Source organism: Streptococcus sp. oral taxon 061, assembly GCF_964211575.1.
Lineage (GTDB): Bacteria > Bacillota > Bacilli > Lactobacillales > Streptococcaceae > Streptococcus.
The window spans coordinates 115344-173014 of the sequence record NZ_CAXOQQ010000004.1; the positions used below are offsets into that span (position 1 = coordinate 115344).

Here is a 57671-nt window from a genome sequence, read left to right on the forward strand (position 1 = left end):
AATGTTATTTTGAACAACTTATTCAAGATGACTCAGATGCAGACCAGCTTCGGCTTTAACATGCTTGCTATTCAAAATGGTGTTCCAAAGATTTTATCGCTTCGCCAAATCTTAGATGCTTATATTGAGCATCAAAAAGAAGTTGTGACTCGTCGTACTCAATTTGACAAAGAAAAAGCTGAGGCACGCGCACATATCTTGGAAGGTTTGCTAATTGCTCTGGATCATATTGATGAAGTCATTCGTATCATCCGTGCCAGCGAAACTGACCAAGAAGCTCAAGCAGAATTGATGAGCAAGTTCAAGCTATCTGAACGTCAAAGCCAAGCAATTCTAGACATGCGTCTTCGTCGTTTGACAGGTTTGGAACGTGATAAGATTCAATCCGAATATGATGACCTCATTGCTTTGATTGCCGACTTAGCAGATATTCTTGCTAAACCAGAACGCGTGGCCCAAATCATCAAGGAAGAATTGGATGAAGTCAAACGCAAGTTTGGCGATAAACGTCGTACTGAGTTAATGATTGGTGAAGTCTTGACCCTTGAAGATGAAGACTTGATTGAAGAGTCTGATGTTCTTATCACTCTATCAAATAAAGGTTACATTAAGCGTTTGGACCAAGACGAGTTTACTGCCCAAAAACGTGGTGGACGTGGCGTACAGGGTACAGGAGTCAAGGATGATGACTTTGTCCGTGAGTTGGTTTCTACCAGCACCCATGATCACTTGCTCTTCTTTACCAACAAAGGTCGTGTCTATCGTTTGAAAGGTTATGAAATACCAGAATATGGTCGTACAGCCAAGGGATTGCCTGTAGTTAACCTCTTAAAACTGGATGAGGGAGAAAGCATCCAAACTATCATTAATGTCGAATCAGAACGTAGTGATGATGCATACATCTTCTTTACAACTCGAGCAGGTATCGTTAAGAGAACCAGCGTCAAAGAATTTGCTAACATTCGTCAAAATGGTCTCAAAGCCTTGAATTTGAAAGAAGAGGATGAATTGATCAATGTTCTTCTGACTCAAGAAGATACTGATATCATTATCGGTACTAAGTTAGGCTATGCAGTTCGTTTCAATCAATCATCCGTTCGTAGCATGAGCCGTAGCGCCACAGGTGTTAAAGGAGTAAATCTTCGTGAAGGAGATGCTGTAGTTGGAGCTAGAGTGATTACCGATAAAGATGAAGTTCTTATCATTACTGAAAAAGGATACGGTAAGCGTACAGTTGCCACTGAATATCCAACTAAAGGTCGTGCTGGTAAAGGTATGAAAACTGCTAATATTACTGATAAAAACGGTCAACTTGCAGGCCTTCTCACAGTAAAAGGTGACGAAGATTTGATGGTTATCACAGATACCGGTGTCATGATTCGTACAAATGTTGCCAATATTTCTCAAACTGGACGTTCAACCATGGGAGTTAAGGTTATGCGTTTAGATGAGAACGCTAAGATTGTAACCTTTACAACAGTTGCGGCAGCTGAGAAAGAAGAAGTTGGGGCAGAAAACGAAACAGAAAGTGAAGAATAATGTCTCAAAAAAGAACTAAGAGTAAAAAAAATAAACGTAAGAATCTGCTGATTAATATTTTAGCTGGCTTTCTAATCCTTTTGTCTCTAGCCTTGATTTTTAACTCAAAGATTCGTAATATCTTTATGGTTTGGAATACTAACAAGTATCAAGTTAGTCAAGTCTCAAAAGAGAAGCTAGAAGAAAACAATGGTGCAGAAGGGAATTTTGATTTTAATTCCGTGAAAGCTATTTCTTCGGAGGCTGTTTTATCATCCCAATGGGATGCACAACAGTTGCCCGTTATAGGTGGAATTGCAGTTCCTGAAGTAGAAATCAACTTGCCAATCTTTAAAGGTTTGGACAATGTAAACTTGTTCTACGGAGCAGGAACCATGAAACCAAATCAAAAAATGGGTGAAGGAAATTATTCTCTAGCTAGTCACCATATCTTTACAGCTGAGAATGCTAGCCAAATGCTATTTTCTCCTTTGGTTAATGCCAAAGAAGGAATGAAGATTTATCTGACTGATAAGGATAAAGTTTATACCTACGATATTCGGGAAGTGAAACACGTAACCCCAGATCGAGTTGATGAAATTGATGATCGTGAAGGTATCAATGAAATTACCTTGGTGACTTGTGTAGACTATGATGCAACCGAACGGATTATCGTAAAGGGAGATTTAAAAGAAATCAAATCTTATTCAGACACTCCGTCAGATGTCTTGGCAGCATTTAATAAACCGTATAAACAAAGATATTAATTTGTAAATTTTTTGAAAAAGGTTCGCTAATGATAGCGACCTTTTTTCTTGTCAATTTCAGAAAATAGATAAGGTAAAGACTTTTCAATTTTTCTAAAAAGTAGTATAATGTTTCTATTATAGAAATTTTTAGAAAATTCCAAAAGAGGTTTGTTATGGGATATACAGTTGCTGTTGTCGGTGCTACAGGAGCCGTTGGTGCTCAAATGATCAAAATGTTGGAAGAATCAATTCTTCCAATCGATAAGATTCGCTACCTTGCGTCTGCACGTTCTGCAGGAAAGGTCTTGCAATTCAAGGGCCAAGATGTGACTATTGAAGAAACAACAGAAGAAGCTTTTGAAGGAGTTGATATTGCTCTCTTCTCTGCTGGTGGTTCAACTTCTGCAAAATACGCACCTTATGCTGTTAAAGCAGGGGCAGTAGTGGTAGATAACACTTCTTATTTCCGTCAAAATCCAGATGTGCCATTGGTTGTTCCTGAAGTAAACGCCCATGCCCTTGATGCTCATAATGGGATCATTGCATGTCCTAACTGTTCAACTATTCAAATGATGGTAGCTCTTGAACCAGTTCGTCAAAAATGGGGCTTAGACCGTATCATCGTTTCAACTTATCAAGCTGTTTCAGGTGCTGGTATGGGAGCCATTCTTGAGACACAACGTGAATTGCGTGAAGTATTGAATGATGGTGTAAATCCACGTGATTTGCATGCGGAAATCTTACCTTCAGGTGGAGATAAGAAGCACTATCCAATCGCCTTTAATGCTCTTCCTCAAATTGACGTCTTCACCGATAATGACTACACTTATGAAGAAATGAAGATGACAAACGAAACTAAGAAGATCATGGAAGACGATAGCATTGCTGTTTCAGCAACTTGCGTGCGTATTCCTGTCTTGTCAGCTCACTCTGAGTCAGTTTATATTGAAACAAAAGAAGTGGCTCCAATCGATGAAGTCAAAGCTGCGATTGCTGCCTTCCCGGGTGCAGTTCTTGAAGACGATGTGGCTCACCAAATCTATCCACAAGCTATCAATGCGGTTGGTTCTCGCGACACATTTGTTGGTCGTATCCGTAAAGACTTGGATGCTGAAAAAGGGATCCATATGTGGGTGGTATCTGATAACCTTCTCAAGGGTGCTGCTTGGAACTCAGTGCAAATTGCAGAGACTTTACATGAACGTGGTTTGGTTCGTCCAACTACAGAATTAAAATTTGAATTGAAATAGGGAGCAAAACAGAAATCAGTAACTCGAAGAGTTTGATTTCTTCCTCGCTTTTATAATTTAAGGCTCAGGCTATAAAAGTCCACCGGACTTTTATACTCCCCCCGCACAGTTGATTAGTAAGTACGAATGTTGCAAACATGAGTAGTTCCAATCAACCACTGCGTTATGAAACAGAAATCAGTAACTTGAAGAGTTTGATTTCTTCCTCTTATTTTACGAACAGAACAGGAGGCAAAGGCAAGTAAGCCCCAGCCTCTTTCTTATATAGAGAAAGGTTTCTTCTATGGCTTATCAAGATTTAAAAGAATGTAAAATTATCACTGCTTTTATTACCCCTTTTCATGAAGATGGCTCCATAAATTTCGACGCGATTCCGAAATTGATTGAACATCTATTGGCACATCACACAGACGGAATTCTCTTGGCGGGGACGACTGCTGAGAGTCCGACTCTTACTCACGATGAGGAGTTACAGTTGTTTGCGGCAGTTCAGAAGGTTGTTAATGGACGTGTTCCTTTAATTGCTGGTGTTGGTACTAATGATACACGCGACTCTATTGAGTTCGTCAAAGAAGTAGCAGAATTTGGAGGCTTTGCGGCTGGTCTCGCAATTGTTCCTTACTACAATAAACCTTCTCAAGAAGGAATGTATCAACACTTTAAAGCTATTGCAGATGCCTCTGATTTACCCATCATTATCTATAATATTCCAGGTCGTGTAGTAGTTGAGTTGACACCAGAAACCATGCTTCGCTTAGCGGAACATCCAAATATCATTGGTGTCAAGGAATGTACCAGCCTTGCAAATATGGCTTATTTGATTGAGCATAAACCAGAAGAATTCCTGATCTACACTGGTGAAGATGGAGATGCTTTCCATGCTATGAACCTTGGTGCTGACGGGGTTATCTCTGTTGCTTCTCATACCAATGGTGATGAAATGTATGAAATGTTCACTGCGATTGAAGAGAGTGATATGAAGAAAGCGGCAGCTATTCAACGTAAGTTTATTCCCAAGGTTAATGCTCTCTTCTCATACCCAAGTCCTGCACCTGTTAAGGCTGTCCTCAACTATATGGGATTTGAAGCTGGTCCAACTCGCCTCCCATTGGTTCCTGCGCCTGAAGAGGATGCTAAACGCATTATCAAGGTTGTTATTGATGGAGACTATGAAGCGACCAAGGCGACTGTCACCGGAGTCCTTCGACCTGATTATTAAAATAACAAATATTAAAAAAATTTCTTAACAAGTAAAATTGTTGGAAGTTTTTTTCTTTTTCTACGAATATATAAATAGAGAGAGAAAAAAGGAGTCGATCATGAAAATTAAGATTGATAATTTCGAGATTTATAAGTTAAAGCAAGCAGGTTTAAGTAATCAGCAGGTTCTGAAAGTACTTCAATACGGAGAAATTTATGATCAGGAATTGAGTTTAGAGAAAATCGCTGAAGCATCGGAGTGTCGTAATCCAGTAGTTTTTATGGAGCGGTATCATAAACTGACTTTTGAAAGTATGGAACGCCTGAAGAAAGATTTTGAAAAGTTCCCATCATTTTCAATTTTGGATGATGTTTATCCCATTTCACTCAGTGAAATTTATGATGCACCTGTATTGCTTTTTTATAAAGGAGATCTAAATCTCTTAAAATTACCCAAGGTTGCTGTTGTTGGTAGTCGCTCTTGTAGTCAAATAGGAACCAAATCAGTCCGTAAAATCATTGAAGAATTGGAAAATGAATTAGTTGTGGTGAGTGGACTTGCTAGAGGAATTGATACAGCAGCCCATATGTCTGTTCTACAAACTGGGGGCAAAACGATTGCAGTGATTGGGACTGGTTTAGATGTCTATTATCCCCGCTCCAATAAACGCCTTCAAGAATATATTGGAGACAATCATTTAGCACTAAGTGAGTACGGTCCAGGAGAAGAACCCTTGAAATTTCACTTTCCTGCAAGAAATCGTATTATTGCGGGATTGTGTCGAGGAGTCATCGTTGCAGAAGCTAAAATGAGATCTGGAAGCTTAATCACTTGTGAGCGTGCCATGGAGGAAGGAAGAGATGTTTTTGCAATTCCAGGTTCCATTTTAGATGGTCGTTCAGATGGTTGTCACCATTTGATCCAAGAAGGAGCGAAGTTAGCAACCTGTGGGCAAGATATTCTTGCTGAGTTTGAGTTTTAACGAATAAAATGATTTCATTTAGCAAACTTTTCTTCTATTATATGGGTGTTATGTCTTGACAGGTTTTTAAAAATGGTTTACACTTTATAAAGTTTATTACTTTGAAAAGGTGTGATACTGTGGTAACGGCAACCAAAAAGAAAAAATCAACAAGTAAAAAAAATCTTGTAATCGTGGAATCGCCTGCTAAGGCGAAGACGATTGAAAAATATCTAGGACGCAATTATAAGGTTTTGGCCAGCGTGGGACATATCCGTGATTTGAAAAAGTCAAGTATGTCAGTCGACGTGGAAAATAATTACGAACCGCAATATATCAATATTCGTGGGAAAGGTCCTCTCATCAATGATTTGAAAAAAGAAGCTAAGAAGGCGAATAAAGTCTTTCTTGCGAGTGACCCGGACCGTGAAGGAGAAGCTATTTCTTGGCATTTGGCGCATATTCTTGAATTGGATGAGAATGATACTAATCGCGTTGTTTTCAACGAAATTACCAAGGATGCGGTTAAGAATGCATTTAAAGAACCTCGTAAAATCAATATGGATTTGGTCGATGCCCAACAAGCCCGTCGTGTTTTGGACCGTTTAGTGGGGTATTCAATTTCACCAATTCTTTGGAAAAAGGTTAAAAAAGGCTTGTCAGCAGGGCGTGTACAGTCTGTTGCTCTTAAGCTAATCATTGATCGGGAAAATGAAATCAATGCCTTCCAACCAGAAGAATATTGGACGATTGATGATACCTTCAAAAAGGGAACCAAGCAATTCCAAGCTTCTTTCAACGGAATGAATGGTAAGAAGATGAAGTTGACTACCAATGATGAAGTCAAAAAAGTTTTATCTCATTTGAACAGCAAGGATTTTACAGTTGATCAAGTAGATAAAAAGGAAAGAAAGCGCAATGCTCCTCTTCCATATACAACGTCTTCTATGCAGATGGATGCTGCTAACAAGATTAACTTCCGTACTCGAAAGACGATGATGGTTGCTCAGCAACTCTATGAAGGAATCAATATTGGTACAGGTGTCCAAGGTTTGATCACCTATATGCGTACGGATTCTACTCGTATCAGTCCAGTTGCTCAGAATGAAGCCGCTAGCTACATCAATGAACGTTTTGGTAGTAAGTATTCTAAACATGGTAGCAAGGTGAAAAATGCCTCTGGCGCTCAAGACGCCCACGAAGCTATTCGTCCTTCAAGTGTCTTTAATACACCTGAGAAAATTGCTAAGTATTTGGATAAAGACCAGCTAAAACTTTATACCCTTATCTGGAACCGCTTTGTAGCGAGTCAAATGACTGGTGCAATTTTTGATACCATGGCTGTTAAACTTTCGCAAAATGGTGTTCAATTCGCAGCGAATGGTAGTCAGGTTAAATTTGATGGTTATTTAGCCATTTACAATGATTCTGATAAAAATAAGATGCTGCCTGATATGGAAGTAGGAGATGTGGTCAAACAGGTTAATAGCAAACCTGAACAACATTTCACACAACCACCGGCACGATATTCTGAGGCTACTTTGATTAAGACCTTGGAAGAAAACGGAGTTGGACGCCCATCTACCTATGCTCCAACTATTGAAACAATCCAAAAACGTTACTATGTAAGACTAGCATCTAAACGCTTTGAACCAACTGAACTAGGTCAAGTCGTTAACAAGCTGATTGTTGAATACTTCCCAGACATTGTTAACGTGAAATTTACCGCTGAAATGGAAGGTAAACTGGACGATGTCGAGGTCGGAAAAGAAGAGTGGCAACGGGTTATTGATGAATTTTACAAACCATTCTCTAAAGAGGTCGCAAAAGCTGAAGCAGAGATGGAAAAAATTCAAATCAAGGATGAGCCAGCTGGATTTGACTGTGAAGTTTGTGGTAGTCCTATGGTAATTAAGATTGGACGCTTCGGTAAGTTTTACGCATGTAGTAATTTTCCAGATTGTCGACATACGCAAGCCATTGTTAAAGAAGTCGGTGTTACATGTCCAAATTGTCATCAAGGGCAAATCATCGAACGCAAAACCAAACGTAATCGTATTTTCTATGGATGCAATCGTTATCCAGAATGTGAGTTTACCTCTTGGGATAAACCTGTTGGACGTGATTGTCCTAAATGTGGTCACTTCCTCATGGAGAAAAAAATCCGTGGTGGCGGGAAACAGATCGTATGTAGCAATGGTGACTACGAAGAAGAAAAGATTAAATAAAAATAATTAGGGCTGAAATGATAATTTCAGCTCTTTTTAATTTAAACTTGACAGATTTTATCTTTTTATGCTTAACTAGAAGAAGATTATTCTTACTTAGGAGTAGATATGCGCATCATTTATCTCAGTATCGGATTCATTTCACTAGCTTTGGCAATCGTTGGAGTTGCCTTGCCACTATTGCCAACAACTCCCTTTCTCTTGTTGTCAATAGCTTGTTTTTCAAAATCTTCTAAACGTTTTGAAGATTGGCTCTATCATACCAAGCTCTACCAAACCTATGTTGCGGACTTTAGAGAAACTAAGTCTATTGCGCGTGAACGGAAGAAGAAGATTATCGTATCGATTTATATTTTGATGGGTATCTCGATTTATTTTGCTCCGCTCTTACCTGTAAAAATTGCTTTAGGCTGCTTAACAGTATTTATAACCTATTATCTCTTTAAGGTGATACCAGATAAAGAATAGCTAAAAAAGTCATGATTTTCCTTGATAAAAAGTAGGGGTTACTTAAAACAATATGATATAATAATATCAAAGAAACCTTCAAGGAGTATCAAATGATTTACGAATTTTGTGCTGAAAATGTAACCTTGCTTGAAAAGGCTATGCAAGCTGGAGCTCGCCGTATTGAGCTCTGTGATAATTTAGCAGTTGGTGGAACAACTCCAAGCTACGGAGTGACAAAGGCAGCTGTGGAACTGGCGGCCGACTATGATACGACCATCATGACTATGATTCGTCCACGTGGTGGTGACTTTGTTTACAATGACCTCGAGATTTCTATTATGCTTGAGGATATTCGTCTAACTGCTCAAGCAGGAAGCCAAGGGGTTGTCTTTGGTGCCTTAACAGCAGATAAGAAATTGGATAAGGCTAACCTCGAAAAGTTGATTTCTGCATCTAAAGGTATGGAGATTGTCTTCCACATGGCTTTCGATGATTTGAGCGATGAAGAGCAGTTGGAAGCCATTGATTGGCTCAGCCAGGCTGGTGTAACACGCATCCTCACTCGAGCTGGTGTATCTGGCGACTCGTTAGAGAAACGTTTTGCTCACTACCGCAGAATTTTAGAACACGCTGCAGGAAAAATCGAAATTTTACCGGGTGGTGGGATTGACATGGACAACCGTCAAACCTTTATCGATCAACTGGGCGTGACACAATTACATGGAACAAAGGTTGTCTTTTAAAAAATAGAAAGGAACTGCTAGCTTTTGGTAGCAGTTTTCGCTTATGTTTGAAATTTTTAAAGCCTATCAGTTTAATAGTAAAAAGGCTAAAGAGTATGGTTTTGTAGAAAATCAAGGTGTATGGACCTATAGTTCGACTATCTTGCAGGGAGATTTTCTCATGATGGTTACAGTTGAGGATGGGGACTTAAGTTTTCGAGTTTATGACCAAGAAACTAGGGACCTCTATCCTCAAGTTCATATGGAAAGTATGAGAGGTACTTTTGCCGGAAGCGTTCGAGAGGCTTGTTTAGAAGTTCTTTATGGCATTCGAAAGGCTTGTTTTGAGGTACAGGAATTTCTCTGTCCACAGACCAAGAGAATCATGACGCTTGTTCAAGAAAAGTATGGCAATCAGCTGGAATATCTATGGGAGAAATCACCTGATACGGCGGTTTTGCGTCATGAAGATAATCAGAAGTGGTATGCTATTTTAATGAGAATTCCTTGGGATAGGCTAGATAAGGGTAGAGAAGGGCTAGTGGAAGCAGTCAACCTCAAACACGACCAAGTAGCTGACTTGCTTTCACAAAATGGGATTTATCCAGCCTTTCATATGAATAAACGCTATTGGATTAGTCTTCCACTTGATGAAACTCTAACTGACGAAAAGGTCCTTGAATTATTTGAGAGAAGTTGGTTTTTGACTTCTAAGAAATAAATATATTTGAGTTTTCAAATACTTTCAATTCGCAAAATATTCTTTATTGAAGAAATTTTCAGAAAATATTGGATTTTTTCTTGACAAGTGATTTTTCCTATGCTAGAATACTAAACAAGACATCAAACAAAGGAGAAAGCCAAACATGAAAACAGCTAAGTTTAATCAATTTGCTTTGTTGTTGAGGTACTCGGACTAGTGCAAAAGCATTAGTCCTGTTTGGCTTACCAAGCGGGAGTAAATCAACATCTCGCTTGGAACCCCGAGCGAGATGTTTTTTCTATATCGAAAATGTGAAGGGAGAATTCTCATGCGTGTAGTTGAGTTTTTAGATACCAGTCTTCGAGATGGTGAGCAGACACCAGGTGTCAATTTTTCAATAAAGGAAAAGGTTGCTATAGCAAAACAGCTAGAGAAATGGGGAATTTCAGCAATCGAAGCTGGTTTTCCGGCTGCCAGTCCAGATTCATTTACAGCTGTTCAAGAAATTGCTAAGGCTATGAAAAAAACAGCCGTGACAGGCTTAGCTCGTTCTGTTAAATCAGATATTGACGCTTGTTATGAAGCACTCAAGGATGCTAAGTATCCACAAATACATGTCTTTATAGCAACAAGTCCTATTCATCGTAAGTATAAGCTCAATAAGAGTAAGGAAGAGATTTTGGAAGCGATCAGTGAACATGTTTCCTATGCACGGAGTAAGTTTGAAGTAGTAGAATTCTCTCCAGAAGATGCGACTAGAACTGAGCTGGACTTTCTCCTACAAGTCGTTCAAACTGCGATTGATGCGGGTGCGACTTATATCAATATTCCTGATACAGTAGGTTTTACAACTCCAGAGGAATACGGAAGTATCTTTAAATATCTGATTGACAATGTCCAAACAGACCGTCAGATTATCTATTCTCCTCACTGTCATGATGACCTCGGAATGGCAGTAGCAAATAGCCTTGCAGCTGTAAAGAATGGTGCAGGACGTGTCGAAGGAACCATTAACGGTATTGGAGAACGAGCTGGGAATGCTGCTTTAGAAGAAATAGCAGTAGCTCTCAATATTCGCCAAGATTATTACCAAGCAGAGACAAGTATTGTCCTAAATGAAACCATCAATACTTCTGAAATGGTTTCTCGTTTTTCAGGAATTCCAGTTCCCAAAAATAAGGCAGTTGTCGGTGGAAATGCCTTTTCTCATGAATCAGGTATTCACCAAGACGGAGTTCTTAAAAACCCACTTACCTATGAAATCATAACACCAGAATTGGTGGGTGTAAAGAGTAATAGTCTTCCGCTTGGAAAATTATCTGGTCGCCATGCCTTTGTAGAAAAACTGAGAGAACTGGCCTTAGACTTCACAGAAGAGGATATTAAGCCACTCTTTGACAAATTCAAATCACTTGCAGATAAGAAACAAGAAGTCACAGACGCGGATATTCGTGCTCTGGTAGCTGGAACCATGGTTGAAAACCCAGAAGGCTTTCACTTTGATGATTTACAACTTCAAACTCATGCGGAAAATGAAATTGAAGCGACTGTCAGATTGGCTAATTTGGATGGTGAGAAAGTCGACTTTAATGCGACTGGACAAGGTTCTGTTGAGGCTATCTTTAACGCTGTTGACAAGTTCTTTAATCAATCTGTTCGCTTGGTATCCTACACTATTGATGCAGTAACAGATGGAATCGATGCCCAGGCTAGAGTCTTAGTTACTGTTGAAAACAAAGATACAGAAACCATCTTTAACGCGGCCGGACTTGATTTTGATGTACTAAAGGCTTCAGCTATTGCATACATTAATGCCAATAGCCTTGTTCAAAAAGAGAATACTGGCGAGATCGGCCCAAATCTTTCCTACCGTGACATGCCTAGTGTTTAAAGGAGAATTCTATGACAAAGAAAATAGTTGCCCTAGCAGGCGACGGAATTGGACCAGAAATTATGGAAGCTGGTTTAGAAGTTCTTGCATCGGTATCCGAAAAAACAGGATTTGACTTTGAGATAGACAGACGACCATTTGGAGGTGCTGGTATTGATGCTACAGGAAATCCCTTACCAGATGAAACTTTAAAGGCTGCTAGAGAAGCGGACGCTATTCTGCTAGCTGCAATTGGTAGTCCTCAGTATGATGATGCTCCAGTTCGACCCGAACAAGGGCTTTTGGCACTCCGCAAGGAATTGAATCTTTATGCCAATATTCGTCCGGTTAAAATTTTTGAGAGTCTCAAGCATTTATCACCTCTGAAGCCAGAACGAATTGCTGGTGTTGACTTTGTTGTAGTACGTGAGTTGACAGGTGGGATTTACTTTGGTGAACATATCCTTGAAGAGAAATCGGCACGTGATATCAATGACTATAGCTATGAGGAAGTGGAGCGGATTATTCGTAAGGCTTTTGAAATCGCAAGGAATCGGAGAAAAGTCGTTACAAGTATCGATAAACAAAATGTGTTAGCAACTTCAAAACTCTGGAGGAAAGTGGCTGAAGAAGTCGCAAAAGTTTTTCCGGATGTAACCTTGGAGCACCAGCTAGTCGACTCGGCTGCCATGCTCATGATTACAAATCCAGCCAAGTTTGATGTTATCGTGACAGAGAATCTTTTCGGAGATATTTTATCTGATGAGTCTAGCGTTCTATCTGGTACACTTGGAGTTATGCCATCGGCTAGTCACTCTGAAAATGGACCGAGCCTTTATGAACCGATTCATGGTTCAGCACCTGATATAGCAGGTCAAGGCATTGCCAATCCAATTTCCATGATTTTATCAGTCGCTATGATGTTGCGTGATAGTTTTGGACGTTATGAGGATGCGGAGCGTATCGAGCGTTCTGTTGATGCAAGTCTAGCTGCAGGTATTTTAACGAGAGATTTAGGAGGACAGGCTTCGACCAAGGAAATGACGGAAGCCATCATTGAAAGATTATGAAGATAAATCAAGGAATTACTTTTGCTATTTTGATTTGGAATCTATTTATATTTATGATTTATGGTGTTGATAAATCTAAAGCCAAAAGAGGTGCTTGGCGAATCCCAGAAAAATATTTATTATCATTTGCATTCTTTTGTGGTGGTTTTGGTGCCTGGTTAGCAGGAATCACCTTTCACCACAAGACTAGAAAATGGTATTTTAAAACGGTTTGGTTCCTAGGAATAGTGACTACACTAGTAGCTTTGTATTTGATATGGAGGTAATGAATGGCAGGAAAATCAATTTTTGATAAATTATGGGACCTCCATGTAATCACAGGAGAAGAGGGTCAACCGCAACTCATGTATGTGGATCAACACTACATTCATGAAGTGACCAGTCCTCAAGCTTTTCAAGGATTACGAGATGCAGGGAGAAGATTGAGACGACCAGACTTGACATTTGGAACTTTTGATCATAATGTTCCGACCGTCAATATCTACGATATTCGGGATGTGATTTCCAAGGCTCAAATTGATAAGTTAGCTGAAAATGTTGAGGAATTCGGGATTGAACATGCGGCCCACGGTTCTGAAAAACAAGGTATCGTTCACATGGTTGGTCCAGAAACAGGACGAACACAACCAGGAAAATTTATCGTCTGTGGAGATAGTCATACGGCAACCCATGGAGCTTTTGGAGCGATTGCCTTTGGGATTGGAACCAGTGAAGTCGAGCACGTATTTGCTACGCAAACCATTTGGCAGGTTAAACCCAAGAAGATGTTGGTGGAATTCACTGGAGTTCCTCAAAAGGGAGTCTATTCCAAGGATTTCATTTTAGCCTTGATTGCCAAGTATGGTGTTGCTTGTGGTGTTGGCTACGTGGTGGAGTATCGAGGTCAGGTCATTGATGCACTTAGTATGGAAGAGCGAATGACCATCTGCAATATGTCTATCGAGTTTGGATCCAAGATGGGAATCATGAATCCAGACCAAACCACCTATGACTATCTAAAGGGACGTGAGTGTGTTCCTAAGGATTTTGACGCAGCAATTGCTGATTGGAAAAGGCTTGTTAGCGACGACGATGCCGTTTATGACAAGGTTATCCGAATGGATGTCTCTGAATTGGCTCCTATGGTGACTTGGGGTACTAATCCCGCTATGGGTGTTGACTTTGATTCTAGCTTCCCAGAAATTAAGGATATGAATGATGAACGTGCTTATGATTACATGGATTTGCAACCAGGTCAAAAACCAGAAGATATCCAACTAGGTTATGTCTTTATTGGTTCTTGTACCAACTCTAGACTTAGCGATTTGCAACTGGCTGCGCGATTTGTCAAAGGGAAGAAGATTGCTCCCAATCTAACAGCAATCGTAGTACCAGGTTCTCGTCCTGTTAAACGAGCTGCTGAGAAGTTGGGCTTGGATAAGGTTTTCTTAGATGCCGGCTTCGAGTGGAGAGATCCAGGTTGCTCTATGTGTCTAGGGATGAATCCTGACAAGGTACCAGATGGTGTTCACTGTGCCTCGACCAGCAATCGTAACTTTGAAGATAGACAGGGATTTGGAGCGAAGACCCATCTTTGCAGTCCAGCAATGGCAGCTGCGGCAGCTATCGCAGGACGTTTCGTAGACGTTCGGCAAATGCCAGAGGCCCAGTAAGGAGAGGATATGGAAAAATTTACAGTTTATACAGGAACAACGGTTCCTCTTATGAATGATAATATCGATACCGACCAAATCCTTCCAAAACAGTTTCTGAAGTTAATTGACAAGAAAGGCTTTGGCAAATATCTCATGTATGCTTGGCGTTATCTAGATGATAAGTACACTGAGGATCCCGACTTTGTCTTTAACCGACCTGAATATCGCAAAGCCAGTATTCTAATCACAGGAGATAACTTTGGGGCTGGCTCTTCTAGAGAGCACGCAGCTTGGGCATTAGCAGACTATGGCTTTAAGGTCGTGATTGCAGGATCTTTTGGAGATATTCATTACAATAATGAGCTCAATAATGGTATGTTGCCTATTGTTCAGCCTAGGGAGGTTAGAGAAAAGCTAGCCCAACTCAAACCGACTGACCAGGTAACTGTGGATTTGGAACAACAAACAATCATCACACCAGTTGGAGAATTCACTTTCGAAATTGATAGTGAATGGAAACACAAGCTCTTAAATGGTTTAGATGATATCGGTATTACCTTGCAGTATGAAGACTTGATTGCTGCTTATGAAAAACAACGCCCAGCCTACTGGCAAGAATAAAAAAATAGAAAAGGAAATAGAACTATGACAAAACACATTCAATGGAAGGGAACACTTTCACAAGAAGGCTATGAAATCTTGAAAGGTGAGGGCGGATGTATCGTTTGCCCTACAAAAGTTGGTTACATTATCATGACTAGTGACAAGGCAGGACTTGAACGTAAGTTTGAAGCCAAAGAACGTAATCGTAATAAACCAGGAGTAGTTCTCTGTGGTAGCATGGACGAGCTTCGCGCTTTAGCACAACTCAACCCAGAAACTGAAGCCTTCTATCAAAAACACTGGGATGAAGACATTCTTCTTGGTTGTATCCTTCCATGGAAACCAGAAGCCTTTGAAAAATTGAAAGCATACGGTGATGGCCGTGAAGAACTCATGACTGACGTTCGTGGTACTAGCTGTTTTGTCATCAAGTTTGGTAAAGCTGGTGAACAATTGGCTGCCAAACTTTGGGAAGAAGGCAAAATGGTATATGCTTCATCAGCTAACCCATCAGGAAAAGGAAATCGTGGTAAGGTTGAAGGAATCGGTCAACGTATCGAAGGGGCAGTGGACCTTGTCATTGAAGCTGACGACTATGTTGCATCTATCCAGCCAGACAAAACGATTGAAACTCGTTACGAGCAAGGTGTGATGGTCTCTATGGTTGATAAGGATGGAAAACTCATCCCAGAACAAGGTGGAGCACGTTCAACTTCACCAGCGCCAGTTGTGATCCGTAAAGGACTGGATATTGATAAAATCATGATGCACTTATCAGATACCTTTAACTCATGGGACTACCGTCAGGGTGAGTATTATTAAGATTCAAAATAGTCTAGTGTTAAGAGCAGTTGAAGCTCCTAACGCTGGGCTTTTTCTTTAGAAATTCTTTTCATTTTCCATAGGATATGATATTCTATATATGAAACAAATGAAAGTAGGATTTAGTAATCTTGGATATTAACTTTCCTATTTATAAAAACGGAGTAACAAAATGGAAGAGAAAGTAAATTATTGGATGATAATTGCAGGAGGAGGTGGAAAGGTCTGGTCTTTATTTAAAGATGAAAATATAGCTTGTATAGATTATGATGCTAATTTATCTAATATTTTAGATTATAATAATCCTGAAGAATTGAAGCAAGGAAAACGGAGAAATTTATTTATTTGGAAGTTTGCACATGACATAAAAATAAATGATTATATAATAGCTACCTCAGGGTTTAAGGAAATTTTAGGAATTGGTCAATGTGTGAAAACATATTACTTTGATGAAACAAAATCAAAGTTTAAACATTGTATTGGTGTTAATTGGTTGAAAGTAGATGGTGGATGGGAATACCAAGGTACAAAAGGTGCAAGACAAACCGTCCTTTGGGATAGTAATAAAGAACGTATCAATTTATATAAATCCATTCTAAATGGTACATACAGAAAAAATATAGAGAAAGTTGTTATGAATAAAAATATTAATGATTATTTAGATAAATTAGTAAAATCCAAAAACCTCATCCTCCGTGGTGCACCAGGAACGGGAAAAACTTATCTTGCTAAAGAAATTGCCTTAGAATTAACAGGTGGAAACGAAGACCAAATCGGCTTTGTGCAATTCCACCCATCTTATGACTATACGGATTTTGTTGAGGGGTTAAGACCGGATTCAAATGAGGATGGAACTATTGATTTTAAACTACAAGATGGTATCTTTAAGAAGTTTTGTCAATTAGCTAAAGAAGCTCAGAAAATCGGAGGGCAAGATAATTTTGAGGAAACGTGGGCTAAGCTTACGAATGCTATCAATGAAAAGCAAGGACAATATTTCTTCCCTCGTAGTTCTGTTCCAGCCAGTCTAAATAGTCAAGGGAATGTGAAGTTTGATTCTCCTGTTGCCACCAAAGAAAAAGTGTATCTTTTGTATAAGGGTGAAGATACTAATTTAAAGTACGAAACTTATCAAAAAATTGTTTTGGATCACATGAAAGAAAGTTATGGATTACGTGATTATGTGTCTCCAATGATTGACACTGACAAGAAATTCGTCTTCATCATTGATGAAATTAACCGAGGTGAGATTTCTAAGATTTTTGGAGAGCTCTTTTTCTCTATTGACCCTGGCTATCGTGGTGAAAAGGGAAGTGTTTCTACTCAATATGCAAATTTACACGAAACTGATGACAAGTTTTATATCCCTGAAAATGTCTATATTATCGGAACTATGAATGATATTGATCGTTCGGTGGACACCTTTGATTTTGCAATGCGTCGTCGTTTCCGTTTTGTTGAAGTTACTGCTGAAAGCCAACTAGGAATGCTGGATGATGTTCTTGGCGATAAAGCTGAAGAAGCGAAAGCGCGTCTAAGAAACTTGAATGCTGAAATTGAGAAAGTTCAGGAGCTAAACAGTCATTATCATATCGGACCAAGTTATTTCCTTAAACTAGAAGAAGTAAACTTTGACTATGAGTTACTCTGGTCCGATTATCTTAAACCTCTTTTGGAAGATTACTTGCGTGGTTCTTATGAAGAAGATACGACGCTGAATACTTTGAAAAAAGCATATGATCTGAAAAATCAGCAAGATATTGGTGATGACGATGCAGTTAACTGATAATCAACAGAGCATAAGCAAAGAAGAGTTTATCGCAAAGTATCCTAAAATTAGTCAGGTTCTTTTAGATAGAACTCTAGATAATCTTTCTCAAGAAGATAGTATCTTTATATTTCCAAACGACCTGAAAAACTCTCCTGATTTGGATAAGGACCAAAAGATTTTGGAAACCGTAAATCAGAAAATCAAGACAGGGAATGTGATTGGATTTCTGGGTTGTGGTCAGGAGAGAATAACGATTTCTTCTCGCTTTTCGAGTAAAAGTGATGACTATTTTTTGCATTATCTATTGCAGAAAGTTCTAAATATCAATCTCACTAGTTTAGATGTAGAGTTATCGTATGAGGATCGACTCTATCAGCTTTTAATCTACCTCTTTCCAAAGTATTTGGAAGCTGCTATGCGAAAGGGACTTTATAAGGAATACCAGAGATTTTCTCATAATGATAGCCATATCAAGGGAGTGATTGATGTAAGAAACCATCTCAAGAAAAATCTTCCTTTCACAGGTAATATTGCTTATACAACCAGAGAGTTTACTTTTGATAATCCTATAATGCAGCTGATCCGTCATACTATTGAGTACATTAAAAATCAGAAATCTCTAGGAAGAGGCATCATTGATAGCAATCGTGAAAATATTACAGAAATTATTCGTGTAACCCCATCTTATAAACTAGCTGATCGTGCTAAGATAATTCTACGAAATCAAACCAAACCACTTCGTCATGCCTACTTTCGAGAATACAGAAAGTTGCAAGAGCTTTGTCTAATGATATTAAACAGAGAAAAGCACGGTTTAGGATATCAAGAGCAAAAAATTCATGGCATTCTCTTTGACGTTGCTTGGCTTTGGGAAGAATATGTTCATACCTTGTTGCCAAAAGATTTCATACATCCACGCAATAAAGAAAAGAAGGGTGGTATCTCTGTATTTTCTGGTGGGAAACGAAAGGTATATCCAGATTATTATCATAAAGAGTTAAAAATAGTTTTAGATGCTAAATATAAAAAACTAGAATTAACTGAAAAAGGAATCAATCGTGATGATCTATTTCAATTGATTTCTTATGCTTATATCTTACAAGCGGAAAAAGCTGGCTTGATTTTCCCGAGCATAGATCAGACAGTAAGTAGTGAAATAGGAAAGGTTGTAGGTTATGGAGCCCAGTTGAAAAAATGGTCTATCCAAATCCCGCAGAAGGCTTCATCCTACAGCGAATTCCATGACATGCTAGGAATATCAGAAATAATTTTTCAAAATAATATAAAACAAAAATAGAGAGTTCATAAACTCTCTATTTTTTATGAAACCATAAGTAAAATCCGAACGTTATAAATTTTAGGTTTCAAAATGTTTGACAAAAACTTTACCTTAGTTTATAATCTTTAAAGGAAACGTCGGAAAAGACGTAGTGATGCGAAAGCATAGGTAGGTCATTATAAAAGAAACGAGACATCGAAATGTTAAACGAATTTCCGATTTTTGACTATGAAGATATTCAGCTAATTCCAAATAAGTGTGTTCTTCAAAGTCGAGCAGAAGCTGACACACAAGTAACACTAGGGAAGCACACTTTCAAATTACCAGTTGTTCCTTCTAATATGCAAACTATATTGGATGAAGATGTTGCAGAACAACTTGCAAAAGGTGGTTATTTCTATATTATGCATCGCTTCGATGAAGCTGGGCGCATTCCTTTTGTGAAACGCATGCATGAAAAAGGTTTGATTGCTTCTATCTCTGTCGGTGTTAAAGATTACGAGTATGATTTTGTTAGTCAATTAAAGGAAGATGCGCCAGAGTACATCACTATTGATATCGCTCATGGACACGCCGACAGTGTGATTTCAATGATTCAGCACATCAAAAAAGAATTGCCAGATACCTTTGTCATCGCTGGTAACGTTGGTACTCCAGAAGCCGTTCGTGAACTTGAAAATGCTGGTGCAGATGCTACTAAGATCGGAATCGGTCCAGGTAAGGTATGTATTACTAAGGTCAAAACTGGTTTTGGTACTGGTGGTTGGCAGTTAGCAGCTCTTCGCTGGTGTGCTAAAGCTGCGCGTAAACCAATTATTGCCGATGGCGGTATCCGTACACACGGAGATATTGCCAAGTCAATCCGCTTTGGTGCAAGTATGGTGATGATTGGCTCACTATTTGCAGGTCATATCGAAAGTCCTGGTAAAACAGTTGAAGTTGATGGTAAACAATTCAAAGAGTACTATGGTTCAGCTTCAGAATATCAAAAAGGTGCTTATAAGAATGTTGAAGGTAAGAAGATTCTCCTTCCTGCCAAAGGACATTTACAAGATACCTTAACTGAGATGGAACAAGATTTGCAAAGTTCGATTTCTTATGCTGGAGGTCGAAAGGTAGCTGATCTTAGACATGTAGATTATGTGATTGTGAAGAACTCTATCTGGAATGGAGATGCTCACTAAAAATATCATTACTTATTTATGCCGCGAATTGGCGTGGCGTTTCTACAAGGTACCGTAAATACCTAACAATGAGTAAGTCAAGAGAGATAAAAGAAGCAGAGATATCTGTTTCAATCTTTCTAAGGGGCTTACTTTGTAAGTCCCTTTTTATTTCGGAGGTTAATGTGAAATTACTAGAGGAACGTATTTTAAAAGATGGGAATATTCTAGGTGAGAATATTCTTAAGGTGGATTCCTTCTTGACCCACCAAGTTGACTATTCCTTGCTGCGTGAGATTGGTCGTACTTTTGCAGAGCATTTTAAAAATGCTGGCATTACAAAAGTTGTAACCATTGAAGCATCTGGAATTGCTCCAGCTCTATATGTTGCAGAACAATTAGATGTACCTATGATTTTTGCTAAGAAGGCAAAAAATATTACCATGAATGAAGGAATTTTAACTGCAGAAGTATTTTCTTTCACGAAACAAGTTACTAGCACTGTATCTATTGCAGGGAAGTTCTTATCTCCAGGAGATAAAGTATTAATTATTGATGATTTCTTGGCTAATGGTCAAGCAGCTAAAGGTTTGATTCAGATTATCGAGCAAGCTGGTGCTACAGTTGAGGCCGTCGGAATTGTGATTGAAAAATCCTTCCAAGATGGTCGTGAGCTGTTAGAAAAATCAGGTCATCAGGTAGTATCACTTGCTCGTTTAGAGCGTTTTGAAAATGGAAGAGTTATCTTCAAGGAGGCAGACATCTAATGAAACAACAGGAAAAACACTCACAGGCAGCCGTTCTTGGTTTGCAACACTTACTTGCTATGTACTCAGGTTCAATCCTAGTACCAATTATGATTGCAGGTGCTTTGGGGTATTCAGCTCAACAGTTGACCTACCTTATCTCTACAGATATCTTTATGTGTGGGGTCGCAACTCTATTGCAGTTACAATTAAATAAATATTTCGGTGTCGGTTTACCGGTTGTTCTGGGTGTTGCCTTTCAGTCTGTTGCTCCACTTATTATGATTGGACAAAGTCACGGTAGTGGTGCTATGTTTGGTGCCTTGATTGCTTCTGGTATTTATGTTGTTCTTGTAGCAGGTGTATTTTCTAAGATTGCTAATCTGTTCCCTTCAATCGTAACAGGTTCTGTCATCACAACAATCGGATTGACCTTGATTCCAGTTGCTATTGGGAATATGGGAAATAACGTCGAAAAACCAACGGGACAAAGTCTAGCCTTGGCAATGATTACTGTTCTTATTATTCTTTTGGTTAATATTTTTACAAAAGGATTTATTAAGTCAATTTCTATTTTGATTGGTTTGATTGCAGGTACTATCATCGCTGCGACTATGGGCTTGGTTGATTTCTCTCCAGTAGCAGAAGCTCCACTTGTTCATATCCCAACTCCATTCTACTTTGGTGCTCCACAATTTGAGATTTCTTCTATTGTCATGATGTGTATTATCGCTACTGTATCAATGGTAGAATCAACTGGTGTATATCTTGCCCTTTCTGATATTACTAAAGATCCAATCGATAGCACTCGTCTCCGTAATGGTTATCGTGCTGAAGGTATTGCGGTGCTTCTCGGTGGTATTTTCAATACCTTCCCTTATACAGGATTTTCACAAAACGTAGGTTTGGTGAAACTTTCAGGTATTCGTACACGTTTGCCGATCTACTATGCTGCAGGTTTTCTTATCTTACTTGGTCTCTTGCCTAAGTTCGGTGCCTTGGCACAGATTATCCCTAGCCCTGTTCTAGGTGGAGCCATGCTTGTCATGTTCGGTTTTGTGTCTCTACAAGGAATGCAAATCTTGTCTCGTGTGGACTTTGAGCACAATGAACACAACTTCCTCATTGCAGCAGTTTCTATTGCTGCTGGTGTGGGATTAAACGGAAGCAACCTCTTCAATACTTTACCGACTGAATTACAAATGTTCTTCTCAAATGGTATCGTCATTGCAAGTACGGTGGCCATCATTTTGAACGCTATTTTGAATCGTAAAAAATAAAAATAAATGAGAAGGATAGAAATATCCTTCTCATTTTCTTTTTTAGAACTTGAATATTGTTTCTATAGTCCTTTTTATGGTAAAATGGTTTTATGAATGAAAGAATGAAAGAGCTCGTTGAGTTGCTCAATCGCTATGCGACAGAGTATTATACAAGTGACAATCCATCTGTATCTGATAGTGAGTATGACCGTCTTTATCGTGAATTGGTAGAGTTAGAAAAAGCTCATCCGGACCAAGTCTTGCCAGAAAGCCCGACACATCGTGTAGGTGGAAAGATCCTCGATGGTTTTGAAAAATATAGTCATCAGTATCCTCTCTATAGTTTGCAGGATGCTTTTTCACGTGAAGAATTGGATGCCTTTGATGCGCGTGTCCGTAAAGAATTGGATGATGTCACTTATATTTGTGAGTTGAAGATTGATGGTTTATCGATTTCCTTGACTTATGAGCAAGGACTTTTTGTTGCTGGGGCAACTCGTGGTGATGGCTCCATCGGTGAAAACATCACTGAAAATCTTAAACGAGTGAAAGACATTCCTTTATCTTTACCAGAAAAATTAGATATCACTGTTCGTGGTGAATGTTATATGCCAAGAGCTTCTTTCAATCAAGTCAATCTTGCTCGTCAAGAAAACGGGGAGCCGGAGTTTGCTAATCCTCGAAATGCTGCTGCAGGAACTCTTCGCCAGTTAGATACTGCAGTAGTAGCTAAGCGTAATCTTGCAACTTTCCTCTATCAGGAAGCAAGTCCCTCAACTAGAGATAGCCAAGAGAAGGTTTTAAAACATTTAGAACAATTGGGCTTTGTTGTCAATCCAAGACGACTATTAGCGCACAGCATGGATGAGGTTTGGGAGTTTATCCAAGAAGTAGGTCAAGAACGAGACCAATTGCCATATGATATCGACGGTGTCGTGATTAAGGTCAACGACCTAGCTGGTCAAGAGCAGCTTGGATTTACAGTCAAAGCACCTAAGTGGGCAGTAGCTTATAAGTTCCCTGCAGAAGAAAAAGAAGCAAAATTGCTTTCTGTTGACTGGACAGTAGGAAGAACTGGTGTCGTAACTCCGACTGCTAATCTTACTCCGGTGCAATTGGCAGGTACAACAGTTAGTCGTGCAACCCTGCATAATGTAGACTATATCGCTGAAAAGGATATCCGCAAGGATGATACAGTCATTGTCTACAAGGCAGGCGATATTATTCCCGCTGTTTTACGAGTGGTTGAGTCTAAGCGAGTTTCTGAGGAGAAACTAGATATTCCAACAAACTGTCCAAGTTGTGAGAGCAAGCTATTACACTTTGAAGATGAGGTGGCTCTTCGTTGTATAAACCCACGTTGTCCAGCTCAAATCAAGGAAGGTCTAATTCACTTCGCATCCCGTGATGCCATGAATATCTCTGGCCTCGGTCCATCAGTCGTTGAAAAACTTTTTGATGCACAATTGGTCAAGGATGTTGCAGATATATATCGATTGACGATTGAAGATTTTCTCCTGTTAGACGGCATCAAGGAGAAATCGGCTCAAAAACTTTATCAGGCTATTCAAGCTTCTAAAGAAAATTCTGCCGAAAAACTCTTATTTGGTTTGGGAATTCGACATGTAGGAAGCAAGGCAAGTCAGTTACTCTTACAACATTTCCACTCAATCGAAACACTGGCTCAAGCAAGTCCTGAAGAAGTTGCAGGCATTGAAAGTTTAGGAAGTGTCATTGCTCAAAGTCTCCAATCTTATTTTGAGACTGAGGGCGCTAAAATCCTTTTAAGAGAATTGAAAGAATTAGATGTTAATCTAGACTACAAAGGACAGGTCGTTGCAGCAGATGCAGCCTTATCAGGTCTAACAGTCGTATTGACAGGAAAACTTGAACGTCTTACTCGCTCGGAAGCTAAAAGTAAACTCGAAAATCTTGGAGCCAAGGTAACGGGTAGTGTATCGAAGAAGACTGACCTTGTGGTAGCAGGAGCAGATGCAGGTAGCAAACTCCAAAAAGCACAAGAACTTGGAATTGAGATTCGAGATGAAGCTTGGTTGGAGAGTTTATAATCATTACACACTAAAGAATGACTATCTTAGATTTCTTGATCCAACTCGAAAATATAAACAAGAAATTATTTTTTAAAATTTAACAATTAGAAATTAGGGAGAACTATGTACAATTATCCTGTACTTATTCATTATCATCGTAAGGATGGAGCATATCAGAATTGCAACTTTAGTAAGGGGCTAGCTGATTCAGTAGAATTTGTTAAAGAGGAAGAATACTTTGGAGAGAAGTTGTCATTTACTCAATCAAGTGAAAGTCCTCTTTCACAAATGGTTTTTAGAGTAGAAAAAGATGGGGAAACTAAAGAATATCCAATCCGATTTAATTATTATCCTCTTCTAACGGAAGTATGGATTTTAGATGGAGATGACACTGTTTATTATTCTGAAAATCCAGCTATTGCAAGTCCACACTATAAAGATCAAAATCCATTTGCTTTTGACAAAGCGATTAACAGTGCTAGTTTTGATCACCACTGGGGTTACCAAGGAGAGTTGGGATGCCATGTTTCTGAAGAAGAAACAAGCTTTAAACTTTGGTCGCCAACAGCAACAACTGTACAAGTTGTAGTCTATGAATCAGCCAGTAATGATGCTCCAATTCTAAAAACCTATGAAATGAAACGTGGGAATAGTTATTCCTACAGTCACAAGGATAATACAATTGGCGTTTGGAATTTGACAATTCCTGAAAGTCTTGCAGGTCGTGCCTATCAATATCAGATTGATTTTCCACATCATCAATCATTGACCCGGGATCCATATACAATAGCGACAAGTCCAGATGGCAAACGTTCAGCAATCCTTTCAGAAAAAGAACGTCAAGTTGAAGGTTTTGAAGTTAAGAATGGAACGGAAGCAACTTGGCGATTGGAAAATCCTTGTAAAGCGGTTGTTTACGAAATGCACATTCGTGACTTGACTAAGTCTGAAACTTCTGGTGTTGCTCCAGAATTAAGAGGTACTTTCTTGGGTGCTGCTCAAACTGGAACTGTCAACAAATATGGTCAGTCTACTGCATTTGACTACATCAAAGAACTTGGTGTGAACTATGTTCAACTGCAACCAATTGCTGATCGTCATAAAGAGTATGATGCAGATGGTAGTGTGACCTACAACTGGGGTTACGATCCACAAAACTACAATGCACCAGAAACCAGCATGTCTACGAATCCAAATGATCCAGGTCAAGTCATCCGCGATTTGAAGACGATGATTCAAGCTTATCATGATGCTGGAATTGGCGTCATTATGGATGTGGTTTACAATCATACGTTTTCGACTGTTGATGCCCCATTCCAAACAACGGTACCAGACTATTATTACCGAATGAACCGTGATGGAAGCTATCAAAATGGGACAGGTGTAGGAAACGAGACTGCCAGTGAACACGAAATGTTTCGTAAGTACATGATTGATTCACTTCTTTATTGGGTGAATGAGTTTAATATCGATGGTTTCCGCTTTGACTTGATGGGAATACATGATGTTAAAACCATGCAGATGATCCGTTGGGCTATGGATGAAGTTGATCCTAAAATCATCCTTTATGGAGAAGGCTGGGATATGGGAACTGGTCTTGCTCCTTATGATAAGGCTAAGAAAGACAATGCCTATCAATTACCTAATATTGGCTTCTTCAATGATGATCAACGTAATGCGGTTAAGGGTGCTGAAGTTTATGGTGATATCAAATCAGGCTTCGTAAGTGGTGCTGCCACTGAGCCAATTGTTGCCAAAGCTATCCTTGGTAGTCGTGAACTAGGCTCTTATCTAAGCCCTAACCAGGTTGTCAACTATGTAGAAGCCCATGATAACTATAACTTGCATGATTTATTAACTACACTTCATCCAACAGAAGACCAAGCAAGTATCATGAAAAAGGTAGAAACAGCAACTGCAATGAATCTACTCATGCAAGGCATCTCTTTTATGGAACTTGGTCAAGAGTTTGGACGTACCAAACTGGTTCCTACAGGCGAAAACGGTGAGTTGACTCATGATGATCGCGAACGTGCTATGAACAGTTACAATGCTCCAGACGCTGTTAACCAGGTAGACTGGGATTTAATTAATGAGCGTCAAGAAAGCATAGAATTTATTCGTCAGATTATAGGGCTTAAAACAAAGACTAGTGCTTTTTCATATCCAACATACGAGGAAGTATACCGTCACGTCTTTGTTCACACAGCTATTGAAAATAGTGGCTGGATTGTCTATGAGATTCAGGGAACTAAAGAACATTTCTTGGTTGTATTTAATGCCAAAGGTGCATCTTTCTATTATGAAAATGCTGGAAATCTAGAAATGTTGGTTACAAATAGTCGTTCAAACCAAGAAAACACTCTTGATAATGTGAGCGTTGCAGTTATGAATGTTTTAGTTTAAAAAAATAAAACTCAAGATTAATCTTGAGTTTTTTTCTATATAAATTTGTCCTAATAAAAAATATGGGAATATTACCAAAAATAGTTGAAAATTTCAGAAAATTTGATAAAATTGTACTTAAGATACTTTATCCGAACAAAAAGTTTGATTCATGAAAATAACGTTAAGTTTTTTAAGTATCTGTTTTGCAAAATTAGCATTGAAAAAAATATTGTAAGTGATTTAATGATTCAAAAACTTTTATCAAGGTAGAATATCAATAAATACTGAAAATTTAAGAAATGTCAAGATAATTACTTGAAGATTTTCTAAAAAATATTTATGATAATTCGGAAATTGGTTGAAAGTTTTCTTAAAAGATAGTATAATAGAAATATAGAAAACGCTTACAATATAAAGGGGGATTTATGGATACATTAGAAGCTTTAAGAACTTTTACAACAGGCGAAAATTTCCATCTTCAGCACTATTTGGGCGCACATCGTGAGGAGAAAGACGGGGAATGGGGTTACACATTCCGTGTTTGGGCTCCGAATGCGCAGGCTGTTCATCTAGTCGGTGATTTCACGAATTGGGTTGAAAATCAAATCCCTATGGTTCGAAACGAATCTGGAGTTTGGGAAGTTTTTACAACTTTTGCCCAAGAAGGTCAGATTTATAAATATCATATCACACGGGCTAACGGTCATCAGCTTATGAAGATTGATCCTTTAGCTGTTCGGTATGAAGCACGTCCAGGAACAGGGGCTGTGTTAACAGAAATTCCAGAAAAGAAATGGAAGGATGGACTTTGGTTAGCTCGTAGAAAACGTTTGGGATTCTTCGAAAGACCAGTTAATATTTACGAAGCACACGCTGGTTCCTGGAAACGAAATCCAGATGGAACTCCATATAGTTTTGCTCAATTAAAAGAAGAGTTGATTCCTTACTTAGTTGAAATGAACTACACTCATATAGAGTTTATGCCTTTGATGGCTCACCCGCTAGGTTTAAGTTGGGGCTATCAACTTATGGGATATTTCGGTTTAGAACATTCTTACGGAAGACCAGAAGAGTTTCAAGACTTTGTTGAGGAGTGTCATTTAAACAATATCGGTGTTATCGTTGACTGGGTTCCAGGTCACTTTACAATCAATGATGATGCCTTAGCCTACTATGATGGAACTCCGACTTTTGAATATCAAGACCATAACAAAGCTCATAACTATGGTTGGGGTGCATTAAACTTCGACTTAGGTAAAAACGAAGTACAATCTTTCCTAATTTCTAGCATTAAGTTCTGGATTGATTTTTATCATTTAGATGGTATCCGTGTAGATGCCGTAAGTAATATCCTTTATCTTGATTATGATAATGCACCTTGGACACCAAATAAAGACGGTGGAAATCTTAACTACGAAGGCTATTATTTCCTTCAGCGTTTAAATACTGTTATTAAGCTAGCTCACCCTGATGTCATGATGATTGCAGAAGAAAGCTCTTCGGCAACTAAAATAACAGGTCCGAAAGAGATGGGTGGTCTTGGATTTGACTACAAGTGGAACATGGGATGGATGAATGATATCTTACGTTTCTACGAAGAAGATCCAATTTACCGCAAGTATGATTTTAACCTTGTAACCTTCAGTTTTATGTATGTCTTTAATGAAAATTATCTCCTACCATTCTCACATGATGAGGTTGTACATGGTAAGAAGAGTATGATGCATAAGATGTGGGGGGATCGTTACAATCAATTTGCAGGCCTTAGAAACCTTTATACTTATCAAATTTGCCACCCTGGTAAGAAATTGCTCTTTATGGGTAGCGAATTCGGTCAATTCTTAGAGTGGAAATCAGAAGAGCAATTAGAATGGTCAAACCTTGAAGATCCAATGAATGCCAAGATGAAATACTTCACATCTCAGTTGAATCAACTTTATAAGGACCACCGTTGTCTTTGGGAAATTGATACAAGCTATGATGGAATTGAAATTATCGATGCAGATAATAGAGATCAGAGTGTTCTTTCCTTTATTCGTAAAGGAAAGAAAGGCGAGATGCTAGTCTGTGTCTTTAATATGGCACCAGTCGAACGACCTGATTTCACAATTGGACTGCCAGTTGCAGGTGTGTATGAAGAAATTTGGAATACAGAGTTGGAACAATGGGGAGGTGTTTGGAAAGAACACAACCAAACTGTTCAAACTCAAGAAGGGTTATGGAAGGATTATGAGCAGACATTGACCTTTACTTTGCCAGCTATGGGGGCAAGTATCTGGAAAATCAAACGTCGCTTGAAACCCGCTAAAAAAGAATCAAATAAATCTCAAAAAGGAGTAGAAAATGAAGAATGAAATGCTAGCTTTAATCCTTGCCGGTGGGCAAGGAACTCGACTCGGTAAACTCACTCAAAGCATTGCAAAACCTGCTGTTCAATTTGGTGGGCGCTATCGTATCATTGACTTTGCTCTTTCTAACTGTGCCAACTCTGGTATCCACAATGTTGGGGTTATCACACAGTATCAACCACTAGCTCTCAACAGCCACATTGGTAATGGTTCTAGTTGGGGTCTTGATGTAATTGATTCAGGTGTTTCTATCCTTCAACCTTACTCTGCAAGTGAAGGAAATCGTTGGTTTGAAGGTACAAGTCATGCGATTTACCAAAATATTGACTATATCGATAGCATTAACCCTGAGTATGTTTTGATTCTTTCAGGAGACCATATCTACAAGATGGACTATGATGATATGCTCCAATCACACAAGGATAACAATGCCAGCTTGACAGTAGCTGTCTTGGATGTACCACTAAAAGAAGCTAGTCGTTTCGGTATCATGAATACAGATGCTAATAATCGCATTGTTGAATTCGAAGAAAAACCTGCCCAACCAAAATCAACCAAGGCATCAATGGGGATTTATATCTTTGACTGGAAACGACTTCGCAACATGCTAGTTGCTGCTGAAAAGAATAATATTGACATGTCTGACTTCGGTAAGAATGTTATTCCTAATTATCTTGAGACAGGTGAAAGTGTCTATGCCTATGAATTTAATGGATACTGGAAGGATGTTGGTACAATCGAATCTCTTTGGGAAGCAAATATGGAATACATCTCTCCAGAAAATGCTCTAGATAGCCGAAATCGTCAATGGAAAATTTATTCTCGTAACCTTATCGCTCCACCAAACTACCTTGGAGAATTTGCTCAAGTAGAAGACTCTCTAGTAGTAGATGGATGTTACGTGAATGGTACTGTAAAACATTCCATTCTTTCTACAGCTGCTCAAGTTCGTAAGGGAGCAGAAGTTGTTGATTCTGTCATCATGAGTGGAGCAGTTATCGGTAGAGGTGCTAAAATTACACGTGCAATCATCGGTGAAGGTGCAATTATTGCCGATGGTGTAGAAATTGATGGTACAGAAGAAGTACAAGTAGTCGGATATAACGAAGTAGTGGGGGTAGCAACAGATGAAGATTGATAAATATTCAGCGATTTTAGGAAATACCGTTGGTTTCCATGATATGTCAACCTTGACAAGTAACCGTCCAGTGGCAAGTTTGCCATTTGGAGGAAAGTATCGTTTGATTGACTTCCCACTCTCAAGTTTAGCAAATGCTGGTGTTCGTAGTGTCTTTGGAATCTTCCAACAAGATAATATCAGCTCAGTTTTCGACCACATTCGTTCAGGTCGCGAGTGGGGCTTGAATACACTACTTAGTCACTACTATTTAGGTATTTACAATACACGTGTAGAAAGCAGCACAGTCGGTAAAGAGTATTATCAACAACTCTTGACTTATTTAAAACGTTCTGGATCTAACCAAACTGTTTCCTTGAACTGCGATGTTTTGGTAAATATTGATCTTGCTCAGGTTTTCCATTTGCATAATACTACAAAATCTCCTATCACAGTTGTTTACAAGAAACTACCTAAGAAGGATATTTCAGAAGTAAATGCAATCCTTGATATCGATGAAACTGACCATGTGCTTTCTCACAAGCTTTTTGACAAAAAATCAGACCAAAATCTTTACAATATGTCTACCGATATCTTTGTCGTTGATACCCCATGGTTGATTGAACGTCTTGAAGAAGAAGCTCAGAAAGAACATCCAGAAAAACTTCGCTATGTTCTTCGTGATTTGGCAGCTAAAGAAGGTGCTTTTGCCTACGAGTATACTGGCTATTTGGCAAATATTCATTCTGTAGAAACCTACTACCAAGCCAATATTGATATGCTTGATCAGCATAAATTCTACTCTTTGTTCTCTCCAAATCAAAAGATTCATACAAAGGTGAAAAACGAAGAACCAACTTATTATGCACCTGGTTGTGAAGTAAATACTTCGCAGTTTGCTTCTGGTAGTATTGTCGAAGGTAAAGTTGTTCGTTCAGTTATTTCTCGTAATGTTCAAATTCATAAAGATAGCTTAGTTAAAGAGTCTATTATTTTCCCTCGTGTTGTCATTGGTGAAGGCGCTCAAGTTGAGTATGCAATTATTGATAAGGGTGCTGAAGTAGCTGATGGAGTTGTTATTCGTGGTACAGCAGAAAATCCTGTTGTCATCAAAAAAGGTGAAAAAATAACAGAGGACATTCTTTCATGAAAATTTTATTTGTAGCAGCCGAAGGAGCCCCTTTTTCTAAAACAGGTGGCTTGGGAGATGTTATTGGGGCTCTTCCAAAATCATTAGTTAAAGCTGGTCATGAAGTTTCTGTTATCCTGCCATACTATGACATGGTGGAAGCCAAGTTTGGTGATCAAATTGAAGATGTTCTTCAATTTGAAGTATACGTTGGTTGGCGTAGACAATTTTGTGGCATTAAGAAGACTGTTTTAAATGGTGTTACCTTCTACTTTATTGACAACCAGTATTATTTCTTCCGTGGTCATGTGTATGGTGATTTCGATGATGGTGAACGCTTTGCTTTCTTCCAACTTGCAGCCTTAGAATCTATGGAGCGTATTGGATTTATTCCTGATGTTCTTCATGCTCATGATTATCATACAGCTATGATTCCTTTCTTGTTGAAGGAAAAATACAGATGGATTCAGGCCTATCAAAACATTAAGACTGTCTTAACAATCCACAACCTGGAATTCCAAGGTCAATTCTCTGAAGGTATGCTTTGGGACTTGTTTAGAGTTGGATTCGAACGCTATGCGGATGGTACAGTTCGCTGGAATGACTGCCTGAACTGGATGAAGGCTGGTATCCTCTATGCAGATCGTGTATCTACTGTATCGCCAAGCTATGCTTATGAAATCATGACAACAGAGTTTGGATGTGGTTTGGATCAAATTCTTCGAATGGAGTCTGGTAAGGTTTCTGGTATTGTAAATGGAATCGATACGGATCTTTATAATCCAGAGACGGATCCTTTGTTGGATTACCATTTTAACAAATCAGACCTATCAGGAAAAGCTCAGAATAAAGCTAAACTTCAAGAAAAAGTTGGTCTTCCAGTTCGTCCCGATGTTCCAATGATTGGTATTGTGTCGCGTTTGACAAGACAGAAAGGTTTTGATGTCGTTGTTGAAGGTTTGCATCGCATGCTTCAAGAAGATGTTCAAATTGTTCTCTTGGGTACAGGTGATCCTGGTTTTGAACAAGCGTTCTCATGGTTTGGTCAAGTATTCCCAGATAAACTTTCTGCCAATATTACCTTTGATGTCAAGCTAGCACAAGAGATTTATGCAGCCTGTGATATTTTCCTCATGCCAAGTCGTTTTGAACCTTGTGGACTTTCTCAAATGATGGCTATGCGTTATGGAACATTACCACTTGTTCATGAGGTAGGCGGATTGAGAGATACTGTCCAACCATTCAATCCAGTTGAAGGAACGGGTACAGGATTTAGTTTTAATAACTTAACCTCTTACTGGCTAAATTGGGCATTACAAACAGCCTTGGATGTCTACTATAACCATCCAGATGTTTGGAATAAGCTTCAAGTCCAAGCAATGGAATGTGACTTCTCTTGGGATACAGCTTGTCAGTCTTACCTTGATTTGTATCACAGCTTAGCAAATTAAATAAATAAAATCGTATGATGCTTTCATACGATTTTTTGAGATGATGAAAGTATGGGAAATAAATGAATAAAGCTAGAGGACTCTGTGTCCTAGATGTTGATGGAACTCTGATAGAAGAAGAGGTTATTGATTTATTAGGGAAAGAGGCAAAGTGCGAAGAAGAAGTAGCCCTGCTAACAGCTCAAGCGATGAGAGGAGAATTAGACTTCGAAGCAAGTTTAAAAAGACGTGTTTCTCTTCTTAAAGGTCTCTCTATCAATGTTTTTGATAAGATTTATCATGAACTTCACCTTAGTAAAAACGCTGCTAAGTTTATTAAAGTTCTTCAAGAAAACCAGATAGAAGTCGGTTTAGTATCAGGCGGATTTACCACTATTGTAGAAAGATTAGCAAAAGATTTAGGAATTTCATTAGTTGCTGCTAATCAACTGGAAATCAGAGATGATCATTTAACTGGAAATCTAATCGGCCCTATTATAAGCAGAGAAGTTAAAGAAGAAAGACTTATAAGGTGGGCTAAAGAATTACAAGTACCTTTCGAGAGAACGATTGCAATCGGTGATGGAGCTAATGACTTAAAAATGCTTAAAAGTGCAGGACTTAGTATAGCCTTTTGTGCCAAGAATATTGTGAAAAAGGAAATAAATCTTCAGGTAGATGAGAGAGATTTTGGGAAAGTTTTGGAATTGATAGACTTCCTTTAGATAGAAAGAGGAATCAAAATGAAAATTGTTATCGCGCCGGACTCTTTCAAAGAGAGTCTTCCTGCAAACGAAGTAGCAGAAGCTATAAAAAGAGGATTCGAAAGGGCCATACCTAACGTGGAGTGTCTACTTTTACCTGTTGGTGATGGAGGTGAAGGAACAGTAGACGCCATTAAAAGTTCTCTAGGTTTGGAAGAAAAAAGAGTCCAGGTAACTGGACCTTTTGGTGATGAGGTTTTGATGTCTTACTTTCAAAAAGGAGATTTAGCTCTATTTGAAGTTGCAAATTTAGTGGGTCTTGCTAAAATCCCTTTTGAAAAACGTAATCCTCTAGAGATTCAAACAAAGGGAATTGGTCAACTTATTCTCCTTTTGATAGAACAAGGAATCAAAGATATCTACGTTGGTGTCGGTGGTACGGCTAGTAACGATGGGGGAATTGGCATTGCTTCAGGACTTGGTTACCAGTTTTATGACAAAAACGGAATTGTACTTCAAGCAAATGGTCAATCTCTATTTGATATCAGGAAAATTTTGAAGGAGGGAGTACTTCAAATTCCTTCTGATGTACATATCAAAATACTAGCAGACGTGACCAATCCTCTTTGTGGACCTTATGGTGCTACCTTTACATTTGGGAAACAAAAGGGATTGGATCCATCTAAATTTCAAGAAGTTGATGCTGCTATTAAAGACTTCTATAGTAAAGTTGCACCTGAAATATTAAAATTAGAAGGTGCAGGAGCAGGCGGTGGGATTGCAGCTGGCTTGTGTGCCTTCGCTGGAGCAGAGATTGTATCTGGTATTCAAACTTGTTTGGATTTGATAAACTTCGATGAAAAAGTTACTGATGCAGACCTAGTTATCGTTGGCGAAGGTAGACTGGACTCGCAAAGTCTAGCTGGAAAGGCGCCAATTGGAGTAGCAAAAAGAACACCAAATGGTGTTCCAGTTATTGCTATTTGTGGTAGTTTATCAGAGGATTTACCACCCTTACCATTTGAGAATATAGTCGCAGCTTTTTCCATACTTGAAAAAAGCGAACCGTTAGCAGACAGTCTAAAAAAAGCAGCTGGTTATCTAGAAAATACAGCTGCAAGTATCGCACGAATCATGTCTTTGAGATAGAGTTAACCAAACCATTTTTTCCAGAGAGAAATAGGAGCTTTCGTCTCTTTCTCTTGCCACAAGTCTGAAAAGGCCTTTCTGAGGTCTTTTTCACTTGTTTGAACCGGAACATCGCTATGGATAACCAGTCCGAAAGGAGAAGAGTTATGATCTTCAGAAACGATAGTTGCTTGGCAATCAGAATCTTTAGCATTTTTTAAATAAAAAACTTGTTTTTCAAACTCAACTTGAGGAGAAATCTTGACAAACAGAGGTTCAGTTTCTTTTTTAAAAGTCTCCAAAATAGTCAAAAAACCTTTTTGAAATCTGTCATCATTCGCAGTAGCGAGTTCAGCGTAGCCAAGAACACGTTCTTCAAAGGTACCAAGAAAGCGTCTTTGTTCGTCTGGATTTAATTTAAGCCCGCCATGAGCTTTTTCTAATATTTGTTTTGATACATCAGTCATAAATATAGTATATCATAAAAGTCTATAGATAAGGCGAAAAAGAAAGCGATTACTTAACAAACTTAAGGAAAATTTGCACAAAGATAACGTTTTTTCTTGAAAAAGGTATCTTTTTGATGTATCATAGAGGTGTAAAATAATTTAACTCAAAGGAGAGTAAAAAATGTCAATTATTACTGATGTTTACGCTCGCGAAGTCCTAGACTCACGCGGTAACCCAACACTTGAAGTAGAAGTTTATACTGAATCAGGTGCTTTCGGACGTGGTATGGTTCCATCAGGAGCTTCTACTGGTGAACACGAAGCAGTTGAACTTCGCGACGGTGACAAATCTCGTTACGGTGGTCTTGGTACACAAAAAGCTGTTGACAACGTAAATAACATCATTGCTGAAGCTATTATCGGCTACGATGTACGTGACCAACAAGCTATCGACCGTGCTATGATCGCTCTTGACGGTACTCCTAACAAAGGTAAATTGGGTGCAAACGCAATCCTTGGTGTGTCTATCGCTGTAGCTCGCGCTGCTGCTGACTACCTTGAAATCCCACTTTACAGCTACCTTGGTGGATTCAACACTAAAGTTCTTCCAACTCCAATGATGAACATCATCAATGGTGGATCTCACTCAGATGCTCCAATCGCTTTCCAAGAATTCATGATTGTACCTGCTGGTGCACCTACATTCAAAGAAGCTCTTCGTTGGGGTGCTGAAATCTTCCACGCACTTAAGAAAATCCTTAAATCACGTGGTTTGGAAACTGCCGTAGGTGACGAAGGTGGATTCGCTCCTCGTTTCGACGGAACTGAAGATGGTGTAGAAACAATCCTTGCTGCTATCGAAGCTGCAGGTTATGTTCCAGGTAAAGATGTATTTATCGGATTTGACTGTGCATCATCAGAATTCTACGATAAAGAACGTCAAGTATACGACTACACTAAATTCGAAGGTGAAGGAGCTGCTGTCCGCACTGCTGCTGAACAAATCGACTACCTTGAAGAATTGGTAAACAAATACCCAATCATCACTATCGAAGATGGTATGGACGAAAACGACTGGGACGGTTGGAAAGCTCTTACTGAACGTCTTGGTGGTAAAGTTCAATTGGTTGGTGACGACTTCTTCGTAACAAACACTTCTTACCTTGAAAAAGGTATCGCAGAAGGAGCTGCTAACTCAATCCTTATCAAAGTTAACCAAATCGGTACTCTTACTGAAACATTCGACGCTATCGAAATGGCGAAAGAAGCTGGTTACACTGCCGTTGTATCACACCGTTCAGGTGAAACTGAAGATTCAACAATCGCTGACATCGCAGTTGCAACAAACGCAGGACAAATCAAGACTGGTTCACTTTCACGTACAGACCGTATCGCTAAATACAACCAATTGCTTCGTATCGAAGATCAACTTGGTGAAGTAGCTGAATACCGTGGATTGAAATCATTCTACAACTTGAAAAAATAAAATAGTTCAGTGAACTAATGAAAGCCCTTGGATTTTTCCGAGGGCTTTTGTATATTATTAGACAAGCTCAAAGAAATCCAGTCTTGTTTTCGTATTCTAGAGGTGAAAAGAGAGATTTTTAAACGTTTTTTTGGTATAATAATACCCAGGAAAAAATAGAGAAAGAAGGAGGTTGAGATGGAAAAGTATTTGTCGGTAACAACTTTGACTAAGTATCTGAAAATGAAATTCGATAAAGACCCATACTTGGAGAGGGTCTATTTAACTGGTCAGGTTTCTAACTTTCGCAAGCGTCCAACTCATCAATATTTTTCTCTAAAAGATGATCGAGCTGTTATCCAAGCAACTATTTGGTCAGGTATTTATCAGAAACTAGGTTTTGATTTGGAAGAAGGGATGAAGATCAATGTTATCGGTCGTGTCCAAGTCTATGAACCAAGTGGGAGCTACTCTATCATCATTGAAAAGGCAGAGCCTGATGGTGTAGGGGCTCTTGCAATTCAGTTCGAACAATTAAAAAAGAAATTATCGGAAGAGGGGCTTTTTCAAGAACGCTTTAAACAAGCAATCCCTCAGTTTGCAAAACGCATTGGGGTTGTGACTAGTCGTAGTGGTGCTGTTATACAGGATATTATTACTACCGTTAGCAGACGTTTCCCAGGGGTAGAGATTGTTTTATATCCTACCAAGGTTCAAGGCGAAGGGGCAGCAGAGGAGATTGCCCGTAACATTGCTAGAGCTAATGAACGAGAAGACTTGGATGTTCTTATCATTGGCCGTGGTGGTGGATCAATTGAGGATCTTTGGGCTTTTAACGAAGAAATTGTAGTGCGTTCTATCTTTGAATCTCGTTTACCGATTATTTCAAGTGTGGGCCACGAAACAGATGTAACCTTGGCTGATTTTGTTGCCGACAAGAGAGCAGCAACACCAACTGCTGCAGCAGAGTTAGCTACTCCTGTGACTAAGTTAGATCTACTGACCTACCTTAAAAATCAAGAGAAACGAATGGCTACTGCCGTACAAAATACTTTATCAAAGAAAAAAGAAGCCTTGAGAGGGCTTAGTCAATCAGTCATCTTCAGGCAACCAGAGCGTTTATATGATGGATATCTGCAACGCTTGGATCAGTTAATGCTTCGACTGAAGCAGGGATTGAATGGTGAGTTAGTTAGAAATCAACAGAAGGTTCAAGCTCAAATTCACCGTTTGGAGCAATTATCGCCAAATGTCAAGATTCAGCGCTACCAAGACCGTATTCAACAGTTACAAAAATTAATGCGTAGCCAGATGGCTGTGATCTATGATGCCAAGGTTGCTGAAGTAAAACGCTTGTCAGAAGCTCTACTCATGTTAGATACGAGTCGTATCGTAGCAAGGGGTTATGCGATTGTTAAAAAAGAGGATACCGTGGTATCTTCAGCAAATGATTTGAAAAAAAATGACCAGGTGATGTTGATGATGCGAGATGGTCATGTAGAATTAGAGGTTAAAGATGTCAAAACAGAAGAAATTTGAAGATAATTTAGCAGAGCTTGAGACTATTGTTCAGAGTTTAGAAAATGGTGAAATTGCTTTAGAAGATGCCATTGCTGCTTTTCAAAAAGGGATGATATTATCAAAAGAATTGCAAGCGACGCTTGATAAAGCTGAAAAGACCTTGGTTAAAGTCATGCAAGAAGATGGAACAGAAAGCGAACTTCTATGAACAAGCAAGAAAAATTAGCTATGGTCGAGTCAGCTCTTGAAGAGTTTTATGGTGACCAGCAATTTGCATTAAGCTTAAGAGAAGCAGTTCTTTATTCCATACATGCTGGAGGTAAAAGGATTCGGCCATATCTGCTTTTAGAAGTTTTAGAGGCCTTAAAGGTTCCTATTACATTAGCTCATGCACAGGTTGCTGCAGCTCTTGAAATGATTCACACAGGAAGCCTAATCCATGATGATCTTCCCGCTATGGATGATGATGATTATCGTCGTGGGCGTTTAACCAACCATAAAAAGTTTGGTGAAGCTTTAGCTATTTTAGCTGGCGATGCTCTCTTTTTAGATCCTTATGCCTTAATAGCGCAAGCTGATCTATCCAGTCAGGCTAAGGTAGATTTGATAGCTTCCTTGTCTCTTGCTTCTGGTAGTATGGGAATGGTAGCCGGTCAAGTGTTGGATATGGAAGGTGAAGGCAAACACTTAAACTTAGAAGAACTCCAGACCATCCACGCTAACAAAACTGGTAAACTCATAGCCTTTCCTTTTCAAGCAGCTGGAATTATTTCAGGATTAGATGCAAGGCTACAAGAAGACCTCAAATACATTGGCGAGTTGATTGGGCTTGCTTTCCAAGTCAGAGATGATGTCTTAGATGTTACTGCTAGTTTTGAAGAAATCGGTAAGACCCCGCAGAAAGATTTGCAAGCAGAGAAGTCGACCTATCCTGCTTTGCTAGGTTTAGATGAGGCGATTGTGTTTTGCAATCATACTTTGGATCGGGCTAACGCAAAGTTAGAAGAAATCAGTCGATTAGTCAACTTTGATAAAGGACCAATTGTAGAAATAGTAGAAAGTTTGAGAATCAATGCCTAAGGAAAGAGTAGATGTACTTGCCTACAAACAAGGTTTATTTGAAACAAGAGAACAGGCTAAGCGTGGCGTAATGGCTGGATTAGTGATTGCAGTCCTTAATGGTGAGCGTTTTGATAAACCAGGAGAAAAAATTCCTGATGATACTGAATTAAAACTCAAGGGTGAGAAACTCAAGTATGTGAGTCGAGGCGGCTTGAAACTTGAGAAAGCCTTAGAAAAATTTGACATATCAGTTGAAGGCAAAACGACCATTGATATTGGTGCTTCAACAGGAGGCTTTACGGATGTCATGCTTCAAAATGGTGCAAAACTGGTTTATGCCGTTGATGTTGGGACCAATCAGCTAGCCTGGAAATTACGCCAAGATTCACGTGTTATCAGCATGGAGCAATTTAACTTTCGTTATGCTGAAAAGGCTGATTTTGAACTAGAGCCAAGCTTCGCAAGTATCGATGTGAGTTTTATTTCTTTGAGTCTCATTTTACCGGCTCTACATAGAATATTGGTCGACCAAGGGGAAGTTGTTGCACTCATAAAACCACAGTTCGAGGCAGGCCGAGAACAGATTGGTAAAAATGGAATTATCAGAGATGCCAAAGTTCACCAAAATGTTTTAGAATCAGTTACTAAAATGGCAGTTGATGAAGGATTCTCAGTCTTAGGATTGGATTTCTCTCCTATTCAAGGTGGACACGGGAATATTGAGTTTCTTGCTTATTTACGTAAAGAAGAACATGCAAGCAACCAAGTAGTTTCTGAAATAGAAAAAGTAGTAGAAAAAGCACATAGAGAGTTTAAAGATGAATAAAAAAGAAAGACTTGAAAAGATTAGAAGATTTGTGACTGACTATCAAATCGGCACACAAGAAGAAATCGTTGAACACTTGAGAGAAGCAGGGATTTCTGCCACTCAAGCAACTGTTTCACGTGATATCAAAGAATTAGGGATTGTAAAAATTCCTTTGAAAGACAATACATATGTCTATGAATTACCAAAGTCAGTAGTTAAAAGTTTACAGTTAGCTGAGAACAATATCGAAAGTTTCGAAAGAATGGGGAATCTCATTAATTTAGATGTTATTCCTGGGAATACAATTTTTGTTAAAAGTCAATTGACTCAAACATTTTCGGATATGATTTTTAGCTGTTTAGCAGATGATAACTCAATTTTAATTGTGGCGCGAACTGAAGAAGCAGCTGTAGAGATTGTCGAGCAAGTTAAAAAGTGGTAGGACCTTATGTTACTTGAAATTTCAATTAAAAACTTTGCCATCATTGAGGCTATTTCACTTGATTTTGAGAAGGGAATGACAGTTCTGACGGGGGAAACCGGTGCTGGGAAGTCTATCATCATCGATGCTATGAATATGATGCTGGGAGCAAGAGCCACAACGGATGTTATTCGTCATGGTGCTCCTAAGGCTGAAATCGAAGGTCTTTTCTCAATTGAAAATAGTCGAGCTTTACAAGAGATTTTTGATGAGCAAGGTCTGGAGTTAGGCGATGAAATCATCATCCGTCGTGAAATTTTACAAAACGGGCGTAGTGTTAGTCGTGTCAATGGACAGATGGTTAATCTATCTGTTCTTCGCTCAATTGGACAGTATCTGGTTGATATCCATGGCCAACATGATCAAGAAGAGTTAATGCGTCCCCAATTGCACATTCAGATGCTTGATGGGTTTGGTGATGCAGATTTTCTGGAACTGAAGCAAGCCTACCAGACAAACTTTGATGCTTATCGTAAAATGCGCAAACAACTTCTTGAGATTAAGAAAAATCAAGAAGAGCACAAGGCTCGTATTGAAATGTTGGAATTTCAGATGGCTGAAATTGAATCTGCATCCCTACAGCCAGGTGAAGACCTCAAACTAAACCAAGAACGAGATAAACTTTTAAATCATAAACATATTGCTGATACGTTGACTAATGCTTATACAATGTTAGATAATGAAGAATTTTCAAGTCTAGCTAACGTGCGTTCAGCAATGAATGATATGGAAAGTTTAGAAGACTATGATGCAGAGTACCGTGAAATATCGTCCTCTCTATCTGAATCCTACTATGTTTTAGAGGATGTCACTAAGCGTTTAGAGGATATTATCGAAGATTTAGATTTCGATGGTAATCGCTTGATGCAGATTGAAAGCCGTTTAGATCTCATTCACTCCATTACACGTAAGTATGGTGGGAATGTTGACGATGTCTTGATGTACTTTGCTAAAATCACAGAAGAATACAACCTTCTGACTGGCAATCATTTATCTTCAGATGATTTGGAAGTCGAACTCAAAAAGTTGGAAGTAAGCCTGGTAGATTTAGCAAGTAAGCTTGCATCTGCTCGACATAACTTAGCTCAACAATTAGAAATTGAGATTCAGCAAGAACTCAAAGACCTTTATATGGATAAGGCTCGATTTCAGGTTCAATTTAATAAAGGTAAGTTTACTCGTGAAGGAAATGAAAGTGTTGAATTTTACATCTCCACCAACCCTGGAGAAGACTTTAAACCATTGGTTAAAGTAGCTTCTGGAGGAGAGTTATCTCGCCTCATGTTGGCGATCAAGTCTGCTTTTTCTCGTAAGGAAGGTAAGACCAGCATTGTATTTGATGAAGTGGACACAGGAGTTTCAGGTCGTGTAGCCCAAGCAATTGCTCAAAAGATTCATAAAATTGGTCAGCACGGCCAAGTATTAGCTATATCTCATCTTCCTCAAGTCATTGCGATCGCAGATTATCAGTTCTTTATTGAAAAGATTAGTAATGACCATTCAACTGTTTCAACAGTTCGCTTGTTGACAGTCGAAGAAAGGGTGGAAGAAGTTGCTAAAATGTTGGCTGGGGAGAATGTGACTGAAGCAGCACTTAGTCAAGCGAGAGAATTGTTGCAAAGTAAGGAGAAATAAATGACAGACTATTATGTTATTGGAGATGTCCATGGGAAAGCAGGAATGCTTGAAGACCTTCTAAAAACATGGGATGGTAAGACTCAATTACTCTTTCTTGGAGATTTGATTGATAGAGGAGAAGATAGTCGTCGTGTTCTTGAAATGGTCAAAGACTTGGTAGAAAATCAAGGAGCGATTTGCATTTCAGGAAATCACGAGTACATGTTTTTAACTTGGTTGGATGATCCTGAAGAAAGCTATGATCATTACCGTAGGAATGGTGGAGATACAACTATTAATTCTATTTTGGGGCGTCCACTGGATGCACCAGTAGATGGAGTAGCAGATGCTAAGCGTGTTGAGACGGAAGCTACAGACTTAGTTGAATTTATCCGTCAGATGCCTTTTGTGATTGAAACAGATAAGTATATCTTTGTTCATGCAGGAATTGATTTAACTTTGGATGATTGGCATGAAACTACAGATTACAAGAAAGTCTGGCTCAGAAAACCATTCCACGAAGCAGTTAATCATACAGGGAAAACAATTGTCTTTGGGCATACACCTGTCTATGGACTTTTGGAACAAAAACCAGGAACTGCAGAACTTTGGATGACAGAAGATGGAAAAATCGGAATGGATGGAGGAGCTGTCTATGGTGGTGTCCTTCATGGAATTGTCTTTACTGACCAAGGTATGACAGACCACTATTTCATCGAAAATGACGGCTTTGTTGCGGAAGATTAATACTCTCTACAGGGTATTATGGTCTTGTCAAAAACATAAAAACAATTTATAATTAATAGATACCCTGAAAGGAAGAGAATCTTGAATTTAGAAGAATTGAAAAAACGTCAGGAGAAGATCCGAAACTTTTCCATTATCGCTCATATTGACCATGGGAAGTCAACATTGGCAGACCGTATTTTGGAGGCTACAGAGACGGTTTCTAGTCGTGAAATGCAAGCTCAGCTTCTTGATAGTATGGACCTAGAGAGAGAGCGTGGGATTACTATCAAACTGAATGCCATCGAGCTTAATTATACTGCCAAAGACGGCGAGACTTATATTTTCCACCTGATTGACACACCAGGACACGTGGACTTCACTTATGAGGTATCACGTTCTCTAGCTGCCTGCGAGGGAGCCATTTTGGTTGTCGATGCTGCCCAAGGGATTGAGGCTCAAACACTGGCAAACGTCTATCTTGCTTTGGATAATGATTTGGAAATCCTTCCAGTTATCAATAAAATTGACCTACCAGCAGCAGATCCAGAGCGCGTGCGTACAGAAATTGAAGATGTCATCGGTCTGGATGCTAGTGAGGCTGTATTAGCTTCAGCAAAAGCTGGGATTGGAATTGAAGATATTTTAGAGCAAATTGTAGAAAAAGTTCCAGCACCAACTGGTGATGTATCAGCACCACTAAAAGCTTTGATTTTTGACTCAGTTTACGATGCTTATCGTGGCGTTATCCTCCAAGTTCGTGTCATGGATGGAGTTGTTAAGCCAGGTGATAAGATTCAGCTCATGAGCAATGGTAAAACCTTTGATGTTACTGAGGTCGGAATATTCACACCCAAAGCAGTGGGACGTGACTTCCTTGCGACAGGTGACGTTGGTTATATTGCAGCATCTATCAAGACTGTTCAAGACACTCGTGTCGGTGATACAGTTACCTTGGCGGCAAACCCTGCTTCAGAACCCCTATCTGGATACAAGCAGATGAATCCGATGGTTTTCGCAGGTCTTTATCCAATCGAGTCAAATAAATACAATGACCTTCGTGAAGCCCTTGAAAAATTGCAGTTGAACGATGCTAGTCTTCAGTTTGAACCCGAAACATCGCAAGCTCTTGGATTCGGTTTCCGTTGTGGATTCTTGGGTCTCCTTCATATGGATGTTATTCAGGAACGTTTGGAACGTGAGTTCAACATTGACTTGATCATGACTGCACCATCCGTTATTTACAAGGTCAATCAGACTGATGGTGAGTCTATGGATGTATCGAATCCATCCGAGTTTCCTGATCCTACAAAGATTGCGACTATTGAAGAACCTTATGTTAAAGCACAAATCATGGTACCACAGGAATTTGTAGGAGCTGTTATGGAACTAGCTCAGCGCAAACGTGGTGACTTTGTGACGATGGACTATATCGATGATAATCGTGTGAATGTTATCTACCAAATTCCACTTGCTGAAATTGTCTTTGATTTCTTTGATAAGCTCAAATCTTCAACACGTGGCTATGCAAGCTTTGACTATGAACTGTCAGAGTATCGTCCATCTAAACTGGTTAAAATGGATATCCTTCTCAATGGAGACAAGGTTGATGCACTCAGCTTTATCGTTCACAAGGACTTTGCCTATGAACGTGGGAAACTCATCGTTGATAAACTCAAGAAAATCATTCCACGTCAACAGTTTGAAGTTCCAATCCAAGCAGCTATTGGACACAAGATTGTAGCTCGTACAGATATCAAAGCTCTTCGTAAAAACGTTCTTGCCAAATGTTATGGAGGAGATGTTTCGCGTAAACGTAAACTTCTTGAAAAACAAAAGGCTGGTAAAAAGCGTATGAAAGCTATCGGATCAGTAGAAGTTCCTCAAGAAGCCTTCCTAAGTGTCTTGAGTATGGATGAAGAATAATTGATTCCTAATACAGTTATCTTTTGACACTTATCTTTTCATTCATTAGAATAGAAGTGAAAGGAGAAGGATTATGAAAAAAATCGTCAGCTTATCTACACTTTTAGTGTGTTGCCTTTGCCTCGCTGCTTGTAATACTTCAAAATCTAAAAAAGAAGTAGCCTCAGATACAACAACAGTCCAGGAAACTACCACTGCTCAAGAAACAACAACTGTAGCCGAATCAACAATTAAAGATACACAGGTAATTGGGTCAGATGCTTATGGCTACGTAAAAGTGCCAAAATCATGGATTCATTTTACAGAAGTTGAGGGTGGTGATGATATTCAGTACTGTGATGGAACGGACATCAATATCGTAACCCTAAATACTTTTAAACCAGAGCACCTTGGTGTTAGTGAAAGTGAATATGCTGCTCTTGATGCTGTTCAAGTCTCTACTAGTGTTTATCAAACTAAACAACAAAGCAAGGATTTCTCTAAAGTTTGGGGATCTAAGTCAAAAATTGGTGGTTATGACGCCTATGTCGTAAACTGTATTGCTAAAAATGGTAAATATTTAGTGATCTGGATCTTTAAATCAGACGATGGTAAGTTTAGATACGTTTCTCTAGAAGGAACACCTGAAGTTTTAAAGGATATGCTTCCATTGATTGAACAAAGTTGGACTACGAAAAATAATTAATATAAAAAAAACAGGATGTATGTCCTGTTTTTTTCTATCTTTTTTTAAAACTATTTAAAATTATTTGCTGTTTAAAATCAAACAAAAAAAATAAAAATCAAACAAAATACAACAAAAAAATATTGACAACGGTTTCATATAGTGTTATACTTTTATCATAAAAGTTAAATATGAAGGGAGAAGGTCATGGGATTAGATCATTTCTTCAGCAAAGACTTAGTTTTTTGTTTAGAAGCAGATAATCAAGAGCAACTATTTGATCAAGTTGCGACCCTATTGGAAGAAAAGAAAGTTGTTACGGATACCTATCGATCGGCATTGATTGAACGTGAAAAAATGTTCCCAACCGGTTTAGATATGGAATTTCTTGGGAAGGACTTGCCGAATGTAGCAATCCCTCACACAGACACGATTCATAATTTAACTGAAAACGTTGTTGTGGTTCGCTTAGCGAAACCAGTAACATTCCACAACATGATTGCTCCTGACAAGGAAGTAGAAGTATCATTACTCTTCTTTATCATCAATAATTCAAGTTCGAGTCAAACTAATATTCTTGCTCAATTGATGGACTTCTTTACAGGCAATGGTCATCTAGAAGCACTTTCTAAGATTACAGAACCAGAAGCTTTGTTCCAGTATATCTCAGAAGCAACTGCTTAAATTCATAAATAAATAGTAAATAAAAATCGGAGGAAATCCAAATGATTAAAATTCTTGCTGCATGTGGTGCAGGTGTTAACTCAAGCCACCAAATTAAAAGCGCTCTAGAAGAAGAGCTATCTAACCGTGGATACGACGTACAGTGTGACGCAGTTATGGTTAAAGATGTCAACGAAGACTTGATTAAAGGTTATGATATCTTCACACCAATTGCTGCAACAGACTTAGGTTTTGACCCTGGTATCCCAGTAGTAGAAGCTGGACCTATCTTATTCCGTATTCCAGCGATGAGTGCTCCAGTTTATGACAATATTGAAGCAGCAATTAAAGAACACGGATTAAGTTAATTATTATTTTGTAATTTTCCATAAAAATAAAGGGAGGAAAAATTATGGATTTCATTATTGAGTTGGCCAATAAAGTATTCAAGCCAATCTTGGATATGGGTGGCCCAATCATCATGCTGATCATTTTGACAGTATTGGCTTTACTTTTCGGAGTTAAATTCTCCAAAGCACTTGAAGGTGGTATTAAACTTGCCATCGCGCTTACTGGTATCGGTGCTATCATCGGAATGCTTAACGGAGCTTTCTCAGCTTCTCTTGCAAAATTCGTTGAAAATACTGGTATTCAATTGAACATCACCGACGTTGGTTGGGCACCACTTGCTACAATCACTTGGGGTTCTGCCTGGACACTCTACTTCTTGCTTGTGATGTTGATTGTCAACATTGTAATGCTTGCAATGAAGAAAACAGACACACTTGACGTTGATATCTTCGATATCTGGCACTTGTCTATTACAGGTCTTTTGATTAAATGGTATGCTGACAAGAGTGGAGTTGGTCAAGGGGTTTCTCTTTTCATCGCGACTGCAGCAGTTGTTCTTGTAGGGGTTCTTAAAATCATCAACTCTGACTTGATGAAACCAACATTTGATGATCTTCTTAACGCACCAAGTTCATCACCAATGACTTCAACTCACATGAACTACATGATGAACCCAGTTATCATGGTTTTGGATAAGATTTTTGATAAATTCTTCCCAGGTCTTGATAAATACGACTTTGACGCTGCTAAATTGAACAAACGAATCGGTTTCTGGGGATCTAAATTCTTCATCGGTTTCATCCTTGGTATCGTTATCGGTTTGATGGGAACTCCACATCCAGTTGCTGGTGTTGAAGGTGCTGATAAATGGGAACTAGTTATTAAAGGTTGGTTGTCACTTGGTTTGACTGCCGGTGTCTGCTTGGAGCTCTTCTCATTGATCGGTTCATGGTTCATCGCAGCCGTAGAACCACTTTCACAAGGTATTACAAACGTTGCTACTAAACGTCTTCAAGGACGTAAATTCAACATCGGTCTTGACTGGCCATTTATCGCTGGTCGTGCTGAAATCTGGGCTTGTGCCAACGTACTTGCACCAATCATGTTGATTGAAGCAGTGCTTCTTTCAAATGTCGGAAATGGTATCTTGCCACTTGCTGGTATCATCGCAATGGGTGTAACTCCAGCTCTCTTGGTAGTTACTCGTGGTAAATTGCTCCGTATGATTATCTTCGGAACACTATTGTTGCCACTCTTCCTTCTTTCAGGTACACTTATCGCACCATTTGCAACAGATCTTGCTAAAAGTGTAGGTGCCTTCCCAGAAGGTGTGAGCCAAACTCAATTGATCACTCACTCAACACTTGAAGGACCAATCGAAAAACTTCTTGGTTGGACAATTGGTAACACTACAACAGGTGATATCAAAGCAATTATTGGTGCAGTAATCTTCCTTACTTTCTATATCGGTATTTTCGCATGGTACAGAAAACAAATGATCAAACGTAACGAAGAATACGCAGCAAACGCAAAATAATTTGCTCCTAAAAATGTAAATTGTAAAAACTAGGTTGTCAGTTTCCACTATGGAGCAGTCAGCCTAGTTTTTTTAGAGAATTGGAGGTAAGACTTGTGATTGAATTAAAATCAGATCAATTATATGTTCAGTTTCAAACACTTGGTGGCGCACTTTCTTCTATAAAGGACAAGGATGGTGTAGAGTATTTGTGGCAGGGAGATCCAACTTATTGGAGTGGACAAGCTCCTGTATTATTCCCAATTTGTGGCTCGGTTAGAAATGATACGGTCCTATATGATCAAGAAGATGGTAGTCAAAAAGAAGGAAAAATTCCTCGACATGGTCTAGTAAGAAAAAAAGAATTTACATTAGTAGAACAAACAGATAATTCTGTTACATTCGCTATCGAAGACGATGAAGAAATGTATGCAAATTACCCTTATCATTTTCGTTTAGAAATCACTTATACAGTGACTGGGAAAACCATACGTACTCAGTATAAAATCTATAATAAAGAATCAGAAAAGAGTATGCCATATTTTATCGGTGGGCATCCTGGTTTTAACTGTCCCTTACTAGATGACGAGGTATATGAAGATTACTATCTTGAATTTGAAAAGCCAGAAACATGTACAGTTCCAAAACCTTTCCCAGAAACAGGAATGTTAGATTTCAAAGATAGAAGTTCTTGGTTAAACAATCAAAAAGAAATAGACTTGAATTATGACTTCTTTAGCTATGATGCTGTGACATTAGATGAGTTGGAATCTCGCACAGTAGCTTTGCGTTCACGAAAACATGATAAAGGTTTGAAACTACATTTTAAAGAGTTTCCAAATTTAATCGTATGGTCAACTCTTAATAAAGGTCCTTTTATTGCCTTGGAACCATGGTCAGGTTTGTCTACTTCAATAGAAGAAGGAGATCGACTGGAAGATAAGAAAGATGTTAAAATTTTGAAGCCTGGCCGTTTTGAACAGCTTGGTTTCGATATCGAGATTTTATAAAAAATAAACAAAAACAAACATAAATTGTTGACTTTTCCAACTAATAGTAGTATATTATGTTTATAAAGAACAATTTGTGTTTATTTTAACAAGATTACAGTTCTGGCTTTTCTCTGAAGAAAGCTTATTAAGAAACGAATAAGATATTTGTTCTTAATTTAAATTATTGTCAACATAACTACTAGTAACTATTTGAGAAAGGTCTCTTTTAGGCTAGAATCAGAAAGTTTTACTGGTCTATTATAAAAAAGGAGTATACAATATGGCTATTGTTATTGGTGCAGATGCTGCAGGTTTAAGATTGAAAGAAGTTGTAAAAAACTTCTTGGAAAAAGAAAACTTCCACGTAGTGGATGTTACAGCAGAAGGTCAAGACTTTGTTGATGTAACTCTAGCAGTTGCGGAAGAAGTTAAGAAAGAAGAACAAAACCTTGGTATCGTCATTGATGCTTATGGTGCAGGTCCATTTATGGTTGCTACTAAAATCAAAGGAATGGTTGCTGCAGAAGTTTCTGATGAACGTTCAGCTTATATGACTCGCGGTCACAACAACTCACGTATAATTACGATGGGTGCTCAACTTGTTGGTGATGAATTGGCTAAAAACATTGCTAAAGGCTTTGTGAATGGTAAATACGACGGCGGTCGTCACCAAATCAGGGTCGACATGTTGAACAAAATGTGCTAATACTCTTCAAAAATCAAGATAATCTGTCGTCAGCTAACTTTAGCTAACCTCAGTTATGCTCGCAGCTCGCTTCCTAAGCTAATCTTGATTTTTCTTGAGTTAGGATAAATGATATTAGATTTATACAATTAATCGGAGGGAATAACTAATGAGAATTGCAATCGGATGTGACCACATCGTAACAAATGAAAAAATGGCGGTTTCAGAATTTTTGAAATCTAAAGGACATGAAGTCATCGACTTTGGTACTTATGACCACGCTCGTACCCACTATCCAATCTTTGGTAAAAAAGTTGGTGAAGCAGTAGTTAGTGGCCAAGCTGATCTTGGTGTATGTATCTGTGGTACTGGTGTAGGTATCAATAATGCTGTTAACAAGGTTCCTGGTGTTCGATCTGCTTTGGTTCGCGATATGACAACAGCTCTATATGCAAAAGAACAATTAAATGCCAACGTAATCGGATTTGGTGGTAAAATCACTGGTGAATTGCTCATGTGTGATATCATTGAAGCTTTCATCAACGCTGAATACAAACCATCAGAAGAAAACAAAAAATTGATCGCTAAAATCCAACACGTTGAAACTCATAACGATCATCAAACTGATGCCAACTTCTTTACAGAGTTCCTTGAAAAATGGGATCGTGGTGAATACCACGACTAAGAGGTGACTTATGATTTTAACAGTCACAATGAACCCATCCATTGATATTTCCTATCCTTTGGATGAACTGAAAATTGACACTGTCAACCGTGTGGTGGATGTCACTAAAACTGCTGGTGGTAAAGGTCTTAACGTTACTCGTGTCCTATCCGAATTTGGTGACTCCGTAGTCGCAACAGGACTTGTCGGTGGTAAACTTGGTGATTTTTTAGTAGAGAATATTGATGATAAAGTAAGTAAACGTTTCTTCTCTATTCAAGGTGAAACCCGTAACTGTATCGCAATTCTACATGGAGAAAACCAAACAGAAATCCTAGAAAAAGGTCCTGAAGTTCAAGAAAAAGAAGGTCAAGATTTCTTGGCTCATTTCAAAGAACTTTTAGAGACTGTAGAGGTAGTGGCCATTTCAGGTAGTCTACCTGCAGGTCTTCCAGTTGATTACTATGCTAGTTTAGTTGAACTTGCGAATCATGCTGGGAAACCTGTTGTATTGGACTGTTCAGGCGCTGCACTTCAGGCTGTTCTTGAGTCTCCACATAAACCAACAGTCATCAAACCAAATAATGAAGAATTATCTCAACTTTTAGGAAGAGAAATTTCTAAAGACTTGGATGAATTAAAAGAAGTCCTTCAAGAACCACTATTTGATGGAATCGAGTGGATTATCGTTTCCTTAGGTGCTAACGGAGCATTCGCTAAACACGGTAACACTTTCTACAAAGTAGATATTCCTAGAATTCAAGTAGTAAATCCAGTCGGTTCTGGCGATTCTACAGTGGCAGGTATTGCTTCAGGGCTTTTCCATAAAGAAACGGATCAAGAACTGTTGATCAAGGCAAATGTCCTTGGTATGCTTAATGCTCAAGAAAAAATGACCGGTCATGTCAATATGGCTAACTATCAAGGTCTATATGACCAATTAATTGTAAAAGAGGTATAAAATGGTTTTAACAGAAAATAAACGCGCTTGTATGCAAAAACTCTCTGATGAGAATGGTATCATCTCAGCTCTCGCCTTTGACCAACGTGGTGCTTTGAAACGCCTCATGGCTCAATACCAAACAGAAGAGCCAACAGTTGCTCAAATGGAAGAACTTAAAGTATTGGTAGCAGATGAATTGACTAAATATGCTTCATCTATGCTACTTGACCCTGAGTACGGACTTCCAGCTACAAAAGCTCTTGATCCAAATGCTGGTCTTCTCCTTGCTTATGAGAAAACAGGATACGATACAACAAGTACAAAACGCTTGCCAGACTGCTTGGATGTTTGGTCTGCAAAACGTATCAAAGAAAAAGGTGCAGATGCCGTTAAATTCTTGCTTTACTATGACGTAGATAGCTCTGACGAACTCAACCAACAAAAACAAGCCTACATTGAACGTATTGGTTCTGAGTGTGTAGCTGAAGACATTCCATTCTTCCTTGAAATCTTGGCTTACGATGAAAAGATTGCGGACGCAGGTTCTGCAGAATACGCTAAAGTAAAACCACGCAAGGTTATCGGTGCTATGAAGGTCTTCTCAGACCCACGCTTTAATATCGATGTCTTGAAAGTGGAAGTTCCAGTTAACGTGAAATACGTTGAAGGATTTGGCGATGGCGAAATCGTTCACACACGTGAAGAAGCAGCAGACTTCTTTAAAGCTCAAGACGAAGCTACTAACTTGCCATACATCTACTTGAGTGCAGGAGTATCAGCTAAGCTCTTCCAAGAAACTCTTGTATTTGCCCACGAATCAGGTGCAAACTTCAATGGTGTTCTTTGTGGACGTGCAACATGGGCTGGATCAGTTGAAGCTTATATCAAAGACGGTGAAGCAGCTGCTCGCGAATGGCTTCGTACAACTGGTTTTGAGAACATCGATGAACTCAACAAAGTTCTTAAAACAACAGCAACTTCATGGACCGAACGTGTTTAAATTTCCACCCTTTTTATGTCAAAACCCAGCTAAAAACTTTTAAAAAAAAGTTGTATGTAAAGGTTTACAAAATAAAAATCTTGTGCTATACTTAAGTCACAAGTTAATAAGAGTGAGTGTTACTAAGTAATATTAGGCATGATCACAGATGACTCAGAAATTTATTTTCAGGGTCATTTGTGGTCATTTTTTATGCTCTAGCTCTTAAATGACAGAACAAGGAGGTCGACATGTATCGGATATTAAATCCAATGAACCATAATGTTTCTCTTGTACGTAACGGAAACGGTGAAGAGCTTGTAGTAATTGGGAAAGGGATTGCCTTTGGAAAAAAGAAAGGTGATTTGATTTCCGAAGAGCAAGTTGAAAAAGTTTTTCGGATGAAGACTGAAGAATCTCGAGAAAATTTTATGACTCTACTCAAGGATGTTCCGTTAGACTTTATTACCGTTACTTATGAAATTATCGATAATCTTTCAAAAAAATACCAATATCCTGTTCAAGAGTACCTCTACGTAACCTTAACAGACCATATCTATTGTTCTTATCAAGCGATTAGCCAAGGACGTTATAAGGATAGTAATTTACCTGATATTTCAAAGGAGTATCCTATTGCTTTTCAAATAGCTCAAGAGTCTTTTGAAATCTATAATAGTAAACTATCTGGTAATTTACCAAAGGATGAAATAAAAAGAATAGCCTACCACTTTATTAATGCCGAGGGTGAGAATGAGGTAGAAGTTGCAGAAGCTATTGATAAGAGAAAGGAAATCATAAAGAAGGTTGAGAGTCTTCTCAGGAGCTATGACATTCAAAGAACCCATGAAAATAATAATTTCTACGATCGTTTTATGATTCATCTAAATTATTTCTTGGATTACCTTGATCGAAGTCGGGATGATAATCAATCCTTGCTCGATATGGAAGAACATATCAAAACTACATATCCAAAAGCATTTGAAATTGGTAGCAAAATTTATGAAGTCATTGCTCAGGAAACTGGGGTAGACCTATATAAGAGTGAACGAGTTTACCTTGTTCTACATATTCAACGTTTATTGTCATAATATTTACTAAAAATTATATAAGGAGAAATCTATCATGAATAGAGAAGAAGTAACACTGTTAGGTTTTGAGATTGTTGCCTATGCTGGCGATGCTCGTTCAAAACTCTTAGAAGCTCTGAAAGCTGCTGAAGCTGGTGATTTTGCTAAAGCAGATGCGTTAGTTGAAGAAGCCGGTGCTTGCATCGCAGAGGCTCACCATGCCCAAACAAGCTTGTTAACAAAGGAAGCTGCAGGTGACGATTTAGCCTATAGCGTGACCATGATGCATGGCCAAGATCACCTGATGACAACAATCTTGCTAAAAGATTTGATGCATCATTTAATTGAACTTTATAAAAGAGGAGCTAAATAATGAATAAGTTAATTGCCTATATCGAGAAAGGGAAGCCTTTCTTTGAAAAACTATCTCGAAATATCTATCTTCGTGCTATTCGGGATGGATTTATCGCTGGGATGCCAGTCATTCTATTCTCAAGTATTTTTATCTTGATTGCCTTTGTGCCTAATTCATGGGGATTTGTATGGTCTGATGATGTTGTAGCGCTTTTGATGAAACCTTATAGCTATTCAATGGGTATTCTCGCACTTTTGGTTGCTGGTACAACAGCTAAATCCTTAACAGACTCTGTTAACCGTAACATGGAGAAAACCAATCAAATCAACTATATGTCAACGCTATTAGCTGCTATTGTTGGGTTATTGATGTTGGCAGCTGACCCAATTGAAGGGGGCTTTGCAACAGGTTTCCTCGGAACAAAAGGTTTGCTTTCAGCTTTCCTAGCAGCCTTTGTGACTGTAGCAATCTATAAGGTTTGTGTGAAGAATAATGTTACTATTCGAATGCCTGATGAAGTTCCACCAAATATCTCACAGGTCTTTAAAGATGTTATTCCATTTACGCTTTCTGTCGTTTCCCTATACGGTCTTGACTTACTTGCTCGTCATTTTGTTGGTGCAAGCGTAGCAGAATCAATCGGTAAATTCTTTGCGCCTCTATTCTCAGCAGCAGACGGTTATGTTGGTATTACGATCATTTTTGGTGCCTTTGCATTCTTCTGGTTTATTGGTATCCATGGCCCATCTATCGTTGAGCCTGCGATTGCAGCGATTACTTATGCAAATGCCGAAGTCAACTTGAACCTCCTTCAACAAGGTATGCACGCTGATAAGATCCTTACATCTGGTACACAAATGTTCATCGTCACTATGGGTGGTACAGGAGCAACTCTTGTGGTTCCATTCATGTTTATGTGGTTGTGTAAATCGAAACGAAATCGTGCTATTGGACGCGCTTCAGTAGTTCCTACATTCTTCGGTGTAAACGAACCAATCTTGTTTGGTGCACCGCTTGTTTTGAACCCAATCTTCTTTATCCCATTCATCTTTGCACCAATTGCAAACGTATGGATCTTTAAGTTCTTTATTGAAACACTTGGCATGAACTCATTTACTGCCAACCTTCCATGGACTACACCAGGACCTCTTGGTATTGTTCTTGGTACCAACTTCCAGTTCTTATCATTCGCTCTTGCAGCATTGTTAATTGTAGTAGATATTGTTATCTACTATCCATTCCTCAAGGTTTATGATGAACAAATTCTTGAAGAAGAACGTTCAGGTAAAGCTAATGATGAATTAAAAGAAAAAGTTGCAGCAAACTTTAACACTGCAAAAGCAGATGCTATTCTTGAAAAAGCTGGAGTAGATTCAGCACAAAATACAATTACTGAAGAAACAAACGTCCTCGTTCTTTGTGCGGGTGGAGGAACAAGTGGTCTTCTTGCCAATGCTTTGAATAAAGCCGCAGAAGAGTATAAAGTTCCAGTTAAAGCTGCAGCAGGTGGCTATGGAGCCCACCGTGAAATGTTGCCAGAATTTGACCTTGTTATCTTGGCGCCTCAGGTTGCCTCCAACTTCGAAGATATGAAGGCTGAAACAGATAAACTAGGTATCAAACTTGCTAAGACAGAAGGTGCACAGTACATTAAGTTAACCCGTGATGGAAAAGGTGCTCTGGCATTCGTTCAGGCGCAATTTGATTAACGATAGGTATTGTGAAACAGTCTCCTATTATTTGGAAAATTACTCCGATTTTCTTATAGTTATAAATTTGTTTCCCCCTAATGTCACAAATTGGTGACGTAAATAAGAAGTGAGATGGAGATGGATGCTTCACTAACTCCTCTCCCCTCACTTTTCATTTTATCCAATCAAGAAATAGGTGAAAAAATGACAAAAACACTTCCTAAAGATTTTATTTTTGGTGGCGCAACAGCAGCTTATCAGGCAGAAGGTGCGACTCATACAGACGGTAAAGGACCTGTTGCATGGGACAAATATTTAGCAGACAACTATTGGTACACAGCTGAACCAGCTAGTGATTTTTACCATAAATATCCAGTAGACTTACAGTTGGCTGAAGAATATGGCGTAAACGGAATTCGTATTTCTATTGCTTGGTCACGTATTTTCCCAACTGGCTATGGTGAAGTAAATCCAAAAGGGGTAGAATTCTATCATAAGTTATTTGCAGAATGTCATAAACGTCATGTAGAACCATTCGTAACTCTTCACCACTTTGATACTCCTGAAGCTCTTCACTCAAACGGAGACTTCTTGAATCGTGAGAATATGGACCATTTCGTTAATTATGCAGCCTTCTGTTTTGAAGAATTCCCAGAAGTCAACTACTGGACAACCTTCAATGAAATTGGCCCAATCGGAGATGGTCAATACTTAGTAGGAAAATTCCCTCCAGGGATTCAGTATGACCTTGCGAAAGTTTTCCAATCACACCACAATATGATGGTTTCTCATGCACGTGCTCTGAAATTGTACAAAGACAAAGGCTATAAAGGTGAAATCGGGGTTGTTCACGCCCTTCCAACTAAGTATCCATTAGATCCTAAAAATCCTGCAGACGTTCGGGCTGCTGTGTTGGAAGATATCATCCACAACAAATTTATCTTGGACGCAACCTACCTTGGTCACTATTCAGATGCAACCATGGAAGGTGTAAACCACATTCTTTCAGTTAATGGTGGTGAGTTGGATCTTCGAGACGAAGACTTTGTGGCACTTGAAGCAGCTAAAGACTTGAATGATTTCCTTGGAATCAACTACTACATGAGTGACTGGATGGAAGCCTTTGATGGTGAAACTGAAATCATCCACAATGGTAAAGGGGAGAAAGGAAGCTCTAAATACCAAATTAAAGGTGTTGGTCGTCGTGTAGCTCCTGACTATGTACCTCGCACTGACTGGGACTGGATTATCTATCCTCAAGGTTTGTATGACCAAATCATGCGCGTCAAGAAAGACTATCCAAACTACAAGAAAATCTATATCACAGAAAACGGACTCGGATACAAAGATGAATTTGTGGACAACACTGTTTACGATGATGGCCGTATTGATTATGTGAAACAACATTTGGAAGTATTGTCTGATGCGATTGCCGATGGTGCAAACGTCAAAGGATACTTCATCTGGTCACTCATGGACGTCTTCTCCTGGTCAAATGGCTATGAAAAACGTTATGGACTCTTTTATGTAGATTTCGAAACTCAAGAGCGTTATCCTAAAAAGTCAGCTCATTGGTACAAGAAAGTAGCTGAAACAGGCATTATTGAGTAGATGTAACGATAAAAAAAGTCTCACCATTGGTGAGACTTTTTAAGGTGTCGACTTAATAATTTTTGTTTGTTTAGACAAAGTTTTTAGGGTTTCTTGGCTAAGTTTTGAATCTGAGATAATTGTATCAATATCAGCAATGTTATAGAAAGTATAAAAATCAAACTTATTAAATTTACTGTGGTCAGCAAGAAGAATCTTTTTATTAGCATTTTTTAATGCTAGCTTTTGGACTTCGCCTTCATCTTCGCTAAAAGTAGCAATAGCTTGATCTTTAATTCCATTGCAACTAACAAAAGCTTTAGAGAATTGAAGACTTTCGATATCTTGGAGCGTTAAGGTTCCGACAAAGGCACCAGTGATTTCTCGATAATTTCCACCAATCAAAATTAAATCAGTCAGTTTTCGTTCATTCAAGATAATGAAAACAGGAAGGCTATTTGTTACCACACGAATATTATCTATTGGAAGTTCACGCGCAAAGAACTCAAGAGTAGTACCTGGACCGATAAAAATCGTTTCTCTTTCTTCGACTAAATGACCAGCAAACTTTGCGATTTCTTGTTTTTCAGCAATCTGAAGACCTTGCTTTTCGACATTCGAGCGTTCATTTGCTAATAGAGAACCAGAACGAAGTTTTTCAGCACCTCCATGCACTCGAACAAGTAGATCCTTGTCAGCTAACTCTTGCAGATAACGTCGAGCAGTCATATCAGAAATATCTAAACGATTCATTATTTCTTTGACTGTGATGGTTCCTCTTGTATTGACAATCTCTAAAATCACATCTAGTTTTTCTTGTTTTAGCATTGAATCACCCCCATATCCAATATCATTCTATCACATTTTAAACATCCAAGCAACTTAAATAAAACAAAAATAAACAAAAACAAAAAACATCTGTGTTTATTTTTAACTCAGATGTTTTTATATTTTTTAATTAGTCTAATCCGTAGTTATAATCATCATCCTGCATAGCTTCAACTTCACCAAGTAGATATCCGTTACCAACTTGAGAGAAGAAGTCGTGGTTGGATGTACCAGTTGAAATTCCATTCATAACAATTGGGTTTACATCGTCAGCTGAGTCAGGGAAGAGAGGATCTTGTCCTAGATTCATAAGAGCTTTATTGGCGTTGTA

53 protein-coding genes and 1 riboswitch (2 of these 54 cut by a window edge) are annotated in these 57671 nt (G+C 38.8%); of the genes, 50 read left to right on the forward strand and 3 right to left on the reverse strand.

What is annotated here, in order from left to right:
- The 28 genes from gyrA to AB8E63_RS04575 form a co-directional block, all read left to right on the forward strand.
- Positions 1-1539, forward strand: partial view of a DNA gyrase subunit A gene (gyrA, locus tag AB8E63_RS04440; protein WP_368910141.1) — the 3' portion only. Its footprint begins 930 nt before the window's first position; 1539 of the gene's 2469 nt are visible here — the last part of the coding sequence; the start codon falls outside the window, past its left edge; its stop codon occupies positions 1537-1539.
- Positions 1539-2285, forward strand: coding sequence for a class A sortase (locus AB8E63_RS04445; RefSeq protein ID WP_320693427.1), 747 nt, complete (start codon positions 1539-1541; stop codon positions 2283-2285). Before gyrA ends, AB8E63_RS04445 begins: the two co-directional genes overlap by 1 nt.
- Positions 2286-2440: 155 nt before the next feature.
- On the forward strand, positions 2441-3517 hold the full coding sequence (locus AB8E63_RS04450) for an aspartate-semialdehyde dehydrogenase (RefSeq protein WP_368910143.1): 1077 nt from the start codon (positions 2441-2443) through the stop codon (positions 3515-3517).
- Positions 3518-3800: 283 nt separating this feature from the next.
- Positions 3801-4736, forward strand: a complete 936-nt coding sequence (gene dapA / locus AB8E63_RS04455) for a 4-hydroxy-tetrahydrodipicolinate synthase (protein ID WP_036757606.1) — start codon at positions 3801-3803, stop codon at positions 4734-4736.
- A 106-nt stretch (positions 4737-4842) separates the two neighbouring features.
- On the forward strand, positions 4843-5700 hold the full coding sequence (dprA, locus tag AB8E63_RS04460; RefSeq protein WP_348982806.1) for a DNA-processing protein DprA: 858 nt from the start codon (positions 4843-4845) through the stop codon (positions 5698-5700).
- 119 nt (positions 5701-5819) lie between these two features.
- Positions 5820-7907 (forward strand): type I DNA topoisomerase, encoded by a 2088-nt coding sequence (gene topA / locus AB8E63_RS04465; protein WP_368910145.1) that lies wholly within the window; start codon positions 5820-5822, stop codon positions 7905-7907.
- 108 nt (positions 7908-8015) lie between these two features.
- A complete protein-coding gene (locus AB8E63_RS04470; RefSeq protein WP_223332949.1) occupies positions 8016-8375 on the forward strand; it encodes a YbaN family protein in 360 nt (119 codons plus the stop codon).
- A gap of 92 nt (positions 8376-8467) precedes the next feature.
- A complete protein-coding gene (locus tag AB8E63_RS04475) occupies positions 8468-9100 on the forward strand; it encodes a copper homeostasis protein CutC (protein WP_223332950.1) in 633 nt (210 codons plus the stop codon).
- A gap of 43 nt (positions 9101-9143) precedes the next feature.
- Entirely contained in the window at positions 9144-9800 is a 657-nt protein-coding gene (locus tag AB8E63_RS04480) for an MmcQ/YjbR family DNA-binding protein (RefSeq protein WP_223332951.1), read from the forward strand.
- 310 nt (positions 9801-10110) lie between these two features.
- On the forward strand, positions 10111-11673 hold the full coding sequence (locus tag AB8E63_RS04485) for a 2-isopropylmalate synthase (protein ID WP_368910147.1): 1563 nt from the start codon (positions 10111-10113) through the stop codon (positions 11671-11673).
- An 11-nt stretch (positions 11674-11684) separates the two neighbouring features.
- The gene (gene leuB / locus AB8E63_RS04490) at positions 11685-12722 is read left to right on the forward strand and encodes a 3-isopropylmalate dehydrogenase (protein ID WP_368910149.1); all 1038 of its coding nucleotides are present in this window, start codon (positions 11685-11687) and stop codon (positions 12720-12722) included.
- Positions 12719-12988 (forward strand): DUF1294 domain-containing protein, encoded by a 270-nt coding sequence (locus AB8E63_RS04495; RefSeq protein WP_368910150.1) that lies wholly within the window; start codon positions 12719-12721, stop codon positions 12986-12988. Before leuB ends, AB8E63_RS04495 begins: the two co-directional genes overlap by 4 nt.
- Before the next feature lie 3 nt (positions 12989-12991).
- Positions 12992-14374 carry a 3-isopropylmalate dehydratase large subunit gene (gene leuC / locus AB8E63_RS04500; RefSeq protein ID WP_368910152.1) on the forward strand — a complete coding sequence of 461 codons (1383 nt, stop codon included), beginning with the start codon at positions 12992-12994 and terminating at the stop codon, positions 14372-14374.
- A gap of 9 nt (positions 14375-14383) precedes the next feature.
- Entirely contained in the window at positions 14384-14977 is a 594-nt protein-coding gene (gene leuD, locus AB8E63_RS04505) for a 3-isopropylmalate dehydratase small subunit (protein ID WP_368910154.1), read from the forward strand.
- A 24-nt stretch (positions 14978-15001) separates the two neighbouring features.
- Positions 15002-15781, forward strand: a complete 780-nt coding sequence (locus AB8E63_RS04510; RefSeq protein ID WP_368910156.1) for an L-threonylcarbamoyladenylate synthase — start codon at positions 15002-15004, stop codon at positions 15779-15781.
- A gap of 172 nt (positions 15782-15953) precedes the next feature.
- Positions 15954-17567, forward strand: coding sequence for an AAA family ATPase (locus AB8E63_RS04515; RefSeq protein ID WP_368910158.1), 1614 nt, complete (start codon positions 15954-15956; stop codon positions 17565-17567).
- Positions 17554-18849 (forward strand): McrC family protein, encoded by a 1296-nt coding sequence (locus AB8E63_RS04520; protein WP_368910241.1) that lies wholly within the window; start codon positions 17554-17556, stop codon positions 18847-18849. The genes AB8E63_RS04515 and AB8E63_RS04520 overlap by 14 nt, the downstream gene beginning before the upstream one ends.
- A 182-nt stretch (positions 18850-19031) precedes the next feature.
- Complete coding sequence (gene guaC / locus AB8E63_RS04525; RefSeq protein WP_368910159.1) at positions 19032-20015, forward strand: GMP reductase; 984 nt, start codon at positions 19032-19034, stop codon at positions 20013-20015.
- Positions 20008-20104: riboswitch (purine riboswitch) on the forward strand. Its footprint overlaps the gene before it by 8 nt.
- A gap of 75 nt (positions 20105-20179) precedes the next feature.
- A complete protein-coding gene (locus tag AB8E63_RS04530) occupies positions 20180-20761 on the forward strand; it encodes a xanthine phosphoribosyltransferase (protein WP_178894947.1) in 582 nt (193 codons plus the stop codon).
- Positions 20761-22020, forward strand: coding sequence for a nucleobase:cation symporter-2 family protein (locus AB8E63_RS04535; protein ID WP_368910161.1), 1260 nt, complete (start codon positions 20761-20763; stop codon positions 22018-22020). Before AB8E63_RS04530 ends, AB8E63_RS04535 begins: the two co-directional genes overlap by 1 nt.
- 92 nt (positions 22021-22112) lie before the next feature.
- Positions 22113-24071 carry an NAD-dependent DNA ligase LigA gene (gene ligA / locus AB8E63_RS04540; protein ID WP_368910163.1) on the forward strand — a complete coding sequence of 653 codons (1959 nt, stop codon included), beginning with the start codon at positions 22113-22115 and terminating at the stop codon, positions 24069-24071.
- A 105-nt stretch (positions 24072-24176) separates the two neighbouring features.
- A complete protein-coding gene (gene pulA, locus AB8E63_RS04545; RefSeq protein WP_368910165.1) occupies positions 24177-26459 on the forward strand; it encodes a type I pullulanase in 2283 nt (760 codons plus the stop codon).
- Between the two features lie 407 nt (positions 26460-26866).
- The gene (gene glgB / locus AB8E63_RS04550) at positions 26867-28795 is read left to right on the forward strand and encodes a 1,4-alpha-glucan branching protein GlgB (protein ID WP_074324143.1); all 1929 of its coding nucleotides are present in this window, start codon (positions 26867-26869) and stop codon (positions 28793-28795) included.
- A complete protein-coding gene (locus AB8E63_RS04555; RefSeq protein WP_368910167.1) occupies positions 28785-29927 on the forward strand; it encodes a glucose-1-phosphate adenylyltransferase in 1143 nt (380 codons plus the stop codon). The genes glgB and AB8E63_RS04555 overlap by 11 nt, the downstream gene beginning before the upstream one ends.
- Positions 29917-31056 (forward strand): glucose-1-phosphate adenylyltransferase subunit GlgD, encoded by a 1140-nt coding sequence (gene glgD / locus AB8E63_RS04560; RefSeq protein ID WP_368910169.1) that lies wholly within the window; start codon positions 29917-29919, stop codon positions 31054-31056. Before AB8E63_RS04555 ends, glgD begins: the two co-directional genes overlap by 11 nt.
- Positions 31053-32486, forward strand: a complete 1434-nt coding sequence (gene glgA, locus AB8E63_RS04565; RefSeq protein WP_368910171.1) for a glycogen synthase GlgA — start codon at positions 31053-31055, stop codon at positions 32484-32486. Before glgD ends, glgA begins: the two co-directional genes overlap by 4 nt.
- A gap of 62 nt (positions 32487-32548) precedes the next feature.
- Positions 32549-33190, forward strand: coding sequence for a phosphoserine phosphatase SerB (gene serB, locus AB8E63_RS04570; protein WP_368910173.1), 642 nt, complete (start codon positions 32549-32551; stop codon positions 33188-33190).
- 18 nt (positions 33191-33208) lie between these two features.
- Complete coding sequence (locus AB8E63_RS04575) at positions 33209-34318, forward strand: glycerate kinase (protein WP_368910175.1); 1110 nt, start codon at positions 33209-33211, stop codon at positions 34316-34318.
- A gap of 2 nt (positions 34319-34320) precedes the next feature.
- On the opposite strand, the gene AB8E63_RS04580 is transcribed toward AB8E63_RS04575, so the two are convergent.
- The gene (locus AB8E63_RS04580) at positions 34321-34764 is read right to left on the reverse strand and encodes a DUF1694 domain-containing protein (RefSeq protein WP_368910177.1); all 444 of its coding nucleotides are present in this window, start codon (positions 34762-34764) and stop codon (positions 34321-34323) included.
- A gap of 163 nt (positions 34765-34927) precedes the next feature.
- On the opposite strand from AB8E63_RS04580, the gene eno reads away from it, so the two are divergent.
- The 22 genes from eno (at position 34928) to lacG (ending at position 56533) form a co-directional block, all read left to right on the forward strand.
- Positions 34928-36232, forward strand: coding sequence for a surface-displayed alpha-enolase (gene eno / locus AB8E63_RS04585; RefSeq protein ID WP_049496425.1), 1305 nt, complete (start codon positions 34928-34930; stop codon positions 36230-36232).
- A 177-nt stretch (positions 36233-36409) separates the two neighbouring features.
- Positions 36410-37750, forward strand: coding sequence for an exodeoxyribonuclease VII large subunit (xseA, locus tag AB8E63_RS04590; protein WP_368910179.1), 1341 nt, complete (start codon positions 36410-36412; stop codon positions 37748-37750).
- Entirely contained in the window at positions 37728-37940 is a 213-nt protein-coding gene (locus AB8E63_RS04595; RefSeq protein WP_368910181.1) for an exodeoxyribonuclease VII small subunit, read from the forward strand. The genes xseA and AB8E63_RS04595 overlap by 23 nt, the downstream gene beginning before the upstream one ends.
- Positions 37937-38812 (forward strand): polyprenyl synthetase family protein, encoded by an 876-nt coding sequence (locus tag AB8E63_RS04600; protein ID WP_368910182.1) that lies wholly within the window; start codon positions 37937-37939, stop codon positions 38810-38812. The genes AB8E63_RS04595 and AB8E63_RS04600 overlap by 4 nt, the downstream gene beginning before the upstream one ends.
- A complete protein-coding gene (locus AB8E63_RS04605) occupies positions 38805-39620 on the forward strand; it encodes a TlyA family RNA methyltransferase (protein ID WP_368910184.1) in 816 nt (271 codons plus the stop codon). Before AB8E63_RS04600 ends, AB8E63_RS04605 begins: the two co-directional genes overlap by 8 nt.
- Positions 39613-40044: an arginine repressor gene (locus AB8E63_RS04610; protein WP_004253525.1), complete on the forward strand. Its 432-nt coding sequence runs from the start codon at positions 39613-39615 to the stop codon at positions 40042-40044. Before AB8E63_RS04605 ends, AB8E63_RS04610 begins: the two co-directional genes overlap by 8 nt.
- Before the next feature lie 6 nt (positions 40045-40050).
- The gene (gene recN / locus AB8E63_RS04615) at positions 40051-41718 is read left to right on the forward strand and encodes a DNA repair protein RecN (protein WP_368910186.1); all 1668 of its coding nucleotides are present in this window, start codon (positions 40051-40053) and stop codon (positions 41716-41718) included.
- Positions 41719-42447, forward strand: coding sequence for a metallophosphoesterase family protein (locus tag AB8E63_RS04620; protein WP_368910187.1), 729 nt, complete (start codon positions 41719-41721; stop codon positions 42445-42447).
- An 81-nt stretch (positions 42448-42528) separates the two neighbouring features.
- A complete protein-coding gene (lepA, locus tag AB8E63_RS04625) occupies positions 42529-44352 on the forward strand; it encodes a translation elongation factor 4 (protein ID WP_036757546.1) in 1824 nt (607 codons plus the stop codon).
- A gap of 73 nt (positions 44353-44425) precedes the next feature.
- A complete protein-coding gene (locus AB8E63_RS04630) occupies positions 44426-45037 on the forward strand; it encodes a hypothetical protein (protein WP_036757544.1) in 612 nt (203 codons plus the stop codon).
- A gap of 186 nt (positions 45038-45223) precedes the next feature.
- A complete protein-coding gene (locus AB8E63_RS04635; protein WP_006148588.1) occupies positions 45224-45700 on the forward strand; it encodes a PTS sugar transporter subunit IIA in 477 nt (158 codons plus the stop codon).
- A 41-nt stretch (positions 45701-45741) separates the two neighbouring features.
- Positions 45742-46047: a PTS sugar transporter subunit IIB gene (locus AB8E63_RS04640; RefSeq protein WP_006148587.1), complete on the forward strand. Its 306-nt coding sequence runs from the start codon at positions 45742-45744 to the stop codon at positions 46045-46047.
- Between the two features lie 44 nt (positions 46048-46091).
- A complete protein-coding gene (locus tag AB8E63_RS04645) occupies positions 46092-47567 on the forward strand; it encodes a PTS galactitol transporter subunit IIC (protein ID WP_223332987.1) in 1476 nt (491 codons plus the stop codon).
- 95 nt (positions 47568-47662) lie between these two features.
- A complete protein-coding gene (locus AB8E63_RS04650) occupies positions 47663-48556 on the forward strand; it encodes an aldose 1-epimerase family protein (protein WP_368910190.1) in 894 nt (297 codons plus the stop codon).
- Between the two features lie 262 nt (positions 48557-48818).
- Positions 48819-49244, forward strand: a complete 426-nt coding sequence (gene lacA / locus AB8E63_RS04655; protein ID WP_368910193.1) for a galactose-6-phosphate isomerase subunit LacA — start codon at positions 48819-48821, stop codon at positions 49242-49244.
- 148 nt (positions 49245-49392) lie between these two features.
- On the forward strand, positions 49393-49908 hold the full coding sequence (gene lacB, locus AB8E63_RS04660) for a galactose-6-phosphate isomerase subunit LacB (RefSeq protein WP_001216925.1): 516 nt from the start codon (positions 49393-49395) through the stop codon (positions 49906-49908).
- 10 nt (positions 49909-49918) lie between these two features.
- Positions 49919-50848, forward strand: a complete 930-nt coding sequence (locus tag AB8E63_RS04665) for a tagatose-6-phosphate kinase (protein WP_223339540.1) — start codon at positions 49919-49921, stop codon at positions 50846-50848.
- Between the two features lies 1 nt (position 50849).
- Positions 50850-51830, forward strand: a complete 981-nt coding sequence (gene lacD, locus AB8E63_RS04670; protein ID WP_368910195.1) for a tagatose-bisphosphate aldolase — start codon at positions 50850-50852, stop codon at positions 51828-51830.
- Between the two features lie 230 nt (positions 51831-52060).
- Positions 52061-52897, forward strand: a complete 837-nt coding sequence (locus tag AB8E63_RS04675) for a PRD domain-containing protein (protein WP_368910196.1) — start codon at positions 52061-52063, stop codon at positions 52895-52897.
- Between the two features lie 34 nt (positions 52898-52931).
- The gene (locus AB8E63_RS04680; protein ID WP_006152303.1) at positions 52932-53249 is read left to right on the forward strand and encodes a PTS lactose/cellobiose transporter subunit IIA; all 318 of its coding nucleotides are present in this window, start codon (positions 52932-52934) and stop codon (positions 53247-53249) included.
- A complete protein-coding gene (locus AB8E63_RS04685; protein ID WP_368910198.1) occupies positions 53249-54940 on the forward strand; it encodes a lactose-specific PTS transporter subunit EIIC in 1692 nt (563 codons plus the stop codon). Before AB8E63_RS04680 ends, AB8E63_RS04685 begins: the two co-directional genes overlap by 1 nt.
- A gap of 186 nt (positions 54941-55126) precedes the next feature.
- Positions 55127-56533, forward strand: coding sequence for a 6-phospho-beta-galactosidase (gene lacG / locus AB8E63_RS04690; RefSeq protein WP_368910200.1), 1407 nt, complete (start codon positions 55127-55129; stop codon positions 56531-56533).
- A gap of 39 nt (positions 56534-56572) precedes the next feature.
- Here the strand turns inward: lacG and AB8E63_RS04695 are convergent, their stop codons facing one another.
- Positions 56573-57340: a DeoR/GlpR family DNA-binding transcription regulator gene (locus tag AB8E63_RS04695; RefSeq protein ID WP_368910201.1), complete on the reverse strand. Its 768-nt coding sequence runs from the start codon at positions 57338-57340 to the stop codon at positions 56573-56575.
- 130 nt (positions 57341-57470) lie between these two features.
- Positions 57471-57671, reverse strand: the final stretch of a protein-coding gene (nrdF, locus tag AB8E63_RS04700) for a class 1b ribonucleoside-diphosphate reductase subunit beta (protein WP_006152028.1). The gene runs 762 nt beyond the window's last position; only the last 201 of its 963 coding nucleotides appear in the window; its start codon lies off the right edge, out of view; the stop codon is at positions 57471-57473.

Coding starts and splice junctions, on each gene's coding strand:
- AB8E63_RS04445 (WP_320693427.1), top strand. CDS start 1,539: ATGTCTCAAAAAAGAACTAAGAGTAAAAAAAATAAACGTAAGAATCTG.
- AB8E63_RS04450 (WP_368910143.1), top strand. CDS start 2,441: ATGGGATATACAGTTGCTGTTGTCGGTGCTACAGGAGCCGTTGGTGCT.
- dapA (WP_036757606.1), top strand. CDS start 3,801: ATGGCTTATCAAGATTTAAAAGAATGTAAAATTATCACTGCTTTTATT.
- AB8E63_RS04470 (WP_223332949.1), top strand. CDS start 8,016: ATGCGCATCATTTATCTCAGTATCGGATTCATTTCACTAGCTTTGGCA.
- AB8E63_RS04475 (WP_223332950.1), top strand. CDS start 8,468: ATGATTTACGAATTTTGTGCTGAAAATGTAACCTTGCTTGAAAAGGCT.
- AB8E63_RS04480 (WP_223332951.1), top strand. CDS start 9,144: ATGTTTGAAATTTTTAAAGCCTATCAGTTTAATAGTAAAAAGGCTAAA.
- AB8E63_RS04485 (WP_368910147.1), top strand. CDS start 10,111: ATGCGTGTAGTTGAGTTTTTAGATACCAGTCTTCGAGATGGTGAGCAG.
- leuB (WP_368910149.1), top strand. CDS start 11,685: ATGACAAAGAAAATAGTTGCCCTAGCAGGCGACGGAATTGGACCAGAA.
- AB8E63_RS04495 (WP_368910150.1), top strand. CDS start 12,719: ATGAAGATAAATCAAGGAATTACTTTTGCTATTTTGATTTGGAATCTA.
- leuC (WP_368910152.1), top strand. CDS start 12,992: ATGGCAGGAAAATCAATTTTTGATAAATTATGGGACCTCCATGTAATC.
- leuD (WP_368910154.1), top strand. CDS start 14,384: ATGGAAAAATTTACAGTTTATACAGGAACAACGGTTCCTCTTATGAAT.
- AB8E63_RS04510 (WP_368910156.1), top strand. CDS start 15,002: ATGACAAAACACATTCAATGGAAGGGAACACTTTCACAAGAAGGCTAT.
- AB8E63_RS04515 (WP_368910158.1), top strand. CDS start 15,954: ATGGAAGAGAAAGTAAATTATTGGATGATAATTGCAGGAGGAGGTGGA.
- AB8E63_RS04520 (WP_368910241.1), top strand. CDS start 17,554: ATGCAGTTAACTGATAATCAACAGAGCATAAGCAAAGAAGAGTTTATC.
- guaC (WP_368910159.1), top strand. CDS start 19,032: ATGTTAAACGAATTTCCGATTTTTGACTATGAAGATATTCAGCTAATT.
- AB8E63_RS04535 (WP_368910161.1), top strand. CDS start 20,761: ATGAAACAACAGGAAAAACACTCACAGGCAGCCGTTCTTGGTTTGCAA.
- ligA (WP_368910163.1), top strand. CDS start 22,113: ATGAATGAAAGAATGAAAGAGCTCGTTGAGTTGCTCAATCGCTATGCG.
- pulA (WP_368910165.1), top strand. CDS start 24,177: ATGTACAATTATCCTGTACTTATTCATTATCATCGTAAGGATGGAGCA.
- glgB (WP_074324143.1), top strand. CDS start 26,867: ATGGATACATTAGAAGCTTTAAGAACTTTTACAACAGGCGAAAATTTC.
- AB8E63_RS04555 (WP_368910167.1), top strand. CDS start 28,785: ATGAAGAATGAAATGCTAGCTTTAATCCTTGCCGGTGGGCAAGGAACT.
- glgD (WP_368910169.1), top strand. CDS start 29,917: ATGAAGATTGATAAATATTCAGCGATTTTAGGAAATACCGTTGGTTTC.
- glgA (WP_368910171.1), top strand. CDS start 31,053: ATGAAAATTTTATTTGTAGCAGCCGAAGGAGCCCCTTTTTCTAAAACA.
- serB (WP_368910173.1), top strand. CDS start 32,549: ATGAATAAAGCTAGAGGACTCTGTGTCCTAGATGTTGATGGAACTCTG.
- AB8E63_RS04575 (WP_368910175.1), top strand. CDS start 33,209: ATGAAAATTGTTATCGCGCCGGACTCTTTCAAAGAGAGTCTTCCTGCA.
- AB8E63_RS04580 (WP_368910177.1), bottom strand. CDS start 34,764: ATGACTGATGTATCAAAACAAATATTAGAAAAAGCTCATGGCGGGCTT.
- eno (WP_049496425.1), top strand. CDS start 34,928: ATGTCAATTATTACTGATGTTTACGCTCGCGAAGTCCTAGACTCACGC.
- xseA (WP_368910179.1), top strand. CDS start 36,410: ATGGAAAAGTATTTGTCGGTAACAACTTTGACTAAGTATCTGAAAATG.
- AB8E63_RS04595 (WP_368910181.1), top strand. CDS start 37,728: ATGTCAAAACAGAAGAAATTTGAAGATAATTTAGCAGAGCTTGAGACT.
- AB8E63_RS04600 (WP_368910182.1), top strand. CDS start 37,937: ATGAACAAGCAAGAAAAATTAGCTATGGTCGAGTCAGCTCTTGAAGAG.
- AB8E63_RS04605 (WP_368910184.1), top strand. CDS start 38,805: ATGCCTAAGGAAAGAGTAGATGTACTTGCCTACAAACAAGGTTTATTT.
- AB8E63_RS04610 (WP_004253525.1), top strand. CDS start 39,613: ATGAATAAAAAAGAAAGACTTGAAAAGATTAGAAGATTTGTGACTGAC.
- recN (WP_368910186.1), top strand. CDS start 40,051: ATGTTACTTGAAATTTCAATTAAAAACTTTGCCATCATTGAGGCTATT.
- AB8E63_RS04620 (WP_368910187.1), top strand. CDS start 41,719: ATGACAGACTATTATGTTATTGGAGATGTCCATGGGAAAGCAGGAATG.
- AB8E63_RS04630 (WP_036757544.1), top strand. CDS start 44,426: ATGAAAAAAATCGTCAGCTTATCTACACTTTTAGTGTGTTGCCTTTGC.
- AB8E63_RS04635 (WP_006148588.1), top strand. CDS start 45,224: ATGGGATTAGATCATTTCTTCAGCAAAGACTTAGTTTTTTGTTTAGAA.
- AB8E63_RS04640 (WP_006148587.1), top strand. CDS start 45,742: ATGATTAAAATTCTTGCTGCATGTGGTGCAGGTGTTAACTCAAGCCAC.
- AB8E63_RS04645 (WP_223332987.1), top strand. CDS start 46,092: ATGGATTTCATTATTGAGTTGGCCAATAAAGTATTCAAGCCAATCTTG.
- lacA (WP_368910193.1), top strand. CDS start 48,819: ATGGCTATTGTTATTGGTGCAGATGCTGCAGGTTTAAGATTGAAAGAA.
- lacB (WP_001216925.1), top strand. CDS start 49,393: ATGAGAATTGCAATCGGATGTGACCACATCGTAACAAATGAAAAAATG.
- AB8E63_RS04665 (WP_223339540.1), top strand. CDS start 49,919: ATGATTTTAACAGTCACAATGAACCCATCCATTGATATTTCCTATCCT.
- lacD (WP_368910195.1), top strand. CDS start 50,850: ATGGTTTTAACAGAAAATAAACGCGCTTGTATGCAAAAACTCTCTGAT.
- AB8E63_RS04675 (WP_368910196.1), top strand. CDS start 52,061: ATGTATCGGATATTAAATCCAATGAACCATAATGTTTCTCTTGTACGT.
- AB8E63_RS04680 (WP_006152303.1), top strand. CDS start 52,932: ATGAATAGAGAAGAAGTAACACTGTTAGGTTTTGAGATTGTTGCCTAT.
- AB8E63_RS04685 (WP_368910198.1), top strand. CDS start 53,249: ATGAATAAGTTAATTGCCTATATCGAGAAAGGGAAGCCTTTCTTTGAA.
- lacG (WP_368910200.1), top strand. CDS start 55,127: ATGACAAAAACACTTCCTAAAGATTTTATTTTTGGTGGCGCAACAGCA.
- AB8E63_RS04695 (WP_368910201.1), bottom strand. CDS start 57,340: ATGCTAAAACAAGAAAAACTAGATGTGATTTTAGAGATTGTCAATACA.